Annotated in this window: 59 protein-coding genes and 4 pseudogenes (2 of these 63 cut by a window edge); 52 read left to right on the plus strand and 11 right to left on the minus strand. The window is 45.6% G+C overall.

The window, feature by feature from the left end:
- The 10 genes from GN277_RS02435 to GN277_RS02480 all read left to right on the plus strand — a co-directional run.
- On the plus strand, positions 1-769 hold the 3' portion of the coding sequence (locus GN277_RS02435) for an ABC transporter ATP-binding protein (RefSeq protein WP_159749520.1). The gene continues 671 nt to the left of window position 1, outside the view; the window shows 769 of its 1,440 coding nt (coding positions 672-1,440); its start codon lies off the left edge, out of view; its stop codon occupies positions 767-769.
- Between the two features lie 11 nt (positions 770-780).
- Positions 781-1,575: an ABC transporter permease gene (locus GN277_RS02440; RefSeq protein ID WP_159749522.1), complete on the plus strand. Its 795-nt coding sequence runs from the start codon at positions 781-783 to the stop codon at positions 1,573-1,575.
- Positions 1,572-2,375 (plus strand): ABC transporter permease, encoded by an 804-nt coding sequence (locus GN277_RS02445; RefSeq protein ID WP_330587054.1) that lies wholly within the window; start codon positions 1,572-1,574, stop codon positions 2,373-2,375. The genes GN277_RS02440 and GN277_RS02445 overlap by 4 nt, the downstream gene beginning before the upstream one ends.
- An 8-nt stretch (positions 2,376-2,383) precedes the next feature.
- Complete coding sequence (locus GN277_RS02450; protein WP_159756297.1) at positions 2,384-3,874, plus strand: extracellular solute-binding protein; 1,491 nt, start codon at positions 2,384-2,386, stop codon at positions 3,872-3,874.
- Positions 3,875-3,971: 97 nt separating this feature from the next.
- Complete coding sequence (gene rsmA, locus GN277_RS02455) at positions 3,972-4,841, plus strand: 16S rRNA (adenine(1518)-N(6)/adenine(1519)-N(6))-dimethyltransferase RsmA (RefSeq protein WP_159749524.1); 870 nt, start codon at positions 3,972-3,974, stop codon at positions 4,839-4,841.
- A 141-nt stretch (positions 4,842-4,982) separates the two neighbouring features.
- Positions 4,983-6,353, plus strand: a complete 1,371-nt coding sequence (locus GN277_RS02460) for a citrate/2-methylcitrate synthase (RefSeq protein ID WP_159749526.1) — start codon at positions 4,983-4,985, stop codon at positions 6,351-6,353.
- 2 nt (positions 6,354-6,355) lie between these two features.
- On the plus strand, positions 6,356-7,297 hold the full coding sequence (locus GN277_RS02465) for an alpha/beta fold hydrolase (RefSeq protein ID WP_159749528.1): 942 nt from the start codon (positions 6,356-6,358) through the stop codon (positions 7,295-7,297).
- A gap of 151 nt (positions 7,298-7,448) precedes the next feature.
- A complete protein-coding gene (locus GN277_RS02470) occupies positions 7,449-8,093 on the plus strand; it encodes a hypothetical protein (RefSeq protein ID WP_159749530.1) in 645 nt (214 codons plus the stop codon).
- Between the two features lie 165 nt (positions 8,094-8,258).
- Positions 8,259-9,914 (plus strand): hypothetical protein, encoded by a 1,656-nt coding sequence (locus GN277_RS02475; protein WP_159749532.1) that lies wholly within the window; start codon positions 8,259-8,261, stop codon positions 9,912-9,914.
- A 48-nt stretch (positions 9,915-9,962) separates the two neighbouring features.
- Positions 9,963-10,310, plus strand: a complete 348-nt coding sequence (locus tag GN277_RS02480; protein ID WP_159749534.1) for a hypothetical protein — start codon at positions 9,963-9,965, stop codon at positions 10,308-10,310.
- Positions 10,311-10,379: 69 nt separating this feature from the next.
- On the opposite strand, the gene GN277_RS02485 is transcribed toward GN277_RS02480, so the two are convergent.
- Positions 10,380-12,122, minus strand: coding sequence for a DUF885 domain-containing protein (locus GN277_RS02485; RefSeq protein WP_159749536.1), 1,743 nt, complete (start codon positions 12,120-12,122; stop codon positions 10,380-10,382).
- A 194-nt stretch (positions 12,123-12,316) separates the two neighbouring features.
- Between GN277_RS02485 and GN277_RS02490 the strand changes: the two genes are divergently transcribed.
- The 6 genes from GN277_RS02490 to GN277_RS02515 all read left to right on the plus strand — a co-directional run bounded on the left by GN277_RS02490 (position 12,317) and on the right by GN277_RS02515 (position 19,522).
- Positions 12,317-13,087, plus strand: coding sequence for a Uma2 family endonuclease (locus tag GN277_RS02490; RefSeq protein WP_159749538.1), 771 nt, complete (start codon positions 12,317-12,319; stop codon positions 13,085-13,087).
- Between the two features lie 282 nt (positions 13,088-13,369).
- Positions 13,370-15,295, plus strand: a complete 1,926-nt coding sequence (gene metG, locus GN277_RS02495) for a methionine--tRNA ligase (RefSeq protein ID WP_159749540.1) — start codon at positions 13,370-13,372, stop codon at positions 15,293-15,295.
- An 18-nt stretch (positions 15,296-15,313) separates the two neighbouring features.
- Positions 15,314-16,300, plus strand: a complete 987-nt coding sequence (locus GN277_RS02500; RefSeq protein WP_159749542.1) for a diaminopimelate dehydrogenase — start codon at positions 15,314-15,316, stop codon at positions 16,298-16,300.
- Positions 16,301-16,427: 127 nt separating this feature from the next.
- Entirely contained in the window at positions 16,428-17,447 is a 1,020-nt protein-coding gene (locus GN277_RS02505) for a LacI family DNA-binding transcriptional regulator (protein ID WP_159749544.1), read from the plus strand.
- Between the two features lie 96 nt (positions 17,448-17,543).
- Entirely contained in the window at positions 17,544-18,326 is a 783-nt protein-coding gene (locus tag GN277_RS02510) for an aminoglycoside N(3)-acetyltransferase (RefSeq protein WP_159749546.1), read from the plus strand.
- A 14-nt stretch (positions 18,327-18,340) separates the two neighbouring features.
- Complete coding sequence (locus GN277_RS02515; protein ID WP_159749548.1) at positions 18,341-19,522, plus strand: MFS transporter; 1,182 nt, start codon at positions 18,341-18,343, stop codon at positions 19,520-19,522.
- Between the two features lie 15 nt (positions 19,523-19,537).
- Here GN277_RS02515 and GN277_RS02520 read toward each other — a convergent pair whose 3' ends face one another.
- Together GN277_RS02520 and GN277_RS02525 are read right to left on the minus strand one after the other, a co-directional pair.
- Complete coding sequence (locus GN277_RS02520) at positions 19,538-20,305, minus strand: TatD family hydrolase (protein ID WP_159749550.1); 768 nt, start codon at positions 20,303-20,305, stop codon at positions 19,538-19,540.
- Between the two features lie 82 nt (positions 20,306-20,387).
- Entirely contained in the window at positions 20,388-20,732 is a 345-nt protein-coding gene (locus GN277_RS02525; protein ID WP_159749552.1) for a hypothetical protein, read from the minus strand.
- Between the two features lie 127 nt (positions 20,733-20,859).
- On the opposite strand from GN277_RS02525, the gene GN277_RS02530 reads away from it, so the two are divergent.
- The 9 genes from GN277_RS02530 to GN277_RS02570 all read left to right on the plus strand — a co-directional run bounded on the left by GN277_RS02530 (position 20,860) and on the right by GN277_RS02570 (position 28,993).
- A complete protein-coding gene (locus GN277_RS02530; RefSeq protein WP_159749554.1) occupies positions 20,860-21,105 on the plus strand; it encodes a helix-turn-helix domain-containing protein in 246 nt (81 codons plus the stop codon).
- A 160-nt stretch (positions 21,106-21,265) separates the two neighbouring features.
- A complete protein-coding gene (locus GN277_RS02535; RefSeq protein WP_159749557.1) occupies positions 21,266-22,081 on the plus strand; it encodes an HAD family hydrolase in 816 nt (271 codons plus the stop codon).
- 226 nt (positions 22,082-22,307) lie between these two features.
- Positions 22,308-24,497, plus strand: coding sequence for an anaerobic ribonucleoside-triphosphate reductase (nrdD, locus tag GN277_RS02540; protein ID WP_159749559.1), 2,190 nt, complete (start codon positions 22,308-22,310; stop codon positions 24,495-24,497).
- Between the two features lie 42 nt (positions 24,498-24,539).
- Positions 24,540-25,034: an anaerobic ribonucleoside-triphosphate reductase activating protein gene (gene nrdG, locus GN277_RS02545; RefSeq protein ID WP_159749561.1), complete on the plus strand. Its 495-nt coding sequence runs from the start codon at positions 24,540-24,542 to the stop codon at positions 25,032-25,034.
- Between the two features lie 31 nt (positions 25,035-25,065).
- Positions 25,066-25,443 (plus strand): NifB/NifX family molybdenum-iron cluster-binding protein, encoded by a 378-nt coding sequence (locus tag GN277_RS02550; protein ID WP_159749563.1) that lies wholly within the window; start codon positions 25,066-25,068, stop codon positions 25,441-25,443.
- 152 nt (positions 25,444-25,595) lie between these two features.
- Entirely contained in the window at positions 25,596-26,303 is a 708-nt protein-coding gene (locus GN277_RS02555; RefSeq protein WP_159749565.1) for a response regulator transcription factor, read from the plus strand.
- Positions 26,304-26,380: 77 nt separating this feature from the next.
- Complete coding sequence (locus tag GN277_RS02560) at positions 26,381-27,307, plus strand: ABC transporter ATP-binding protein (RefSeq protein WP_159749567.1); 927 nt, start codon at positions 26,381-26,383, stop codon at positions 27,305-27,307.
- Positions 27,300-28,106: an ABC transporter permease gene (locus tag GN277_RS02565; RefSeq protein WP_159749569.1), complete on the plus strand. Its 807-nt coding sequence runs from the start codon at positions 27,300-27,302 to the stop codon at positions 28,104-28,106. Before GN277_RS02560 ends, GN277_RS02565 begins: the two co-directional genes overlap by 8 nt.
- Before the next feature lie 2 nt (positions 28,107-28,108).
- Positions 28,109-28,993, plus strand: coding sequence for a sensor histidine kinase (locus tag GN277_RS02570; RefSeq protein WP_159749571.1), 885 nt, complete (start codon positions 28,109-28,111; stop codon positions 28,991-28,993).
- Here the strand turns inward: GN277_RS02570 and GN277_RS02575 are convergent.
- Positions 28,959-29,264 (minus strand): DUF1905 domain-containing protein, encoded by a 306-nt coding sequence (locus GN277_RS02575; RefSeq protein ID WP_159749573.1) that lies wholly within the window; start codon positions 29,262-29,264, stop codon positions 28,959-28,961. The two genes, GN277_RS02570 and GN277_RS02575, sit on opposite strands and share 35 nt — an antisense overlap.
- Before the next feature lie 12 nt (positions 29,265-29,276).
- On the minus strand, positions 29,277-29,627 hold the full coding sequence (locus GN277_RS02580; RefSeq protein WP_159749574.1) for a DUF2200 domain-containing protein: 351 nt from the start codon (positions 29,625-29,627) through the stop codon (positions 29,277-29,279).
- Positions 29,628-29,864: 237 nt separating this feature from the next.
- On the opposite strand from GN277_RS02580, the gene GN277_RS02585 reads away from it, so the two are divergent.
- The 9 genes from GN277_RS02585 (at position 29,865) to GN277_RS02625 (ending at position 37,839) form a co-directional block, all read left to right on the plus strand.
- Positions 29,865-30,503, plus strand: a complete 639-nt coding sequence (locus tag GN277_RS02585; protein WP_159749576.1) for a GyrI-like domain-containing protein — start codon at positions 29,865-29,867, stop codon at positions 30,501-30,503.
- Between the two features lie 19 nt (positions 30,504-30,522).
- Entirely contained in the window at positions 30,523-31,428 is a 906-nt protein-coding gene (locus GN277_RS02590; protein ID WP_159749578.1) for a helix-turn-helix transcriptional regulator, read from the plus strand.
- An 84-nt stretch (positions 31,429-31,512) separates the two neighbouring features.
- Positions 31,513-31,962, plus strand: coding sequence for a PIN domain-containing protein (locus GN277_RS02595; RefSeq protein WP_159749580.1), 450 nt, complete (start codon positions 31,513-31,515; stop codon positions 31,960-31,962).
- Complete coding sequence (locus GN277_RS02600) at positions 31,955-32,179, plus strand: hypothetical protein (RefSeq protein ID WP_159749582.1); 225 nt, start codon at positions 31,955-31,957, stop codon at positions 32,177-32,179. Before GN277_RS02595 ends, GN277_RS02600 begins: the two co-directional genes overlap by 8 nt.
- Before the next feature lie 122 nt (positions 32,180-32,301).
- Complete coding sequence (locus tag GN277_RS02605; RefSeq protein WP_159749584.1) at positions 32,302-32,628, plus strand: TfoX/Sxy family protein; 327 nt, start codon at positions 32,302-32,304, stop codon at positions 32,626-32,628.
- A gap of 30 nt (positions 32,629-32,658) precedes the next feature.
- Positions 32,659-33,339, plus strand: coding sequence for a response regulator transcription factor (locus GN277_RS02610; protein WP_159749586.1), 681 nt, complete (start codon positions 32,659-32,661; stop codon positions 33,337-33,339).
- Entirely contained in the window at positions 33,312-34,538 is a 1,227-nt protein-coding gene (locus tag GN277_RS02615) for a sensor histidine kinase (protein ID WP_159749588.1), read from the plus strand. Before GN277_RS02610 ends, GN277_RS02615 begins: the two co-directional genes overlap by 28 nt.
- Positions 34,539-34,696: 158 nt before the next feature.
- Positions 34,697-35,380 carry an ABC transporter ATP-binding protein gene (locus tag GN277_RS02620; protein WP_159749590.1) on the plus strand — a complete coding sequence of 228 codons (684 nt, stop codon included), beginning with the start codon at positions 34,697-34,699 and terminating at the stop codon, positions 35,378-35,380.
- Entirely contained in the window at positions 35,380-37,839 is a 2,460-nt protein-coding gene (locus GN277_RS02625; protein ID WP_159749592.1) for an ABC transporter permease, read from the plus strand. Before GN277_RS02620 ends, GN277_RS02625 begins: the two co-directional genes overlap by 1 nt.
- Before the next feature lie 63 nt (positions 37,840-37,902).
- Here the strand turns inward: GN277_RS02625 and GN277_RS02630 are convergent, their stop codons facing one another.
- From GN277_RS02630 to GN277_RS02640, 3 genes are all read right to left on the minus strand, one after another.
- Positions 37,903-38,418 carry a hypothetical protein gene (locus tag GN277_RS02630; protein WP_159749594.1) on the minus strand — a complete coding sequence of 172 codons (516 nt, stop codon included), beginning with the start codon at positions 38,416-38,418 and terminating at the stop codon, positions 37,903-37,905.
- 8 nt (positions 38,419-38,426) lie between these two features.
- Positions 38,427-38,840: a DUF4430 domain-containing protein gene (locus GN277_RS02635; RefSeq protein ID WP_244324563.1), complete on the minus strand. Its 414-nt coding sequence runs from the start codon at positions 38,838-38,840 to the stop codon at positions 38,427-38,429.
- Between the two features lie 360 nt (positions 38,841-39,200).
- On the minus strand, positions 39,201-40,529 hold the full coding sequence (locus GN277_RS02640; RefSeq protein ID WP_159749597.1) for an MATE family efflux transporter: 1,329 nt from the start codon (positions 40,527-40,529) through the stop codon (positions 39,201-39,203).
- 222 nt (positions 40,530-40,751) lie between these two features.
- Between GN277_RS02640 and GN277_RS02645 the strand changes: the two genes are divergently transcribed.
- The 10 genes and pseudogenes from GN277_RS02645 (at position 40,752) to GN277_RS02690 (ending at position 47,873) form a co-directional block, all read left to right on the plus strand.
- Positions 40,752-40,931 carry a hypothetical protein gene (locus tag GN277_RS02645; protein WP_159749598.1) on the plus strand — a complete coding sequence of 60 codons (180 nt, stop codon included), beginning with the start codon at positions 40,752-40,754 and terminating at the stop codon, positions 40,929-40,931.
- Positions 40,886-41,057: pseudogene (locus GN277_RS31980) on the plus strand (L-arabinose isomerase); the annotation flags it as partial. The gene GN277_RS02645 and the pseudogene GN277_RS31980, both read left to right, overlap by 46 nt.
- 12 nt (positions 41,058-41,069) lie before the next feature.
- Positions 41,070-42,665 (plus strand): xylulokinase, encoded by a 1,596-nt coding sequence (locus GN277_RS02655; RefSeq protein WP_159749600.1) that lies wholly within the window; start codon positions 41,070-41,072, stop codon positions 42,663-42,665.
- Positions 42,666-42,683: 18 nt separating this feature from the next.
- A complete protein-coding gene (locus tag GN277_RS02660) occupies positions 42,684-43,385 on the plus strand; it encodes an L-ribulose-5-phosphate 4-epimerase (protein ID WP_159749602.1) in 702 nt (233 codons plus the stop codon).
- A gap of 108 nt (positions 43,386-43,493) precedes the next feature.
- A complete protein-coding gene (locus GN277_RS02665) occupies positions 43,494-44,210 on the plus strand; it encodes a LytR/AlgR family response regulator transcription factor (RefSeq protein ID WP_159749604.1) in 717 nt (238 codons plus the stop codon).
- Positions 44,207-45,526, plus strand: a complete 1,320-nt coding sequence (locus GN277_RS02670; protein WP_244324564.1) for a sensor histidine kinase — start codon at positions 44,207-44,209, stop codon at positions 45,524-45,526. The genes GN277_RS02665 and GN277_RS02670 overlap by 4 nt, the downstream gene beginning before the upstream one ends.
- Before the next feature lie 78 nt (positions 45,527-45,604).
- On the plus strand, positions 45,605-46,048 hold the full coding sequence (locus tag GN277_RS02675; RefSeq protein WP_159749606.1) for a hypothetical protein: 444 nt from the start codon (positions 45,605-45,607) through the stop codon (positions 46,046-46,048).
- Between the two features lie 267 nt (positions 46,049-46,315).
- Positions 46,316-46,459, plus strand: coding sequence for a hypothetical protein (locus GN277_RS31085; RefSeq protein WP_159749608.1), 144 nt, complete (start codon positions 46,316-46,318; stop codon positions 46,457-46,459).
- A pseudogene (locus GN277_RS02685) lies at positions 46,441-46,647 on the plus strand (winged helix-turn-helix domain-containing protein); the annotation flags it as partial. The gene GN277_RS31085 and the pseudogene GN277_RS02685, both read left to right, overlap by 19 nt.
- Before the next feature lie 83 nt (positions 46,648-46,730).
- A complete protein-coding gene (locus GN277_RS02690) occupies positions 46,731-47,873 on the plus strand; it encodes a sensor histidine kinase (protein WP_244324565.1) in 1,143 nt (380 codons plus the stop codon).
- Positions 47,874-47,942: 69 nt separating this feature from the next.
- On the opposite strand, the gene GN277_RS02695 is transcribed toward GN277_RS02690, so the two are convergent.
- Positions 47,943-48,821, minus strand: a complete 879-nt coding sequence (locus tag GN277_RS02695) for an Rpn family recombination-promoting nuclease/putative transposase (RefSeq protein ID WP_159749612.1) — start codon at positions 48,819-48,821, stop codon at positions 47,943-47,945.
- Between the two features lie 271 nt (positions 48,822-49,092).
- Between GN277_RS02695 and GN277_RS02700 the strand changes: the two are divergent.
- The 8 genes and pseudogenes from GN277_RS02700 to GN277_RS02730 all read left to right on the plus strand — a co-directional run bounded on the left by GN277_RS02700 (position 49,093) and on the right by GN277_RS02730 (position 57,036).
- A pseudogene (locus GN277_RS02700) lies at positions 49,093-49,777 on the plus strand (ABC transporter ATP-binding protein).
- Positions 49,774-52,125 carry an ABC transporter permease gene (locus GN277_RS02705; RefSeq protein WP_159749614.1) on the plus strand — a complete coding sequence of 784 codons (2,352 nt, stop codon included), beginning with the start codon at positions 49,774-49,776 and terminating at the stop codon, positions 52,123-52,125. Before GN277_RS02700 ends, GN277_RS02705 begins: the two are co-directional and overlap by 4 nt.
- 61 nt (positions 52,126-52,186) lie before the next feature.
- Positions 52,187-52,849, plus strand: a complete 663-nt coding sequence (locus tag GN277_RS02710) for a response regulator transcription factor (protein ID WP_159749616.1) — start codon at positions 52,187-52,189, stop codon at positions 52,847-52,849.
- A 3-nt stretch (positions 52,850-52,852) separates the two neighbouring features.
- Entirely contained in the window at positions 52,853-53,929 is a 1,077-nt protein-coding gene (locus GN277_RS02715) for a sensor histidine kinase (RefSeq protein WP_159749618.1), read from the plus strand.
- Between the two features lie 106 nt (positions 53,930-54,035).
- Positions 54,036-54,188: a hypothetical protein gene (locus GN277_RS29255; RefSeq protein WP_204162692.1), complete on the plus strand. Its 153-nt coding sequence runs from the start codon at positions 54,036-54,038 to the stop codon at positions 54,186-54,188.
- Positions 54,185-55,036 carry an ABC transporter ATP-binding protein gene (locus GN277_RS02720; RefSeq protein ID WP_159749620.1) on the plus strand — a complete coding sequence of 284 codons (852 nt, stop codon included), beginning with the start codon at positions 54,185-54,187 and terminating at the stop codon, positions 55,034-55,036. The genes GN277_RS29255 and GN277_RS02720 overlap by 4 nt, the downstream gene beginning before the upstream one ends.
- Complete coding sequence (locus GN277_RS02725) at positions 55,033-56,025, plus strand: ABC transporter permease (RefSeq protein WP_159749622.1); 993 nt, start codon at positions 55,033-55,035, stop codon at positions 56,023-56,025. Before GN277_RS02720 ends, GN277_RS02725 begins: the two co-directional genes overlap by 4 nt.
- Positions 56,026-56,028: 3 nt before the next feature.
- Positions 56,029-57,036 (plus strand): ABC transporter permease, encoded by a 1,008-nt coding sequence (locus GN277_RS02730; RefSeq protein ID WP_159749623.1) that lies wholly within the window; start codon positions 56,029-56,031, stop codon positions 57,034-57,036.
- Between the two features lie 76 nt (positions 57,037-57,112).
- Here GN277_RS02730 and GN277_RS31985 read toward each other — a convergent pair.
- Positions 57,113-57,271: pseudogene (locus GN277_RS31985) on the minus strand (AAA family ATPase); the annotation flags it as partial.
- Positions 57,272-57,459: 188 nt separating this feature from the next.
- Positions 57,460-57,516, minus strand: partial view of an SDR family NAD(P)-dependent oxidoreductase gene (locus GN277_RS02740; protein WP_159749625.1) — the 3' end only. It continues 687 nt past the right edge of the window; the window shows 57 of its 744 coding nt (coding positions 688-744); its start codon lies beyond the right edge, outside the window; it ends in the stop codon at positions 57,460-57,462.

Raw genomic sequence — 57,516 nt, forward strand, 5'->3', positions numbered from 1 at the left:
GGATATTTACAATGAGCCCATCAATGCATTTGTGGCAGATTTTATCGGTGACAGTAATATTTTCAACGGAATTATGACGGGAAAACTGAAAGTCAGATTCTGCGGCGGGGAGTTTCCCTGTGTGGACGATATCGAGGAGGGAACCCATATTACGGCTGTAGTGCGGCCGGAGGATGTGAACCTGACGGCGCCGGATTCGGGGAGGATTCGGGGAACTGTGACCTCTGTGATTTTTAAAGGCATGCACTATGAGATTACCGTGGAGTCAGGGAAAAATGAGATTGTCGCTCAGTCGGTCCACGCTGCCAAGGTGGGAGATCGCGTCGGTGTGCAGGTAGAGCCAGACAACATCCATGTTATGATTGCAGAGGATCACACGAACATTTTTGCGGCGGAGATTAATAAGAATTATGAGCTGGAGTACAATGGTACGGTTCTGGATGTGAGCCTGACGGATATCGTCAAGGGAAGCGTCATGTCGGAGGATGGGAGCTGGCTGGATGGGAAAGGACTTGAGCTGGACCCGAAGAAGGTGCGAATCAAGATTTCCATCAAGCCTCAGGATATTGAGCTGACGGATGATCAGGATGAAGGACTGGTGCAGGGATATATCAGCAACTTGATCTATAAGGGCGACCATTACAGTTATGTGATACACACGGACTTGGAGCAGGATTTTGTGGTAAATGATGAGTATCTCTGGAATATGGAGGATCAGGTCGGGTTATTGATGCCTGTGGATAAGATGATCTTTACAGTGAAGAAGTAGGAGGCGGATACATGAAGAAACGTACATTTTCCAGAAAATATCTGGGAATTCCATATGCGCTTTTTCTCGCGCTTTTTGTTGCGGCCCCTTTAATTGTGCTGCTTTATTATGCCTTTACAGACGGACAGGGGCAGTTTACCATTCAAAATCTGACGGGTTTTTTTACGGACCCCAATACCCTTGGCACCCTTTGTTATAGCTTTGGCGTTGCGTCAGTTACGACGCTTATGTGCCTTATGCTGGCGTATCCCCTGGCCTATGTCCTTGCCACTGGCAGAATGAAGGGCAAGACAGTCATTGTATTGATTTTTATTATGCCCATGTGGATTAATTTTTCTCTGCGCATTACAGCATTGAAGGAGATTCTTACCTGGATTGAGGGGAATCTGGCGTACCATCCTTTTCTCAACACTGTTCTTGGTATGAGCTATGATTTTCTGCCCTTCATGATTTTGCCGATTTATACGACCATCTCTAAGCTGGATGGCGCTCTTTTAGAGGCGGCAAGAGATTTAGGGGCGGGAGAAGCCCAGACATTTTTGAAGGTGACGCTGCCCCTGTCTCTGCCAGGGATTTTAAGCGGGGTAGCCATGGTTTTTCTGCCTGCTATGACGAATTATGTAGTGCTGGATATGCTGTACAACAGCACCTACATTATGGGAAGTCTGATTGGAAGCTATTTTGCGGCGTATAATTGGAACGGAGGCTCTATGATTGCGTTGATCCTTCTGGGAATCATCTGTCTGTTTACGCTGCTATCCGGCGGGATGGAAGAAGACAATACGAGAGGAGGGGCGCTGCTATGATGAGAAAAGCATGGAAATGGATGGTTATTATCGTTGTCCTTTTGTTTCTGTATCTGCCGATTCTGGTGCTGGCAGTATATAGCTTCACGGATGCCACGAATATCGGTGCAATCCGTGGTTTTTCCCTGCATAATTATGTGACCCTTTTTACAACGCCGGAGCTGGTGGATATGATTCTTGGAACCGTAGCTCTGGCTCTGGGCTCGGCTGTGATTGCCACCGTTCTTGGAACCATAGGCGCAATCGGCTCCTTTTATTCCAGAAAGGGGATGGCGTCGGCAATTACGACGATGAACCAGGTGCCGGTTGTAAATGCGGATGTGGTGACAGGCTTTTCCATCTGCATCCTTCTGGTGGTGGTTTGCGGTATCAGTAAGGATACCTTTATTCCGCTGGTGGCGGGGCATGTGACACTCTGCGCGCCCTTTGTGTTCTTGTCTGTGATTCCGAAGCTTAAGCAGATGGATTCCAGTATCTACGAGGCTGCTTTAGATTTGGGGGCCACGCCCCTCGTTGCGCTGACCAAGGTGGTAATCCCACAGATTTTTCCAGGGATTATATCTGGCTTTGCCATGGCTGTGACACTGTCTCTGGACGATTATTTTGTGGCAACCTATACGAAGCCGGCCACATTTGACACCATCAGTACCTATGTGGTAAATGCAACCAAAGGCGCTCAGACTACGATTAAGACTGCCCTGTGGGCGTTGTCTACGGTAATATTCCTTCTTGTGGTAGTATTTTCGGTGGTGATGAATGTCCGTGCTGCGGGGCAGGGACAGGAAAGAAAGGGAGTGTGACTGTGAGAATGTTAAGAGGAAGGGCTGTCTGTATGGCGATTGCGCTGTGTATTTCATCCTCTGTCTGTTCCATGGCGGTAAGCGCTTCGGACAGTAAAGATGAAAAAGAAGTCACCTTACGTATCTGCAACTGGGAGGAATATATTGACCTTGGAGACTGGGACGAGGAGGAGACAATAGACCTGGACAGCGGTGATATTATCGGGGAAAATACCATGATGGAGGATTTCACTGAATGGTATTATGAGACTTATGGAATCCGTGTAAAGATTGAGTATTCTACCTTTGGAACCAACGAAGACTTATACAATATGCTAACGCTGGGAGATACCTATGACCTGGTATGCCCATCGGAATATATGATTATGAAATTACTGACAGAGGATCAGCTTATGCCGCTGTCCGAAGAATTCTTCGATACTTCGGACCAGAATAATTATTATACCAATGGAGTGTCGCCCTATATCAGAGACATTTTTGAAGAAAATGAAATCGAAGGCAAGCCCTGGGCAGACTATGCGGCAGGCTACATGTGGGGAATTACTGGGATTGTGTATAACCCAGAGCTGGTAAGCGAGGAGGATGCCTCAAGCTGGAAGCTTCTGAATGATCCGGCATACCGCAGAAAAATTACCCTCAAAGATAATGTGCGGGATTCTTATTTTGCAGCAGTAGGCGCTATTAAATCAGAGCTTTTGACTTCTGAGGAATTCTTAAGCGCGCCGGATTACCAGAAGCGGCTGGAGGAGGAGATGAATGATACGTCAAAGGAGACGATTGCCAAAGCCCAGGAGTATCTGCAGGATGTGAAGAATAATGCCTATTCCTTTGAGACTGATTCCGGCAAGGCGGATATGGTTACAGGAAAGGTGGCGGCAAACTATCAGTGGTCTGGAGACGGTGTGTATACCATGGACCAGGCGGATGAAGACGGATTTCCACTTGCGTTTGCCGTTCCTAAGGAGGCTACGAATATCTATTTTGACGGATGGGTGATGCTGAAAAATGGGATTAATGGGGATTTTGCGAAGCAGCATGCAGCGGAGGCGTTCATCAATTTTAATTCCAGGCCAGATAATGTAATTCGGAATATGTATTATGTGGGGTATACATCAGTGATTTCCGGAGGAGACGATATGCGTATCTTCGAGTATGCTGACTTTTGCTACGGCGCCTCCAAGGAGGAGACGGATACTTCTGAGTATGACCTGGGATATTTCTTTTGTGAAGGAGAAGGGAATGAGGGGGATGAGTATGTGATTACAGCTCCCTCGGATCAGGTGTACCGTCAGTTATTTGCCCGTTATCCTACAGGGGATGCCATGAAACGGTCTGCGCTGATGGTAAGCTTTGATGACGAGCAAAATAGAGCTATTAACCAGATGTGGATTAATGTCCGGTGTTATAATATCCATGATGTACCGTTATGGGCGTGGGGGCTTGCAGGAATCGCGGTGTGTGCTCTGGCGGTCTTTGGGGTAAAGAAAGTCAGAAGGTAATTCATAGTTTCTTAATCTTAATTTAATGTTTTTGCTATGTTCATCAAGGGGAAAATAATGTATAATAATGTTCATTACCATAATTCGGGAGAAATATATGAATAAGCCAGTCTTAGGAATTCCGCAGAATACCATAGAGATTCTGCGGAAGTATAACTTTTCATTTCAGAAGAAGTTTGGTCAGAATTTTCTGATTGATACCCATGTGCTAGATAAGATTATCCGTGCGGCAGACATCAATAAAGAAGACATGGTACTTGAGATCGGGCCTGGAATCGGAACGATGACACAGTATCTTGCCGAGGCGGCAGGAAAGGTTGTGGCTGTGGAGATTGATAAGAATCTGATACCCATTCTCTCAGAGACGCTTGAGGGATATGGCAATGTGAGGATTATCAATGAAGATGTCTTAAAGCTGGACATCCGAAGTCTTGTAGAAAATGAAAATAAAGGGAAGCCTGTGAAGGTGGTGGCGAATCTTCCGTACTATATTACGACGCCAATTATTATGGGGCTGTTCGAGGAGCATGTGCCTATAGAGAGTATTACAGTCATGGTGCAAAAAGAAGTTGCGGACAGGATGCAGACCGGGCCAGGCAGTAAGGATTACGGCGCGCTGTCGTTAGCCGTACAGTATTATGCAAGCCCTTATATTGTAGCCAATGTGCCGCCTAATTGCTTCATGCCGCGGCCAAAGGTTGGTTCTGCTGTGATACGGCTGACTTGTCATAAGCATCCGCCGGTGGAGGTTGCGGACGAGAGGCTGATGTTTCATATTATCCGCGCTTCGTTTAACCAGAGGAGGAAGACCCTGGCTAATGGTCTTAAGAATTCGGACAAGTTAGATTTTTCAAAAGAATTGATTATGGAGGCGATTGAGAGGCTAGGCAAGGGTGCCAGCGTCAGAGGGGAGTCCCTGACGCTGGAAGAATTTGCAGAGCTTAGCAATTATTTTACACATGTATAAGAAGTTCTGCGGATTTGCCTTTCATGATAGATGGTAACTGTTGGTATTTTTGTTATTTGTGTTCTCTGGGAATGGTTATGCATAGGGATGGCAGATTGTACAGGCTATGCAGTTCCGGTGAGACAGAAAGGAGAGGTGTATATGGATAAGAAGAAGGAGTTTTCTCTGTTTGAGGTGACGCCGGAGATTGAACATTTTGCCCGATTATGCGATCAGAATAATGGGATTGACAAGGAGCTTTATACAAAATATGAAGTTAAGCGGGGGCTTCGTGACTTGAACGGGAAGGGGGTTCTTGCAGGGCTTACGAATATTTCGGATGTTTGCGCTAAGAAGCTGGTAGATGGGGTGGAGGTTCCCTGTGCCGGTAATCTGTATTATCGAGGCTATAATATCAAGGATTTGGTGAAGGGGTTTCTTGAGGATAAACACTTCGGATTTGAGGAGATTGCATATCTTTTACTATTTGGGGAGCTGCCGAATGAGAAGGAGTTGGGGGTGTTCCATGATACGCTGGTTGAACGGCGTACGCTGCCGCCCACCTTTGTAAGAGACGTAATCATGAAGGCGCCGAGCCGTGATATGATGATTAGTCTGTCTCGTTCGATTCTGAATCTCTATTCCTATGATGATAAGGCGGACGATACGACGATTCCCAATGTACTGCGTCAGTGTCTGAACCTGATCAGCGAATTTCCCATGTTGATGGTTTACGGCTATCATGCCTACAATTATCGTCTTGGCGAAGATTTGTTTATCTATGCACCGTCACAGGAGTTGTCTACGGCTGAGAATATTCTGATGATGCTTCGGGAGGACCGTAAGTATACGGAGCTGGAGGCAAAGATTCTGGATATGGCGCTGGTGCTTCACATGGATCACGGCGGCGGTAATAATTCTACATTTACGACTCATGTTGTCACTTCCTCCGGAACAGATACATATTCTACGATTGCGGCTGCGCTGGCTTCTCTGAAAGGTCCCAAGCATGGAGGCGCTAATATTAAAGTAACCCAGATGTTTGAAGATATGAAGAAGGTTGTAAAAGACTGGAAGGATGAGGACGAGGTACGCCGATATCTCTGCAACCTTCTGGAGAAGAATGGATTTGACCGTAAAGGGCTGATTTACGGAATGGGACATGCCATCTATTCTGTATCTGACCCAAGAGCAGATATCTTCAAGGTATTCGTAAAACAGCTCGCCCAGGAGAAGGGCTGTGAGGAGGAGTATGCGCTCTATGAGATGGTTGAGAATATGGCGCCCAAGGTGATTGCCGAGAAGAGAAAGATTTATAAGGGTGTTAATGCGAATGTGGACTTTTACAGCGGTCTTGTGTACTCAATGCTTGATCTTCCGCCTGCATTGTATACGCCGATCTTCGCAGCAGCGCGAATTGTGGGATGGAGCGCCCATCGACTGGAGGAGTTAAGGAATGTTGACAAGATTATCCGGCCGGCTTATAAGCCGCTGGCTGAGCATAGAGAATATGTAAGGATGGAAGACAGATAAGGATGAAGAAGGAATTTTATTATCTTTCCAGGGATGGGAAGACACAGATACATGCCGTGGAATGGATTCCGGAGGATGAGCCCAAGGGAATAATTCAGATTTGCCATGGAATGGTGGAATATATTGAACGTTACCAAGAATTTGCCGAATATCTGTGCAGACGGGGGTATTATGTGACAGGGCATGACCATCTGGGACATGGCAAATCTGTGAAGGATGAGGCGGATTATGGATATTTCCCCAAGAAGAACGGGAATCAGTGTGTGATTGGAGACATCCATCAGCTTCGTGTGATTACCTCTAAAAAGTATCCAAGGGTGCCCTACCTGATGTTAGGACACAGTATGGGCTCCTTCCTGTTGAGACAGTATTTGACCGAGCATGGAATGGGGCTTGCGGGTGTCGTCATAATGGGGACAGGGTATCAGCCTTTGGCAGTTTTGGAAGCGGGGCAGCTTGTGTGCCGCGTGACGGCTCTGTTTAAGGGCTGGAGATATCGCAGTAAGTTTGTGGATAACTTAAGCTTCGGAAGCTTTAATAAGAGATTTGAACCAGGCGAGACAGGGAGAGAATGGGTTACTTCGGATGAAGAACACCGTAGACGGTATGTGGAAGACCCTATGTGCATGTTCCGGTTCACGGTTGGCGGGTATTATCAGATGTTCGAGGGAATGAAGGTTGTTGCAAGGGCAGGAAGCACCGCACGGATTCCCAAAGATTTGCCGATTTTGTTTACCGCAGGGGCGGATGATCCGGTAGGGGCATTTGGCAAGAGTGTCATGAAGGTGTATAAGAAGTATAAATCCGCAGGGCTTAAGAAGGTTGCTATTAAGCTGTATGCAGGCGGGCGGCATGAGATTCTGAATGAGACAATCCGTGAGCAGGTGTACGAGGATCTGTATGTGTGGTGCGAGCGCTGCGTCAGGATAAGCAAAGGAAGATAGATTTTATAACAGAAATCTGGAAGTTATTTACAGGGAGTTCCTTATTTTTTTCATGCTGCCGTCGATATAAGTAATATAAACATAAATGAGATTTTCTTAGCACGCTAGTGCAGTGTTGTACTAGATCATAAGAAGAAAAGGAGGAAATGCTGTGAAAATCAATGACCTTTACTATCAGAATGTCCAGTCAACAACTGGCTATACTTCTGTAAATGCGAACAAGACAGCGGCGGCAGATAAGGCTGCACAGGATCAGAACAAGGATGCGGTGAACGCTGTGGACAACAAGAATTCCCAGGCGAATACAGACCGCGTAGAATTCAGTAAAGACACAAAAGTAACGAACAAGATGAGTGATTCCGAGAGAGCTTCACTGGTGCAGAGCTTAAAGGCTGATCTGGATAACCAGATGGCACGCTTCACCAACATGATGACCCAGATGTTCCAGAAGCAGGGAATTACAGGCGTGAGCGCTCAGGGCGACGACATGTGGAGAAAGATTGCCAGCGGCAACTTCACTGTAGATGCACAGACGAAGGCAGAAGCTCAGCAGGCGATTTCAGAGGACGGATACTGGGGTGTAAAGCAGACATCACAGAGAATCTTTGATTTTGCTCAGGCGCTTGCAGGAGATGATCCGGATAAGATGAAGGAGATGCAGGCTGCAATAGAGAAGGGATTTGAGCAGGCTACCAAGTCATGGGGCAAGTCGCTTCCGTCTATTTGTCAGGATACCCACAGCGCTATTGGCGATCTGTTTGACAGCTATTACGAGAAGGTTGGAGTTTCCCAATAGTAGGACAGAATATTGGTGAAAGTAAGGGAACGGGAAGAAAGCACCCGTTCCTTTTTTCGATTTATTTTATGAAATTATAGGATGCTAGGGTTACATCATCCGTAATTGCGTCGATAGTTATTGTAAGAGGGAGAGGTTAGACTGTGTGACAAAGGGGGATAGGCAATGCCAAGAGTGAAAGAAGCAGGAGGAGATTCCGCCTTGCCTACAGCGGCATCCGTGGCGGCAGAGAGCAGGATAGCAAGAAAGACCGCCCAGATGGAGGCGGGACAGGTCTTAATCACGGAGGCTGCCAAGCATGCCGTGGAGGCGAAGGAGGCTTTAGAGAAGGAGCGTGCGGACAGGAAGGCCGAGAAGGAAGATGACAGCAGCAAAGACCGTACAGAGGAGAAAAGGGATACGCCTGAACTTTCCAGGCAGAGTAAGTGGTTTGGGATAGAAGGGAAGCTGCTGAAGGATGCGAATATCAAATGGACCCTTGAGATGGAGACGGAGTTGTGGGAAGCGTTTCAGGCTTGGTTTCCATCTGGGGATGAGAACCTTTCTGAGCAGTTAAAGGAATTGTCCAGACTCTATCTTGCACTCCTGGAAGCAATTCTGACACATACATTGGGAGATGAGCAGACGGTTCAGCTAGAACGGCTCAACCAGGTCTTGTCCCAAAAATTGAACCTTTTACTGGAGGAAGATTTGAATGAGCTTCTGGAATTGCTTGAGAAGGCAGGGCAGACAGAAGCTGTCAAGATTGTAAAATCCAGCGTATATAAGCAGACGACGGGTGAGTCTATCTCCCCCAGGGCTGCGGACAGATTTTATACACGGGGCACCATGAAGACTTCGGGAAACACCCGATATTTCATGCCGGAATCACAGATGCAGGAATATGAAAGCGGCAGAGGCAAGAAAGGTATGTATACCGCTTCTGTGTCTAATGCATCTTCCGGAGGTCTGTCCGCAGCATCTGAGGAGGAAGGAAGAATCTATAGCGTCACTAAGGGAAGGAACGTCCAGATTAATCAGGAATTCGATGCCAGAAGCCGTACTGGAGAGCAGCAAATCAGCCAAAGGAATCAGGTTTTAAGCAAGGTTGGAAAAGAAAGTGCCGCAACACCTGGCGTTACCGGAGGAAAGGCGGCGGTTACGGGAAAAGAACTGGAAAGAGCCAACAGTTTTGCCGCCCATATAAGCGGGAGCGGAAACTTACTTAAGAATCCAGGGATTACGGCAAAGAATGAGGAAGTGACAGGGCTTCTCGCGGCGCTTACGTCCATCAAAGGGCAGATGTATGCGGCTGGTTCTGGAAAGGACAGCGCGTTAAAGACTCCTGTAAAGAGTGCAGTCAACCAGATGGTGGATTATTATCTTGCCCAGAAGGGCGTCTATAAAGTGTATCATTACACAACCAATATCTATGAGAAGACGAAGAGCCCACAGAAAGCAGCCCAGGAGGGGCTTCAATACGCATATAAGATATTTATGGAGAAAAAAGAGGATGGGGCATACAGACAGCAGGAAGCCTATTCCGAGAGAGCTGGTTTCTTTCAAACGCTGCTTAAGAGCCAAAATATGCAGGCAGACTTGATTAGAGGGATGAAGCTTTTAGAAGGGAACTGGCGTGAATTTCTGAAATCCATTGGAGAGAGTGAGAAGAAGGGAATTGCGCTGACCATGCAGAAGCACAGCCCTTGGGCAATGCTGATGGAGCCTGAGGAGATAAGAAAAGACGGGAAGAATGGAAAGGAGAAGCTTATCCTGGCAGAAGCCGCCTGCGTGGCGGCAATGGTACTTGTGTATCTTTGTTACCGGCTGTTTTTTGGATAGAAAAATACAGGAAACGCGGCAGAAACGCCGCCTTTCTGGATTAGTAGGATGAGCAAAAGGAATATGGCGGCAGACAATATGAAAGTTTTTGAACAATTTCGTTCACGTGTAGAACCTGGGATGCTTGAGGAGATTCGTTTGTTTCTTGGAGTTGAAGATGGAGTAAGCGACTACAGTGTGGGGGCGGACAAGTACCAGAAGATTTATATTCATATATTTTTGGAAAAGTTTTCCTATGTATTGGCAAAAAATATATTTTTACATCTTTCGGAGTTTATGAGACAGAGTTATTTTAATGTTTATGTCTGTGAAGAAATAGAAGAAAAGGTGTGTTACCAGTTCCTGACCGGCCTGAGCGGAAAGGACGGGGTTAGGATGGAGGTTGCGATTGAGTGAAGCCTTACTGATCTCAGTAAACAGGCAATTCGGGGCGGCCCCGAATTGCTGTCCGCTGTAAAAAGCTTTTTATTTTTTTAAGGCGTATTCCCGAACCAGGTCGAAAGGCGCTGGTCCAATATCGAGCACAGCCTTATGGAATTTTTTCTGAGAAAAATCATCTCCCCATGCCTCAAGGGCTTCTTTTTTCATTTCAAGAAATTCTACATATCCAATGTAATATTTCAGGTAATTTGCCGGATCGGCAATGATTAAGTCATATATCTTTTCAATGGTGTCTGTATCAGTAATCCCATAGCTTCGGAAGAAAGAAACAGCATCCAGAAGCGTCCATCCCTCATAATGAATCCCCATATCGGCAAGGGCATAAAGTCCCAGGATTACGGAGGTGTTTTTCTGCATCAGCGTTGCCTGCTCCTTGGAGACAGGGGCGTAATAGTAGCTCATCATCTCGCTGTAGGTTGCCCATCCTTCCACATATCCGCCGTAGTTCAGCAGATTTCGGATGAGGTCCGGCTTCCTGCTGGCATAGTAGGTGGTCTGATACAGATGGCCAGGATAACCTTCATGGGCAAGGGTTGTAAAGAGTGACAAATCGTCCGGCAGGTGTCCCTGGTTAATGTAAATGACATTGTCGGCGGGATTGTCAATGGCAGGTATCATATAGAATGCAGGGCTTAGATATTCCTCCATGGATTTCTGGACATATTTGATTTCCGTGTTGACTTTAGGCGGCTTGGGGAAATTATCTGTCAGTTTGTCTTGCAGGTCGTTAAGAATTGCCGTAGGATCGGGATTCTCAAGAAGGGTTCCCTGAGTCTTAAAAAGGTCAGAGGATACAGAAGCCCCTTCTGCGGTTGGCGATAGGATTTTCTGCATGTCTGTCAGGTCTTTGAACATCTGTCCCTGAGTCAACTGCTGTAGCTCTGGTATGGTTCTGGATGAGCCTGTTTCGGAGGCTACGGTAAGCTCATAGAATTTCCTGCCGTCGGGAAGATGGCATAGGCCGTTATTATTTTTTCCGGTTTCACGTAAGGCGGTAAGCCCCTCTTTTAGCTCGGCGTATGCCGGAAAAATATAATTCTTGATGTGCTCAGAATTTGTTTCTATGTAAGACTTTTTCGCTTCATCAGGAAGTTCTGCGTTGGCAAGCCGTTCCTCAAAGGAGGAATAGAGATAATTTTGGTCGCCCATATCAATGAAGGCCTGACACTCGGCTATGATGGCGTCGGCTGAATAAGAGGCCATAAACAGGCCGGAGGCCGATTTTGCCTGTTCAAATTCCAGAATAGAGTGAAAATATTCAGGTGTTTTGGTCAGCAGTTCCAGGTAGGTGTCGATATCCGACTGGCTGTAGAACTGATATTCTGACAACAGAACGGGAAGCTGGGCTTGGGTTCCGGTTAAAGGCGCCAGAGGTTCCTCATAGAGCCCATAAGGGGCAAGGGCACGGGCAGATACCATATAATTTTCAAGGATATCATAGGTCAGCCGATTTTTTTTCGACAAACGGTTTCGGTCAAAGGAGTGAAGCAGGGCGATTGCATTTTCTGCAGAGGCGCAGATTGCCGTGGTATCCGTTGTGCAGTATCCGAAGGTTATGGGCGCCTGTTCAATCCCGTAGCTTTTCGGATTCTTGAGTGTGTAGTGTAGAGAAATCGTGCTTCCGGCTACCTCCTGGCGAAAAAGCTCTTTCGTGTAGGCTTCAAATCGTTGGTTTTCATTTCCGCTAAAATGGCGGAACAGAACGACAGATACAAAAAGGGCCGCCAGAAACAGGGAGGCAATGATTGCAGAGCGTTTTTTTGACATAAGAAACCTTCCGTGTTTTTTATATGTATATGCGGGAAATGCCAATGACATGCAGGATTTTTGGACAAGTCTGACGCCAGGCGGCATTTTGTCTTGTAGACAGGAAAAATTTACCATATAATAGAGATGTGAGGGAAATCATGAATGTATAGGCAACCTTAAATTTTGGTATATTTTGAAGAAGGGATGGTTACATGAATATAGTATTGATGGAGTATTACCGAGAATTGAAGGGCTATACATATGAGAAGCTATCGGAATTGTCAGGAATTCCGATAGAGACAGTACAAAAGATTTTTAAGGGAGAGGCGTTCTCTCTGGATTGTGAAGCATTGCAGGCATTGGAAAAAGTGCTGAAGACAGAGCATTATGGAAACGAGGTACGGAAGACGGGCGCATATGGGGTAAAGAAGAAGGACTATACGCTGGAGGATTATTATGCGCTGCCGGAAGATCAGAGGGTGGAATTGATTGACGGGAAATTCTACGAGATGAAGGCGCCGACAACCGGACATCAGGCGGTGTCTATGGAGATTTCTATGCAGATTTTTCATTACATAAGCAGGAAAAAGGGCCAGTGCAGAGTTTTGTTTGCGCCGGTGGACGTGCAGCTTGACTGTGACGATCAGACGATGGTACAGCCGGATGTTTTGATCATCTGTGACAAAGATAAGATTATCAGAAGATGTATCATGGGTGCGCCGGATTTTATCATTGAGATCTTGTCTGAGTCAACCCAAAAGAAGGATATATATCTGAAGCTTCACAAGTATGAGGCGGCAGGAGTCAGGGAATATTGGATGGTGGATACAGACCGGCGCAAAGTCATTGTTTACTTTTTTGAAAAGGATGCTTATCCGGCCATATATGGTATGAAGGATAAGATTCCGGTTGAGATTTTCGGTGGTGAATTGGAGATTGATTTTGCTTTAGTAGAAGATACTTTGACAGATATTGGCCAGTAAATAGCTGCATGGCAGAATTGATAAAGCCAAATATATAAAAACCGTACTTGACAAGCAGAGCAAGTGTATGATAGGATTTTGAACATAATCAATGAAAGGGTTCGCCCGTTATAGCGTAAGAGTGTTGCAGGAGACAGACAGCACTTAATGAGGTTCTGTCCGTGAGGGCAGGATGAATGAGAAGTGGTAACACAGTGAGATTCCGTCTTCTTGATATATTTTAAAATATATTGAGAGGGCGGTTTTTTGTAGATTGACTTATCAGGAAGGGAGAGAAAGAAAATGAGTGAAAAACCAAAGTATTATATTACGACAGCGATTGCTTATACATCAGGAAAGCCTCACATTGGGAACACCTATGAGATTATTCTTGCGGACGCTATTGCCAGGTACAAGAGAAGTAAAGGGTATGACGTATTCTTCCAGACAGGAACAGACGAGCATGGCCAGAAGATTGAGTTAAAGGCGCAGGAGGCAGGCATTACCCCAAAGGAATATGTAGATAATGTTGCAGGAGAAATCCGCCGGATTTGGGATTTGATGAATACCTCCTATGATAAATTCATCCGTACAACGGATGAGGATCATGAGAAGCAGGTCCAGAAGATTTTCAAGAAATTGTACGACCAGGGGGATATTTATAAGGGATATTATGAAGGAATGTACTGTACGCCCTGCGAGTCTTTCTTTACAGAGTCCCAGTTGGTGGACGGTAAATGTCCGGACTGTGGGCGCGAGGTTTTGCCTGCCAAGGAAGAAGCGTATTTCTTCAAAATGAGCAAATATGCGGACCGCCTGATTGAGCATATCAACGCCCATCCAGAATTCATCCAGCCTGTATCAAGGAAAAATGAGATGATGAATAATTTCCTGCTTCCGGGGCTGCAGGATTTGTGTGTGTCCAGGACTTCGTTTAAATGGGGAATTCCTGTGGACTTTGACCCTAAGCATGTTGTCTACGTGTGGCTGGATGCTTTGACGAACTATATCACGGGAATTGGGTATGAGTGTGACAAAGAGAGTACAGAGCAGTTTAAAAAGGAATGGCCGGCAGATTTGCATTTGATTGGAAAGGATATTATCCGGTTCCATACTATTTACTGGCCGATTTTCCTGATGGCTCTTGATGTACCACTTCCGAAGCAGATTTTTGGTCATCCCTGGCTTTTGCAGGGGGATGGCAAGATGAGCAAGTCCAAGGGAAATGTGCTGTATGCGGATGAGCTGGTGGATTTCTTCGGGGTGGACGCTGTGCGGTACTTTGTGCTTCATGAGATGCCTTTTGACAATGATGGTGTGATTACCTGGGAGTTGATGGTTGAGCGTATGAATTCTGACCTTGCAAATACCCTTGGCAATCTGGTGAATCGGACGGTTTCTATGACGAACAAGTATTTCGGCGGTGCAGTAACCAATAAGGGCGTTGCCGAGACTGAGGAAGAAAAAGCTGTGGATGCAGATTTAAAAGCCGTTACAGAGAATACGCCGAAGGCTGTGGATTCTAAGATGGAAAGCCTACGGGTTGCGGATGCAATTACAGAGATTTTTAATCTGTTTAAGCGTTGTAATAAATATATCGACGAAACTATGCCGTGGGCTCTGGCTAAAGATGAGGCTAAGAAGGAACGTCTGGAAACGGTGCTTTACAATCTGATTGAAAGTATCAAGGCAGGGGCAGTCTTAATCGAGTCGTTTATGCCGGAAACCTCTGAAAAAATTCTTTTTCAGCTTGGCGACGGCAGGGTGACGGACAAGCCTGAGATTTTATTTGCAAGGCTTGATGTGGATGAGGTGATGAAGAAGGTGGATGAGCTTCATCCGCCTGTGAAAGAGGAGGAAAGCGCGAAGGAGGACACGCCTGTGATTGATATAGAGGCGAAGCCGGAGATTACCTTCGAGGAATTTGGAAAAATGCAGTTCCAGGTTGGCGAGATTATTGCCTGTGAGGAGGTAAAGAAATCGAAGAAGCTTTTGTGTTCTCAGGTGAAGGTGGGCAGTCAGGTGAAGCAGATTGTATCCGGAATCAAGGCTCATTATAAGCCGGAGGAAATGGTCGGGAAAAAGGTTATGGTTCTTGTGAATCTGAAACCGGCGAAGCTGGCTGGCGTGCTGTCTGAGGGGATGCTTTTGTGCGCCGAGGATGCAGAAGGAAATCTGGCTTTGATGACACCGGAGAAGGAGATGCCGGCAGGGGCAGAGATTTGCTAAAAGGAGGATGTTGCTTGTATGGAAAAAATAAGAATTGGAATCGTAGGATATGGAAATATCGGAAGGGGCGTGGAGCTTGCCGTTGCCCGCAATGAGGATATGGAGTTGAAGGCTGTATTTACCAGGCGTAAGCCGGCTTCTGTGAAGCTTCATACTGAGGGCGTGGCTGTTAAGCATATGGATGAACTGCTGTCCATGAAGGATGAGGTTGACGTTCTGGTGCTTTGCGGTGGTTCAGCGACGGATCTGCCTGTGATGGGGCCTAAGATTGCGGCGAATTTTAACACGATTGACAGCTTTGATACCCATGCGAGAATTCCGGAGTATTTTGGAAATGTGGACAAGGCGGCAAAGTCGGGCGGAAAGATTGGGATTATTTCCGTTGGATGGGATCCTGGAATGTTTTCACTGAACCGTCTGTATGGGGAGGCGATTCTTCCTCAGGGAAGTACGTATACGTTCTGGGGCAAGGGCGTGAGCCAGGGACATTCAGATGCAATCCGCAGAGTGGAGGGCGTGAAAAACGGCATCCAGTATACGGTGCCGATTGAGGCGGCGGTAGAGCGTGTCAGGAGTGGAAGCGAGCCTGATTTAACTACACGGGAAAAGCATCTCAGGGAATGTTATGTGGTTCCTGAGGAGGGGGCCGATTTACAGGCCATTGAGAAGGCCATTAAGACGATGCCAAATTATTTTGACGAGTATGAGACAACGGTGACGTTTATCACGGAGGAGGAATTAAAGGCGAACCACAGTAAGATGCCTCACGGCGGGTTTGTGATTCGCAGCGGTGAGACTGGGGAAGATGGGAATCAGCATATTATTGAGTATTCTCTGAAGCTTAATTCTAATCCGGAATTTACGGCCAGCGTGCTAATCTGCTATGCGAGGGCGGCGTACCGTCTGGCGAAGGCGGGAGAGTGCGGAGCAAGGACTGTTTTTGATATTGCGCCATCGCTTTTGTCTGCCAAGACGCCAGAGGAGCTTAGGGCAGGGCTTTTATAGGAAATCAGCGGATGAAAAGACATTAAATATGTAATTGAAAAGGTTCAGTGGAGCTACTCGGTTGAGTAATGATGCTGAATCTTTTTATATGTTTATTGGGATAAAAATCAGAGGGGGATGGATGCATATGGAAAGCAGGAAAATAAGGATTGTTGATATTGCTGAAGAATTAGGAGTAAGTACTGCTACCGTGTCGAATGTTATTCATGGAAAAACAAATAAAGTATCAGATGAAACAGTGAAACGGTTACAACAGCTTTTAGAAAAGAGGCAATATATTCCCATTATGGCAGGGATACTTCTGGCACAGAACGATTCTAAGATTATTGGGGTGGTGATCAATGACCATAAGAAGTATGAAGGCCGTACTCTGGAGGATCAGTTTATTTCTGCCTCAGTGAATGCACTATCGAGGGAGACAGAAAGGGCGGGAAAATTCCTTATGGTTAAAATTACGGCTCAATGGAATGAAATTCCCCAATTTGCTTCCATGTGGAATATGGAGGGTATGGTACTGATTGGTTTCTGTGAGCAGGATTATAAGAAACTGAGAGAACAGATGCATATTCCCTTTGTGGTTTATGACGGATACATGAAAAGTGCCGGCAGCCTTGCAAATATTGAAGTAAATCATTATGATGGTGGGGTGCAGGTTGGACGTTATTTGAAAAGCAGGGGGCATAGGGAGGTGCTTTGCGTATCAGATAATAAGGTTTGTATGGATATGGAGAGGTTTATGGGGCTTAAAAGCGAGCTCCCAGGTGCAAGACTTATTTTGATACCTATGGAACGGGAAAGGCGGATTCGTTTTTATAGGGAACATTTAGGAGAAATAAAGAATTATTCAGCCGTTTTTGCGGTATCGGATTATTATGCAATGGATTTAATTCAAGTGTTGAATCGTGCAGGCTTATCCGTGCCGGAGGACATATCTGTAGTTGGATTTGATAATGTGAGGGGTTGCGGAAATTTTGTGCCGCCGCTGACTACGGTAAAACAGGACTACAGGGAAAGGGCTGCTTTGGCGCTTAAACTGCTAAAACAATTAAGAGATGGAAATTGTGGAGAAAAAAATGTAATTTTGCCTGTAACATTAATGGAGCGCAGCAGCGTGTGTGATATAAAGCTGCACAAAAAATACAGTTAAATTTTGTGATGGGTTACGCATTTAACCTTTGTAAACCATCACAGTTTAATCTATGATTATTATAATTGCTATTTTTTATGAAAGGAAGAAAAAATAATGAAATTAGTTATTCCAGAAGATGTTCAGACTGCTCTCAGAAATGTGGGCGTCAAAAGAGGGCAGGCGATTATGGTGCATACGTCACTGAGCAGCCTGGGTTATGTATGCGGAGGAGCGCAGACGATTATTGAAGCGCTGCTTCATAGTGTCGGCCAAGAGGGGACGATTATGATGCCCACCCAGTCATGGAAAAATTTGGACCCCACCACAGGGGTTTACTGGCAGGAGCCAAAAGAATGGTGGCCCGTGATACGTGAGTATATTCCTGCATATGATGAGAGGATTACACCGACAAATACCATGGGAGCTGTAGCGGAAATGTTCCGTCAGTGGCCGGGAACGATTAGAAGCGGCCACCCTGCAAGGTCGGTTGCAGCGTGGGGGCGTTATGCAAAGTATTTGACAGAGAAGCACAGTCTGTCTGATATTTTTGGAGATGGCTCACCGATTGGCAGACTGTATGAACTTGACGGTGCTGTATTGTTGATTGGCGTTGGTTATGACAAGAATACTTCCCTGCATTTGGCAGATGCACGGGCTGAGTATCCTGGTAAGCATACGGTTGTTGAGAGCAGCGCCATACAGGTTGACGGACAGCGGGTTTGGAAATCCTATGAAACGTTAGCTGTAGACGGAGAGGATTTTCCTGCAATCGGAGAAGCATTTGAACAGACGGGACAGGTGCGGCATGTATCCTTGGGAGATGGGATTCTCTCTATGATGAGCCAGAGGGCGTTGGTAGACTTTGCTGTGGAATGGATGAATGAAAATCGGAAATAGAGGGAGATTTTAATATGGATAAAAGCTATAATAAAACACTTTATGCCTGCTTTACTGGATATATTGTCCAGGCGATTGTAAATAATTTTGTTCCCCTTCTTTTTCTCACATTCCATAACAGTTACGGAATACCGATGACGCAGATTACTTTACTCATTACATTTAACTTTGGGCTGCAGCTGTTGGTGGATATTTTGTCGGTTACGTTTGTTGACAGAATAGGCTATCGCAGGTCAATGCTCATAGCCCATTTTTGTGCTGTGACAGGGTTCGTTTTACTGACGCTTCTGCCGGATATATGTGGAAGTGCGTTTGCAGGGTTATTAATTGCTGTTGCCGTTTATGCGGTGGGCGGCGGTCTGCTTGAAGTTTTGGTTAGTCCTATCGTGGAGGCCTGCCCTACAGAAAACAAAGAAAAAGCCATGAGTCTGTTACATTCCTTTTACTGTTGGGGGCATGTAGCAGTAGTGTTGGTATCCACTGTTTTTTTCTATTTCTTTGGAATTGAAAACTGGAGGATTATGGCATGGATATGGTCATTGATTCCGTTTGCCAATATGATACTTTTTGCGAAAGTGCCGATTGCCTCGTTGATGGATGAAGGGGAAAAAGGCTTAACGATTGGACAGCTTTTTGGCAGGAAGATATTCTGGATACTGATGTTAATGATGATATGTGCGGGAGCAAGCGAACAGGCGGTGAGCCAGTGGGCGTCCACATTTGCGGAAATGGGGCTGAATGTAAGCAAGACAATCGGAGATTTGGCAGGACCGATGTTGTTTGCAATTTTAATGGGCAGCGCCAGGGCTTTTTATGGGAAATATGGAGAACGAATTGATTTGGAGCATTTTATGATTGGAAGCAGCATTTTATGTATTGCTTCATATCTTTGTATTTCCCTTGTACCAAATCCGGTAGTTGGTTTGATCGGGTGCGGGGTATGCGGTCTGTCCGTTGGTATCATGTGGCCGGGGGTCTTTAGTAAGGCGGCCGCTTTTGAAGATAAAGGCGGGACAGCGATGTTTGCATTGCTTGCGTTGGCAGGCGATGTGGGATGTTCTGGCGGACCGACCGTCGTTGGTATGGTTTCAGGCGCTTTAAATAATAATCTTAGAATGGGTATTCTGGCCGCAGTAGTATTTCCCGTCTTATTGCTGGCGGGACTCTATTTGTGCCGGTTGTATAACAAGAGGTAAAGGAGTTACATCAGATTAACATGAAATCCGATAGAGCTTCTTCGCATTATCCTCCGTCTTGGCAATCACTTCCTGGCAGGTCACGCCCTTAAGTCTTGCAATCTCCTCTGCCACATACCGGATATATGCGGAATGATTCCGTTTCCCCCGGTATGGCTCAGGAGCCAGATAAGGGCAGTCTGTCTCAAGAACGATAGAAGTAAGGGGAAGGACCTCTACCGTTTCCTTTAATTTCCTGGCATTTTTAAAAGTGACCACCCCGCCTACTCCAATATAGAAGCCCATCTTCACGTACTCCTGCGCCATCTCTTTTGAATAAGAATAGCAATGGATTACGCCGTCAAGTCCCCTGGCGTATTCCTTCATAATCTCCATGGTATCGCCAGCCGCCTCTCGGCTGTGGATGAGAACCGGAAGGTTTAATTCTCTTGCAAGCTCAAGCTGCCGGATAAACCATTTCTTCTGTATATCGTGGGATTCATTGTCCCAGTAATAATCCAGGCCAATCTCTCCCACAGCAACAACCTTATCTCTTTTGAATAACTCCTTCATACGGGCGAAGGCTTCATCGTCCAGACTGCCTACTTCGTCAGGATGGACGCCGACTGCGGCATACATAAAGGGATAATCCTGCACCATGTTTACGACCCGCTCACAGGAATCACAGGCGGCGCTGACGTTGACGATCGTTCCTACGTTGTTGTCCGCCATGGAACAAAGCAATTCTTCTCGGTCATTATTAAATTGTTCATCATCATAATGAGCATGTGTATCGAAAATCATAAGAAACTCCTTTTTAAACATTGATTTTTTTATTCTCTCTACACATTACTATATCTTTTCTGTTTTCGCAAGTTGTAGTGTCCTAAAATTGAACCTCCGATACACGTTCTCCCTTTTCGTTGCACAGAATTGTGTCATATATTTTTCCCAACTTATAATGCAGGCTGGTTCGGTAAAGCTCTAGTTCAAAATACTGATTGGGTCTGCCGCCGTTCAAAAGCATATGGTTTTCAATGAATTCTTTTGCCAGCTCATCTGTGTCGATGGGGAGGAGGCTGTGGACTACGAGGGTAATCTCATTCTCGGTGAGGTTAGGAGACGACTCGACCGTAGAGGAAAAGATTTCGTAGGGTTTAGCTTCCTCCAAACAGAAGGCCAAAAGCAGGATTACGAGTGGGGTGAGCAGTATCCATTTCTTTTTCTTCATGTGTACATACCTCCTTTTTTGTGTCAAAGAGAAACCGTGTATTTATTTACAGTGTAATTTATTACATCTATTTTTTCAAGTTAAATCTGGGTATACTAATCGAAAAGATGTAATGTGGGGTTGAAATATGAGAAAAATAGTGATTGATATTGAGAGGGTTCTGGCTGAGAAGGGTGTCAGCAAGACAACGCTCTGCTATTGGTGTAGGCTGCAGCGCACTCAGTTGAATAATTACTGTAAGAATAAGGTAGTGCGCGTGGATCTGCATACGCTGGAGAAGATGTGCGATTACCTGGAGTGTGATGTATGCGATATTCTTAAGATGGTTGAGACAGAGGGAGAAAGTGAACAAGAGGACGGCAGTATTCTGTAGGATTACGGGGTGCTGCCGTTTTAATTTACATGTGTAAACATTTTGGAAAAAATAGTAACGAAATTGTAAATTATATTTAAAATCCGACACAGATATTGTACAATATATGATAAAGTAGCAACAGGATTAGAGAAGGCATCTGTGAGAGAGGGATAGACTGATGGGGAAATTAATTTTTCTGGACATTGACGGTACGATTAGAGATTTTGACGGTACGGTTCTGGAATCTGGGGTGGAGGCAATACGAAAGGCCAGGCAGAACGGCCATGAGGTGTTCCTCAATACTGGGCGGTTATACTGTCGTATTGAGAAGAAGATACGGGATATTGGATTTGACGGAGTGGTTGCAAGCTCAGGAGGATATATAGAGTATCAAGGGGAGAGGATTGGACATAAGTATTTCACACAGTTGGCGTATATTGAGCTTATGAAGGACCTCTTAGAGCAGGATTGCGTTGTGGAGATGGGAAACAACAAGGAGTGCTATGTATTACAGGAGAATTGGGAGGATTACTGTAGGATTTATACGAAATTATGTGAGAAGCTGTGTGTAGACGAATCGGAGGCTTTGATGCCAAGGCCGGTGGAATCGCTTTTGGAGGTGCCGGATGTGGAACAGTTAGTCGTGTTCAGCCGCGATGAGGTAAGCAGGGAGATTTTGTCCAAGTGGGGGTATTCTTTTCATATCACGCATCTTTGCCTCCCCTATTCTGAGAGGTGGGCAGGGGAGATTACGCCGAATTATATTACAAAGGCAGAAGCAATTCGACAGATTTTAAAGATGAGGGAATGTGGCAGGGAGGATACTGTGGCGATTGGGGACGGCGATAATGATATTGAAATGATTCGGTTTGCCGGAACAGGCGTTGCAATGGGAAATGGGTCGCCATGGGCGAAGGAGATTGCAGATTATGTAACGGCGCCTATCAAGGAGGATGGGCTGTGGAAAGCCTTTCGTCATCTTGGGCTTGTATAGGATAAGGCTGCTATTTGTCTTCCTAGGGGAAACACAGGAGAGCAATGTCAAGTATCTTAAATAGAGAAATCACATAGAAAAAAACAGGCAATATTTGTTGAAAATTTTTTCTAACTTTCCCTTCCCTTTCTTGTGAGTTTAGTGTATTATAGTACGTGACTCAACATGTTGTATAGAGTTGTGAGGGAGTATCAATATTTTGTATGTGTGAAAGCGAGGGAATATAATGGGTGTGGACGTGAAGACGAATGTAATCAAGCGGAATGGGGAGGAAGTCCTGTTCGATCTGTCGAAGATTGTGAATGCGGTTAAGGCTGCAAACGGCGAGGTGGACAGGATTCATCAGATGAACGACTACCAGATTATTGCGATTGCAGATAATATTGCATCGAAGGTAGGAGAGCTGCCCCATGCCGTGAATGTAGAAGATATTCAGGATATGGTTGAGCGCGGCATTATGGAGATGCGCGGTTATGAAGTGGCGCAGAAGTATGTGCGCTACCGTTACAGACGGGAATTGAAGCGTAAGTCGAATACAACGGATAACGGTATTCTTTCTTTAATAGAGAATATTAACGAGGAGGTTACTCAGGAGAATTCTAATAAGAATCCTGTGATTAATTCAACGCAGAGGGATTATATGGCGGGAGAAGTGAGCAAGGATTTATCCAAGCGTGTGCTGCTTCCGGCAGAGATTGTGAATGCACATGAGGAGGGAATCATTCATTTTCATGATTCCGATTATTTTGCCCAGAAGGAGCATAACTGTGACCTGATTAATCTGGATGACATGCTCCAGAATGGGACTGTGATTAGTGAGACGCTGATTGAGAAGCCGCACAGCTTCTTTACGGCATGTAACGTGACGACTCAGATTGTGGCGCAGGTTGCCAGCAATCAGTATGGCGGGCAGTCGTTTACGTTGGCACATCTGGCTCCGTTTGTGGATATCAGCAGACAGAAGCTGCGCAAAAGTGTGATTGCCGAGCGTAAGGAATGCGGCGAGAGCATGGATGAGGAGATTATCAGCAGAGTGACGGAGCGTCGGCTGCGGGATGAGGTTAAGAGCGGGATTCAGACAATTCAGTACCAGTTAATCACATTGATGACCTGTAACGGGCAGGCTCCTTTTGTGACCATATTTATGTATCTGGATGAAGTTGAGGAAGGCCAGGTTAGGGATGACTTGGCTCTGATTATAGAAGAAGTGCTGATTCAGAGGATGCAGGGTGTTAAGAATGAGAAGGGTGTTTGGATTACACCGGCATTTCCTAAGCTGATTTATGTATTGGATGAGGATAATGTGAAGGCGAACACAAAATATTGGCATCTGACAGAGCTGGCGGCGGAATGTACGGCAAAGCGTATGGTTCCGGATTATATTTCCGCGAAGATTATGAAGGAATTGAAGCAGGGAGACGTTTATCCCTGTATGGGATGTCGTTCCTTCCTGACTGTGGAGGATTCCCAGAGGAACGAGGACGGAAGCCACAAGTTCTACGGTAGGTTTAACCAGGGTGTCGTGACGATTAATCTGGTGGATGTGGCATGCTCCTCCGAGGGAGACATGGATAAGTTCTGGGAGATTCTGGATGAGCGTCTGGAGTTGTGTCATAGAGGACTTAGGTGCAGGCATGAGCGGCTTTTGGGAACGGTTTCAGATGTGGCGCCGATTCTGTGGCAGTACGGTGCTCTGGCACGGCTTAAGAAGGGACAGGTAATCGACGATTTGCTGTATAACGGTTATTCCACGATTTCCCTTGGCTATGCGGGCCTTTACGAAATGTGTATGCGGATGCTTGGAAAGTCTCATACAGACCCAGAGGCGAGGCCCTTTGCACTGGCGGTTATGCAGAGACTGAACGATAAGTGTAAGGAGTGGAGAGAGGCAGAGCATATTAGTTATTCTGTGTACGGAACGCCGATGGAGTCCACCACGTATAAGTTTGCCAAGTGCCTACAGAAGAGGTTTGGCATTATTGAGGGTGTTACAGATAAGAACTATATTACCAACAGCTATCATGTGCATGTGTCCGAAGATATACATGCTTTTAAGAAGCTGAAATTCGAGGCGGATTTTCAGAAATTGTCTCCTGGCGGGGCAATCAGCTATATTGAGGTGCCGAATATGCAGAATAATATTCCGGCAGTTCTGGCTGTGATGAAGTTCATTTATGATAATATTATGTATGCAGAATTGAATACGAAAAGCGATTATTGTGAATGCTGTGGATATGACGGTGAGATTGCCATCAGGGAAGATGGAACGGGTAAGCTGATTTGGGAGTGTCCCAACTGTCAGAATAAGGATCAGGATAAGATGTTTGTAGCGCGTCGGACTTGCGGATATATCGGTACACAGTTTTGGAATCAGGGACGTACCCAGGAGATTAAGGAGCGGGTACTGCATCTGTAAAATAAGAAAAGCTTCCGTATCCTGTGGAGTGTAGGTGAGAATATGCATTATGGAAAGATAAAAGAATGTGATATTGCAGATGGTCCAGGGGTTCGGGTCAGTCTGTTTGTTTCGGGGTGCAGGCACCACTGTAAAGGGTGTTTTAATCCCGAAACATGGGATTTTAAATACGGTCAGCCTTATACTAAGGAGACTGAGGAGGAGGTGCTCAGGCTTCTTGAGCCTGAGTATATCCAGGGCTTTTCGTTGCTTGGCGGAGAGCCTTTTGAGCCTGAGAACCAGGGGGTGCTGACAGGACTTCTAAGGCAGATTAAGGAGAGATATCCTGAGAAGGATGTCTGGTGTTACAGTGGTTATTTGTATGATGTGGAGCTTGTCAAGGGAGGGAAGGTTCATACAGAAGTAACAGACGAGATGCTGTCCTATATTGATGTACTGGTAGACGGTGAGTTTGTGGAGGAGCTTAAGGATGTAACGCTTTCGTTTCGAGGGAGCAGCAACCAGAGGATTATTGAGTTGAAGAAGGAATGCAGATAAAAGGCAAAGGATGGAAAGGAGAGAATGTGTCATGAGGATTGCAGTAACATATGAGAATGGACAGGTTTTTCAGCACTTTGGACATTCTGAACAGTTTAAAGTATATGATGTGGAAGATGGGAAAGTGGTTAAGAGTGAAGTGATTGGCACCAACGGGCAAGGCCACGGAGCCCTGGCAGGTTTTTTGCTTCAGGGAAACGTTGACGTACTGATTTGCGGCGGGATCGGCGGCGGAGCGCGCAATGCGTTGGCTGAGGCAGGGATTGATCTGTTTCCGGGCGCTCAGGGGAATGCGGATGCACAGGTGGAGGCTTATCTGGCGGGAGAGCTTAACTATGACCCAGATACTGTATGCAGCCATCATGGGCATCACCATGGAGAAGGCGGATGCGGGCATCATTGCGGATAGCGTAACAGGTCAGAGAGAAAGAAATTTAGTATATAAATAAGATATAAAGGAGCGGTTTTGCCGCTTCTTTATTTAGTTTGGGAGGAGGCTTTACACGGCATTGTCTATTCACTATAATAAAACAATGATATTTTCGTTTGGAGGTAAGAGATGTGCAGAAGATTTTGATTGTAGAAGATGATGCAGAGAATAATCAGATGCTTAAAGACTATCTGGAAAATCATGGATATACATGTACGCAGGCATTCTCCGGCAGCGAAGCGAAGCTGCTATTTTCTATGGAGGAGTATGATCTGGTGCTCTTGGATTTGATGCTTCCTGGAATCTCTGGAGAAGAACTGGTGTCTATATTTTCAGAAAAATCGCCAGTTATCGTCTTATCTGCCAAGAGCGGGCTGGACAGTAAGGTTGAGGTACTGTCAGCAGGTGCGGAGGATTATATCTGCAAGCCCTTTGATCTGCCGGAGCTGCTGGTGCGGATACAGGTGCAGTTCCGCCGTTGGGATAGGAAAAACAGGGTGGGCGGAAGATCTTTAGAGAATACGAGGCAGGCAGATTATGAGCAGAGGGTCTATTCCTACCGCGGGTGGACGCTGAATCCGGATACTCAGGAGATGACTGCTAAGGGGGAGCAGGTGGAATTGACGAGGCATGAATTTTTGATTATGGAGTTGTTGATTCGCAATCCTAAACGGGTCTTTACGAAGCAGATGATCTATGAGTATGCATGGGGAGAAGAATATCTGGCGGAGGATAAGACCATCAATGTACATATCAGTAATATTCGTTCCAAATTAAAAAAGAGTGGTACAGATTCCTACATACAGACAGTATGGGGGATGGGCTTTAAACTTTCTTAAACTTTTCTGAGCGCTTTTTGAAAACTCTTATATTAGACTTATCAGTGTAGTCAAATTGGAAAGGAGAGAAAGATAAAGTGAGTGCAGAAAAAAATACATTTGCCATAGAGACCACGTCTCTTACGAAAAAATATGGCAATAAGGTTGTGGTGAAACGGTTAAATTTAAAGGTTCGGGAAGGAGAAATCTATGGATTTATCGGCAGAAACGGCGCAGGAAAATCAACTACTCTGAAAATGCTCTGCGGTATTGCAAGTCCGACGGAGGGAGAGATTCGGATATTTGAGAAGCCAGTCAGCGATCCTGTTGTACGACGCAGGCTGGGAGTCCTGATTGAGTCGGCGGGGCTGTATTTCCATATGACGGCCAGGCAGAATGTGATGATGAAGGCGAAATGTATGGGAATTACAGATGAAAAGAGCGTAGAGGAGGTGCTGAGGATGACGGGGCTTGCAGATGCGGGCAAGAAGAAGGTGAAGCATTTTTCCATGGGAATGAAGCAGCGGCTTGGCGTTGCGCTTGCGCTGCTTGGAAATCCGGACCTGCTTATCTTAGACGAACCAATTAACGGACTCGATCCGGAAGGAATCAGAGAGCTTCGTCAACTGATTCTTGAGCTTCATGAAGAAGGGAAGACGATTCTTATCAGCTCCCATATTTTGGGTGAGCTTAGCAAGATTTCTACGAATTATGGGATTATCAAGGATGGAGAGCTGATTGAGCAGCTTACCAGAGAAGAATTGGAGGAAAAGTGTCAGGATTATTTTCAGCTTGAGGTGGAGGATGTGAAACGTTCATTGGCTTTGATTCAGGAGTCATTTCCACAGGTACAGGCAGAGGTGGAAGACGCCAGAGCAATCCGGATTTACGGACTGGAGGATGGCGCTGGGCTTAATCAGATGTTAATTGAGAATCAGATTTCGGTGTATGCTTCGGGCTTCCACCGTATGGATTTGGAGGAGTATTTCTTAGAGCGCATGGAAGGGGGAAGGCAGTATGTTTAATCTGTTACGTATGGATTTATATAGGGTGAAGAGAAGTAAGTCTGTCTATGTCTGTTTTGGGCTGCTTTTGTTGGGGACTGTGTTTACTTTTGGTTTGACATGGCTGATGGAGACAAAGCAGGGGCAGGAGATTTCGGTGCCGCTTGGAATGATTTCTCTGGAAGAAGCAAAGGAATTAGATGGTATGTTGGGAGATATGGATTTGCTGCGCTTTTTCCGGCAGATTTGTCTGGATGGCGGGTCGTATAATCTTATTTTCGGTATCTGGGTGATGCTGTTTGTCTGTGCAGATTTCCAGAGTGGTTTTATTAAAAATATCATGGCGCTGCATCAGAACCGATGGAATTATATAGGAAGCAAGGTTATAACAGCGTGGATTGTTGATTTTTGTTATCTGGTATTTCATCTGCTGTTTACGATGTTGATGAACAGACTGTTTGGAAATATGCTTCCTTATACCGGATGGAAGGATATTGTATTTTATATATCATGGGTGTGGTTTTTGACCACAGCGTTTGCTTCACTGACTATTTTTATCTGTATTCTGACCAGAAGTGTGGCGGCAGGTTCTGTGGCTGTGGTTCTATTAAGCAGCGGGGCCATTGTGAGGCCGCTGTGTGCCATACTTGAAAGTCTTCATATGGGAGAGTGGCTGGAATACTCGATTGTTATTACTTGTGACCTTGGACCGCAGAGGTTGACTTCGGTGAAGGATCTCTATGTATATGTGGTGGGATTTGGCTTCTTGATTTTATATACAATGATTTCGGGAATTGTTTTGAGGAAGAAGGACATATAGATATGGTTGTTGTAATGGTGGTATTGATTGGTTTTTGTTTCATAGTGGCAATGCAGTATATCCGCAGTATCCTTGCAATCCGTTCTCTGCGCAGGCAGCTTGAGGAGATTGAGAGAGGCAGCCATATGGAGATTGGCGTAGGGTGTCGTCAGCGGGATGTGTTGGAGTTATGCAGACAGTTAAATCGTCTTAGGCAGTATTGGTTTCAGAATCAGAGACAGTACGAGAAAGCGGAAAAGCAGTTGAAGCAGAATATCACCAGTCTGGCCCACGATATCCGCACGCCCCTTACTGGGGCGGCGGGGTATGTCCAGCTTGCACAGGAGTGCGAAGACTCGTCAAGACGTGAGCATTACCTTAACACAGCGGATAACCGGTTGATGGAATTGGGAGATATGCTGGAGGAATTGTTCCTGTATACCAAGCTTACCAGCGCTGAGTTTGAACCGAATATGTGCCAGCTGCAGGTGCTGCCCCTTCTTTCAGAATGTCTGGTAGGCTTGTACCGTCAGTTTGAGGAAAAGGGAGTTTCTCCGGAGGTGGATTTCGAGTCGGAGGGGTTTCAGGTAAGGGCAGATGAGGAATGTCTTAGGCGGATTTTTCATAATTTAATCCAGAATGGGCTTGTGCATGGCAGGGGCGGGATTGTGATTCGCCAGAGAGGATGCAGCCTTTTTTTTGAAAATCTGGTGTCGGAAACCAGTCTGCCAGACCCGAAACAGATTTTTGACCGTTTCTATAAAGCAGATTTGGCCCGCCGGAAGGGCTCCTCCGGACTTGGGCTTTTTATTGTCAAGGAGTTGACGGAAAGGATGGGCGGCCAGGCGGCCGCTTGGCTTAAGGGGCAAATGCTTACGATTCAACTGGAGTTTCCAGAAGTGGGGTGACGGTTACAAAGACGTCGTCGCCAGGCTGTTTCCCGATTTTACTGCGGATATCCTTGCGGATTCCGATGATATAGCAGACGGAACCATCGGCATTTTTTACTCCCATGTTTACGATGCTTCCGCAGTAGGGTTCGCCGTCAAAGGTGACTTGTACTTTGACTCTGCCTTTCCCGAATTCTTTTTTGATATCGTGGGGGAAACGGATATATGCGCCGCCTTTATCTGGTACGGCTTCTATGGCTGCATGAAATTCGTAGATTTTACCTTGCATTATCATTCTCCTTTATTTTCGCAAAATTTTGTCCATAGCTTTTCCTTTGGCCAGCTCGTCGATTAATTTGTCCAGATAGCGGATTTCCTGCATTAAGGGTTCTTGGATATCCTCCACCCGAACTTTGCATACGACTCCCTTGATTAATTTTCTGTTTGGATTTAGTCTGGGGGCGTTTTTGAAAAAATCGCCGTAGGTGACGGAAGTATCTGCCGCTTTTTGGATGTATTCAGTTTTGTATCCAGTAAGCCAGCAGATAATTTCATCTACTTCGTCTTTGGTTCGTCCCTTTTTCTCTGCTTTTGCCACTAAGAGGGGATAGATCTTGGAAAAACTCATTGCATAGACTTTTTCGTGCTTCATGGTTTTCTCAACCTCCGTAAATTTGGTGAAAGTAAAGTATTATAGAATCTATTCTACGAAATAAAGATAATTTGTCAAGGACTGTGATAGGATTGATGAAATTATTGAAGGTGGAAATCATGAGATTTGTTTTTATAAACATGACATACTCTTGTCGTGATTTTATGGTATACTTATTTTATCAGCAGCCTGCAGGATGAAAACATATAAGGGAATAGTAGAAAGGATAATAAAATCATGGCATTTGACTATAAAAAAGAGTATAAGGAATTTTATCTGCCGAAAAGGAAACCGGAGTTAATAACAGTTCCCCCTATGAATTTTATCGCCGTGGGTGGCAAGGGGAATCCCAACGAGGAGGGCGGCGCATACAAGGAGTCAATCGGATTGCTTTACGGAATCGCATTTACAATAAAGATGAGCAAGAAGGGCGACCATAGAATCGACGGGTATTTTGATTATGTGGTGCCGCCATTGGAAGGGCTTTGGTGGCAGGAGGGGACGGAAGGGATAGACTATTCCAGAAAAGAAGATTTTGAGTGGATATCCATGATTCGTCTGCCGGAGTTTGTGACAAGGGATGAGTTTGAATGGGCGATAGCGGAGGCTGAGGCAAAGAAAAAAACGGATTTCTCTAAAGTGGAATTTTTTACTTATGATGAGGGCTTATGTGTACAGTGTATGCATTTAGGCGCATATGATGACGAGCCGGCAACCATAGAAGCGATGGATACATTTGCCAGGGCACAAGGTTATCAGCCGGATATGGGGGGACAGCGTTTTCACCATGAGATTTATCTGAGTGATGTGCGAAGATGTAAGCCGGAGAATTCAAGAACGGTAATCCGGCATCCGGTGAAAGTCATAAACCTTTAACACGAAAGGAGACAGCGGGATGAAGCTTGACCGGATGATTGGGATATTATCGATTCTTTTACAGCAGGAAAAGGTGACTGCGCCCTACCTTGCAGAGAAGTTCGAGGTTTCCCGCCGCACGATTAATCGGGATATCGAAGCGTTGTGCATGGCGGGAATTCCTCTGGTGACAGAGCAAGGGGTAAACGGCGGTGTCTCTATTATGGAAGGGTATAAGATTGAGCGTACGCTGCTTAGCACGTCGGACATGCAGGCAATTCTGGCAGGGCTTCGGAGCCTTGACAGTGTGTGTGGGACGAACCGTTATGCACAGTTAATGGAGAAGCTATCGGCAGGCGCATCCAACCTCCTTGCAGGGGATACGCATATTTTGATTGACCTTTCCTCCTGGTACAAGGACACGCTCTCCCCCAAAATAGAATTGCTGCACGGCGCAATCATCTCTGGTCGGAGGGTTTCGTTCTGCTACTATGCGCCGAAAGGGGAATCGAGGCGGACCATAGAGCCTTATGACCTGCTGTTCCAGTGGGCTGGTTGGTATGTATGGGGCTGGTGCGTAAAAAGAGAGGATTTCCGGCTGTTTAAGCTGGGTCGGATGACAGAGCTTCAGATGGGGGAGGAGTTTGAGAAGCGATCTAGTCCTCCTTTGCCGGAGCTGTCCCCTGAACGGATATTCCCTAATGCTTACCAGGTAAAAGCAAGGATACAGCCGGAATATAAATGGAGGCTGGTGGAAGAATACGGGCCTGACAGTTTTATCGAACAGCCGGACGGCACGCTGCTCTTTTCTTTCGGGTTTGTGGATAAGACAAGCATTGTGGGGTGGATTGCTTCCTTTGGGGGAGGCGCAGAGCTGCTTGAGCCGTCACAGTTTCGGAAGGATGTTCTGGAATTTGCGGAAGGAATTCGGAGCAAATATCTTTGACAAAGATATTTGCAAAGGTTGATTTCCAGACAAGGATTTTTTATAATAAATGAAAAGTTATAATTTTGTAGGAGAGATTGAGTCATGAGAATATATATGGATAATTGTTGCTATAATCGTCCTTATGACGATCAATCACAAATGAGGATTCATTTAGAGACAGAAGCAAAACTTCATATTCAGGATATGGTAAAAAAAGGAGAAGTGGAGTTGGTTGCTTCATTTGCGCTAACTTATGAAAATGGAAAAAATCGATTTGCACACAAACGAAAAGCTATTTCACAATTTATGGAGGCGAATGCCTCATACTATGTCGGGATGGAAAATGATAAACAAGTAGCGGAAATTGCAGAAGCTATTAAGCTAACAGGAGTTAAAGATATGGATGCGTTTCATGTTGCATGTGCAATTTTTTCTGAGAGTGATTTTTTTATTACTACAGATGATAGAGTGCTAAAATTTCAATCTGAAAAGGTAGAAATAGTGAATCCAGTGGAGTTTATCAGGAGAAAGGAGGAGAATGGGGATGAATAATGCCGTTGAAATTATGGATAAGGGGTTTGCATGTTTAGTCGAGAAACTGGGTGTTGTAAATGCAGAGCGATTTATTGCAATGATTAAAAGAGATAGTTTTGATTATACAATCTGGAGAAAAGAATATTTTAAAGATGTGGATTTAGAAGAAATCAGGGAAGAAGCGGTTGCTTATGATAAGTCCCACCCATTTAAAGGAAAAGCTGTCAGGCTCTAAATCACTGATATATTTTCTGACAATAACTCGGAATACTTAATAAGCCACTAGGGGAAGGTGATATGATACCTCTATAGTGGCTTATTTAATAAATTTATTTTTGGGGAAAGGAAGAAAGAGACATGGCATCAAAAATTGAATTTGTAGAATATATTGCAGACCAGCTTCGCGAGGCCGGAGCCATTACGTACAGAAAGATGTTTGGAGAATATGGCATCTATTGCAACGGGAAGATTTTCGGCGTAATTTGCGAAGACCAGCTATTTCTTAAGATTACCAAGGCGGGACAGGAGATACGGCCTGAATTGCCGGAGGCGCCGCCCTACAAAGGGGCAAAAAACTATTTTCTTGTGGAGGATGTGGAGGACGCAGAGGCATTGACGAAGCTTGTAAAAGCAACGTATGAAGAACTTCCAGAGCCAAAGCCCAAAAAGCGCAAGACGAAATAAGCACATACAACAAGGAAGGAAATAGACATCATGCAGAAAATATTGTTACTGGAGGACGACAAGAGCTTAAACCGCGGGATAACGCTGACTTTGCAGAAAGCGGGATACGCAGTCACTTCGGCGTTTACGCTGGCAGAGGCCATGAGCTGTCTTGAGGAGGAGAGCTATTCTCTTATTATCTGCGACATTACACTTCCGGATGGAAGTGGCTTAGAGCTGGGACAAAAGATTCGTAAGCTTGGCAGCACATATTTTATTTATTTGACGGCAATGGATTCAGAGATTGATATTGTAAATGGATATGAGACAGGGGCAGACGATTATATTACGAAGCCGTTTTCTCTGATGGTACTGGTATCTAAGGTAAATGCTCTTATGAGGCGGATTAACATTACAGAAGAATACAGCAGCATTATGGTATGTGGGGATATAGAGCTGAATTGCAGGGAGATGAAGGTGTATCAAGGCGGCCAGGAGATATCGCTTAGCAAGAAGGAGATGCAGCTATTGACCTATCTCTGGGAGAACGGGGGGCAGATTGTATCCAAGGACAGTATTTTAGAGCATGTTTGGGATGTGGATGGACAGTTTGTGGATGAGAACACGGTGACTGTCAATATCAGCAGATTGAAGAATAAGCTAAAGACAGATGGGATTTCCAATGTGAGAGGATTAGGATATATATGGACCGAAAAAGTCGTAAGAAAGTAAGAAAATATGTGATTATTTATCTTGTATACTTTGTGCTTTTCTCGGTATTTATGTTCGTATTAGAAAAATATGAGGTTGTGAATAACCGGCAGAGGATGTTTGGACTCATAGCGGCTCATCCTGAGCTTGAGGCGGAAATCATAGCGGCGTGGGAGAAGCCGGAGAATGATAAGGACGACGATGAACAACTGAAAATCTTAAAAGACAAGTATGGTTATGAGGAGAACAGTACCGCTGCCCATAAGTCATGGTGGAGCTTCTGGGGAGCCGGCGTGTTTGCAGGAGTATTGGCGCTTGTGTTTGCAGGGTATTGGAATTGTAGGAAGCGGGATGATTCTAAGGAAAATCTTCTCATACTGTACGAGAGCCTGGAGCAATTCAGGAGAGGGGAATTTGGAGACATTCCGGATTACGAAAAGGATTACAGGGTGAATTCGGAAGAATGGAGGAAAGTGTGGGAGGCTCTGAGAGAGTTGGGCGTATATTTTGCCGAGTTGAAACGAGCGTGTAAGGAAGAAGAAGACAGCACAAAGGCATTGATCACGGACATTTCGCACCAGTTAAAGACGCCTCTTGCATCCCTTAGGATGAGTTATGAGCTGGTGTCTGATTATCAGCTTACCAGCAAGGAACGCCTGGAATTCCATGAGCAGGAAGAACGAGAAATCGAGAAGCTGGAGATACTTTTGAAGGAATTGGTAAACCTGTCGCGGCTGGAAACCCGTATGATTCAGATTCAGCCTGTCCCTGCAAGCCTGAAAAAAACGATTGCGGGGGCTGTGAGCCAGATTTATATGAAGGCCAGAAATAAGAATATTGAGCTTCAGGTGGAGATGGAGGAGGATATGGAAATCTGTCACGACAGGAAATGGACAGAAGAAGCCCTCGTCAATGTGTTGGATAATGGGGTGAAGTATTCAGGAGAGCATACGAAAGTAACGGTGCGTGTAAAGAAGCTGGTCCGAAATGTCCTGATTGAGATAGAGGATGAGGGAATTGGAATACAAAAGGAGGAATTGTTTAGGATTTACCATAGATTCTACCGCGGAGACAGAGCGAAAAAGATGGCAGAAGAAGGCGCGGGCGTGGGCTTGTATCTTGCAAGGATGATTCTGGAACGCCAGGGCGGAACCATATCTGCCAAGACGAAGCCGGAAAAAGGCGCGGTATTACGGATTACGCTTCCAAGTCGGACATAACAAGATATCAAAACCCTTACAAAACTGTTATGGTTTTTGTAAGGGTTTTGCAATGTTAGAAAGATATAATCTGACTATAAGAAATAAACAGTATAGAGTTGTAACAATAAGCGACAATAATTGTACTGTGAAAATAATAAATATACAGGAGGTAATCTATGAATAGGGACAGCAGTAAGATTTTAGTGGTTGAAAATCTGGTGAAATACTATGGAGAAGGTGAAAACCAGGTTCGGGCGGTAGACCATACAGACATGGAAATAGAGAGGGGAAAATTTACGGCAATCGTAGGTCGCTCCGGCTCAGGAAAGTCTACGCTTCTGCACTTGATTGGAGGCTTGGACAGACCGGATGAAGGGAAGGTATGGATAGAAGGAAAGGATATCTTTGCCCTTAAGGACGACAGGCTGGCAGAGTTTCGCAGAAAAAAGATTGGATTTATTTTCCAGGATTTTAATCTGATTCCATCGTTGAATGTGTGGGAAAATATTGTGCTTCCCTTAGGGCTTGACAATCGGAAGGTGAGACGGGAGGACGTGGAGGAGGTTCTTGAGAAGATTGGAATTGCGGACAAAAAAGATGCCATGCCAAACGCACTGTCAGGCGGACAGAAGCAGCGTACAGCCATTGCCAGGGCATTGGTGACCAGTCCAGCCATGATTCTGGCGGATGAACCCACTGGAAATCTTGATTCACAGACAGAGTTAGAGGTGATGAGCCTTTTGAAAAGCTGCGTAAAGGATATGGGACAGACGTTGGTTATGATTACTCATGACGAAATGATTGCCCAGATGTCAGACCGAATGATTGAGATTGAAGACGGTAAGGCGGTGAATTGCTGATGAAAATGACAACGAGAGTTGCTTATGACAATATGAAATACTATAAGAGCAGGAATATATTGATTGGGATTGCCATCGTGCTGACGACGCTGTTACTATTTGTAATTCCTACGGTGGGGAAGGGGATGATAGATTACCAATTTGCGGCAGTAAGAAGGATGTATCCATCCTGGCACGCCCTCTACCGAAATGTGGATGAGGAGACGGTCCGCCAACTGGCCGCCCATCATGATATCTCCACATATGGATTTAGAAGTGACGCAGGGTATATGAACTTGGACGACGCGGATGTTTCTATGATGTTTATGGATGCAAAAGGGCTTGAATTATATAAAATGGAGTTGGCCAAAGGAAGATTACCGGAACGAGAAGATGAGATTGTAGTTTCAGAGGGAATTCTCAAGGAGCTGGGGCAGCAGGGGGATATTGGAGATACGATCACCGTTCCTTACCAGATATACAGAGGCGGTTCGCTGGATTTGACAGAGACAAAGGAGTTCCAAATTTGCGGATTTTTTGAAGACAGCGACAGTAATTTGGAGAATCGAATCTATACGTCTCTGGTATCAGAAGCATTTATCAAAGCTCAGGTTCCTAAAGAGGATATTGCCTATCGTTTCCTTTTACAGATTAATGATACAGATAAAGCCACAACAGACGATATCGAAGAAAGGATTAAGAACATTGCCAGCCAATTTGGAATTTCGGAAAATGAAACGAATATCAATATGGAGTATCTGGCAGCTAACTATGTAGATCCGGTTACCATACCTGTGATTATTGTGATTATGGCGATTATCATGCTGGCGGGAGTAATTACCATTTACAGTATTTATTACGTTTCCATGAACCAGAGGATTCAGGAGTTTGGAAGGCTTAAGGCGATTGGAGCCACGAAGCGTCAGATTAAGCAGATTGTACTGCGGGAGGGCTTATGCGTTGCTGCCTTTGCGATTCCGGTTGGTTTAGTGATCGGCACGCTGTCGGCCAAGGCTGTCATGTTCCTTTTTATAAATATGTTCGGTGAGGAGAGCGATTTTATGAGGGCCATGGGAGAAATAGTGGGAAACGGCGAGGTATCCCTTTGTTATTGGTGGGCGTATCTTATTGCTATAACAGTGACCTTATGTACCGTATATATTTCTCTGCTTCTTCCCATGCATAAGGCCGCAAAAATTTCTGAGATAGAGGCAATGCGCGCCCAGGGAACAGGAAAAAAGGTTCGCAGCAGCAGAAAAGGGTATGAATATATTACCATTGGACGGCTGACCTTAAGGAATCTGATGGATAATAAGAAGAAAAGCGCGATTACGATCATTTCCATGGCGGCTACGGGTGTATTCCTGATGATGGTTGCTACGGTCTTATCTTGTGCGAACCCAAGGGAGAGCGCTGACAGCTCATTGGTAGGCCAGTATGAAATTTCTCCCATTATAAAGGAGTTTGACAAGGAGCACCCGGAGCTTAGATGGTCGGAGGTACAAAAGGATAACCCCTTGGATGAGACATTAAAGCAGCAGATTGAGAAGCTCCCTGGAGTAGAGAAGGTTGATGCATTTACCTCAGTCAAAGTAACAGGCGACATGTTTCTGGAGGGTGATTCTAATGCAATCAACGGAGTTCCAAAGGAATATGCCAAAGAATTGGAAAAAGGGATTGAGAGAGGAAAAGTGACCTATGAGGAATTGAAGTCCGGAGATAAGGTGATTATGGACAGTGCCCTAAACCACTGGTATCCAGATTTGGACGTGGGAAGCAAGCTTAAGCTTGTGGTTCATGACGGGGACCGCGAGTATGAGAAGGAGGTTGAGATTGCGGCAGTCGGGAATTATGGAAGTGGAATGACGAACTATGCCTGGCTGATTATGGCAAAAGAAGCGGCAGACCGGTTATGTGAGAATAATGCAAATCTGTATTTCCATGTAATTGCAGATAAGGATTATGACCAGAAGCTTTTCGAGTCTTTGGAGGAAATCGTAAAAGCTTCAGGAAGGATTGAGATGCGGACTTGGAAAAGTGAATATGACCGCTGGAAATCAGCCATGGCAACCACCAGCGGCGCTACCTATGCGTTTCTTGGGATTCTGGCATTGATTAGTGTGATGAATCTGATTAATACCATGTTAAACAGCGTCCATGTGCGTAAGAAAGAGCTTGGCATGATGCAGGCCATTGGAATGTCTGATTCGCAGCTTATGAAAATGCTTCAGATGGAGGGACTTTTCTACACAGCAGGTACGCTCCTAATATCCGTGGGACTGGGAAGCATCGCCGGATATCCCATATTCCTGTACGCAAAGAGGGATGGAATGTTTAATATTACCACGTACCATTATCCGGCCGCAGCAGCCCTTATCGTAATTGCAGCGCTGATTCTGATTCAGATCTTGCTGGCAGTCGGAATCGGAAGGTCTGTGCGGAAGGACTCTTTGATTGACAGGGTACGGTTCAGTGAGTAATATTATCCCCTCCATAGTTTTGGTATCTTAGTAGACGACGTCCACCAGCCCAAAGGGCATGAATTACAGTGTGCTCTTTGGGCTTAGATGATACAGCTTCCCAATCAGTGTGCAAAGGGGACGATAGCAGACTAACGAGACCGCAATATTTCCACCACAGTGGAGTAGGTCGAAGGGGATTCCGGATACCCAGTAGGAGAAGCCGGCTGCCCATCCCCCCGCCAAAAAGTAGGGGATGGAGTACAGAAAACCGAAGGAAAGCCCATATGCCCCAAGAATGGCGCTGGTTGTAATGACTGACGTTTGCTGCTTTTTATTTAATAGGACAATCAGCGCCAAAATACTCCATATGTACAGATAGCCGAACCACCACAGACCAAAACCATAGATACAGCCCTCCAGGATTACGAATACATATATGATTAAGAAAACCTTCTTTCGATACACTTGTGTATATATGTATATCAGAAGGGACACAATTTCTATATTTGGCAGGTAGGACATGCCTACCTGCCCGATGAGCAGGATTGCGCCAAGAAGTGCCATGCTCACCAGTTCTTCTGTATTGACTCTACGCATGGTTATTCTTAATATCCCTCTGTCAGTGTTAATTCAAACTTCTCCCCGTCTTCAATCGGTGTCTGGTCAGCAGAGGTGTTAAGCGCTTCCCCGTTCTTGGTAATGCACCACCATTGTTCTTTGGAATCGTCGGCTGTCTCACCGTCTACGGAGGTGATAAACATTCCGAATTCGCCCTCAGTTCCCTCTACAAGTTCCTCACTCTTTAATACTTCTCCAAGATAAGCCGCGTCTGTCTGGTAGACGAAGTCCTTGGAGGTTTCATCGGCATGTACCACGGTTACGGTAATCTCCTTGGCGCCGGTCTGACCTTTAGGCATAAATACCTTGTAGATGCCAAACATGGCAACTGCGGCGATCAAAACCGCTGCGATTAGAAGGATTACTTTTCTGTTAGATTGTTTTTGTGTTTTCTGTTCCATTTCTTTTGTTCCTTTCTTTTTTAAAGTCTGAATATCATTGTAAAATTTCCAAAGAAACAAAAAAGTTTGCTTATTTAAGCAAACTTCCCCCTTAATAGTGCAATAGAGATAGAATGTTTCGCTTTGGACGGAAGCCCCATTCTACATGTATGCAGGTAGTCTGGCTTCGGGCATGACCCTCACAGTGACCCCATCGCTCAGGATTCTCACCTGATTCCCGCTGCATATATGCGTAGATTTTCTATATAAGCACAATGATATGCAAGAACTGCCTGTTATACGGCAATCCCTGATGAGATAATACTATAAAATATTACAAGATTCAAGTTATTTTTCAAAAGAGTCTAACAGTCAATATGGTTACAGCGCTTCCTGCCTCCGATAGATCAGGTAGGATAGTCCGGCTGATACAAATTCTGTAAAGCAGAAGGAATACCAGACGCCGTCCGCACCAAAGAGGCGGCTTAAAAGAAAGGCGGCGGGCATAATCAGTATAACGTAGCGAAGCAGCGAGATGCAAAGGGACGGAGTTCCTTTCCCCAATCCTTCTAATGCACCTGAGCAGGTGACGGAAACTGCCGATACGATAAATCCAAGGCTGATAATGTGGAGGGCTGTCACACCGATTTGGATGGTCTGTGAATTCGAGGTAAACAGACCGATTAACTCGGCCGGAATGAGCCAGGACAGGATTGTTCCGATACACATGACGCCCATGGTGAGAATAAGTGTGGTCCTGAAAATCCTCCGGACACGTTCTTTTTCCCCTGCGCCGTAATTGTAGCCCATCAGGGGGCGGATACCCTGGATGATTCCGTTTGCCGTCAGATAGATAAAGGTCTGTAGTTTATAATAAGCGCCAAGTACCAGTACGTAGGTTTCGGAAAACGCCGCAAGAATCCCGTTTAAAACCGAAATAAGCAGGGATGGAAGGGCAAGGCTTAAGGTTGCCGACAGCCCCACAGAGTATAGCTTCATTGCTATGTTTTTCTCCGGCTTCAGATATTCGCGTTTTACCTTTACGGGAATAGGGTCTGCCTTACAGAACACCAGGTATGCAATCAGTGTTAATACCTGCCCGATTCCGGTTGCATACGCTGCCCCTGCGATACCCATTGCGGGAAAGAAGCCGATTCCAAAGATCATCAGCGGGTCCAGGATGATATTTGTTACAAATCCAAGCATCATACAGAACATGGATACTTTCATCTTTCCTACTGCCTGGAATAGCTTCTCATATACCAAGGTAAGAGCAATTACAGCAGAAAATAAAAATGCACGGTTTGAATAGTTAAGCGCCATCTTGATTACCGTTTCATCCGAGGAAAACATCCTAAGGAACGGGGGCATGATGGCAATACACAGGATGGTTAAGAAGATTCCGTGAAGAAGATTCAAAAACCATCCCTGGGAGGCGGATTTGTCGGCATTGACTTGGTCGCCTGCACCGAGAAAATAGGCCACAGTTGCATTGATTCCGATTGCAAACCCGATTGCAATGGCATTAATCATATTCTGGATGGGGAAGACCAGGGCCAGCGCGGTCATGGCATCCTCGCTTAATTTTGCCACAAAGTAGCTGTCCACGATGTTGTACAGGGAATTGACTGCCATGGAAATGACCATAGGCAGGGACATGGACAGGACGAGGGGAAGAATCTTCTTTTCTTTCATAAATGTTTGCTCCATAATGTACCTCCGTTTCAACATAAAAACGCCACACAAAAACTTCTCAGTAATTGTGTGGCGAAAAAAGATTGCTCTTGAAAAATCCACTCCCGTAATGGGTTTGATATTAGTATGTCATAAGGGGACGGGAATGTCAATCCCTTAATTGGGGGTTTTGTTTCTAATCTTTTTCCTTAATTTTTAAAAGTTAAAAGGAGAAATTAAAATAAAATCGTAGCAGAAGTGGAGGCTGTTTCCAAAGGAGATATTGACGAACGGGTTCAAGAATATTATGATAAGTATGAGATACTTTTGGAATTCAGAGGTGAGAAGGAATTCAGAGTGCATGTAGCTGTACAGGAGGGAATCGAGATCGGATTCTTCCAGGCGGCGCGCATCATACTGCGTTCTCTTATGATCTGACTTCCGAGAAAATGGGCGATTGGGCGGTATATATGGGCATTGAGGCTGTCTATATCGACAAAGACACGACAATCCGCCAGTTCAAGAACGAGCTTGGTGTGGAACAGTGTCGCGTACCGCAAATAGGAGGAGCAACGCATGAGCAACGTAAAAGAAGTAATTGAAAGCGGCAGGGCAGTCCTTGGTATTGAGTTAGGCTCAACCAGGATTAAGGCGGTTCTAATCGACGAGAACCATAAGCCGATTGCGTCAGGGGACCACGAGTGGGAGAACCGGTTGGAGAATGGTAACTGGACGTATTCGTTGGACGATATCTGGACAGGGCTTCGGGACAGCTATAAGAACCTGGCGGCAGATGTGCAGAATAAGTACGGAGTAACGCTTAAGAAGATCGGTTCTATTGGCTTCAGCGCAATGATGCATGGATATATGGCATTTGATAAGGAGGGCAAGCTTCTGGTTCCCTTCCGTACCTGGAGGAATTCAACCACAGGGCCGGCGGCGGAGAAGCTGATTGATTTATTCCAGTATAATATTCCCCTTCGCTGGAGTATTGCCCATCTGTATCAGGCAATTTTGAATGGAGAAGACCATGTGAAGGATGTAGCGTATTTCACGACATTGTCAGGTTATATTCACTGGAGGCTGACAGGCGTGAAGGCTCTGGGTATCGGGGACGCATCCGGTATGTTCCCCATTGATGTGGAGAAGAAGGATTTCAACGAGGAAATGGTTCAGAAATTCGACGAGCTGGTGGCTGATAAGAATTTCCCATGGAAATTAAGAGATATTATGCCGAAGGTTATGGTTGCCGGAGAAGAAGCGGGCGTATTGACAGAAGAAGGCGTAAAGCTTCTGGATGAAAGCGGTAATCTTGAGGCGGGAATCCCCTTATGTCCGCCGGAGGGCGACGCCGGAACAGGGATGGCCGCAACTAACAGCGTTGCCAAGCGTACTGGAAATGTTTCTGCCGGAACCAGCGTATTTGCCATGATAGTGCTTGAGAAGGAGCTTAAGAAGGTATATCCGGAGATTGATCTTGTGACCACGCCGGATGGAAGCCTGGTTGCTATGGTACATGCCAACAACTGTACCTCAGATTTGAATGCATGGGTGGGGATTTTCCGAGAATTTGCAGAGAGCTTCGGAATAAAAGTGGATATGAATCAGCTATTTGGGACGCTGTACAATAAGGCCTTGGAGGGCGACGCAGACTGCGGCGGTCTGTTATCCTACGGCTATCTCTCCGGAGAATTTATCACAGGTGTGGATGAAGGGCGTCCATTGTTCGTAAGGTCACCAGAGAGTAAGTTCAATCTGGCTAACTTCATGCGTGTGAATCTGTTTACGGCGTTAGGGGCAATCAAGGTAGGTATGGACTTGCTCATGAAGGAAGAAGATGTGGCGATTGATTCGATTCTGGGACACGGCGGTCTGTTTAAGACAAAGGGCGTCGGACAGAGAATCCTTGCGGCAGCCATTAATGCACCCGTATCTGTTATGGAGACGGCAGGAGAGGGCGGCCCCTGGGGCGTGGCGCTTCTGGCGGCTTATATGAAGAATAAGGCAGAGGGAGAGAACCTGGAGGATTATCTGGCAAAGAAGGTATTTGAAGGAAATGCAGGAAGCAGGATGGAACCAGACCCGAAGGATGTGGAAGGATACGAGGTATTTACAGAAAGATACAAAAAGGGTGTGGCAATCGAGAAAGAGGCGCTTAAAAGCCTGATTTAGAAAAAAGGAGTTAAGATTATGCTAGAGCAACTGAAAAAGGAAGTGTATGAAGCTAATATGCTGCTTCCAAAATACGGGCTGGTTACATTTACCTGGGGAAATGTAAGCGGAATTGACCGCGAGAAGGGGCTGTTTGTGATTAAGCCAAGCGGCGTGGATTATGATAAGCTGACGCCGGAGGATATGGTGGTCGTTGATTTGAATGGAAATAAGGTGGAGGGTGAGTACAATCCTTCTTCAGATACCGATACTCATGTGGTTTTGTACAACCGTTTCCCAGAGGTGGGCGGCATCGTGCACACTCATTCCTCCTGGGCCACAAGCTGGGCGCAGGCAGGGAGAGGGATTCCGTGTTACGGGACAACCCATGCGGATTATCTCTACGGAGAGGTTCCTTGTGTAAGGAATCTGACAAAAGAAGAAATCGACCAGGCGTATGAAAAGAATACAGGCGTTTTGATTGCAGATGAATTCCAGGCGAAAAAGCTGGATTATAATGCTACTCCGGCGGTACTGTGCAAGAACCACGGACCCTTTACCTGGGGCAAGGATGCACATGAGGCTGTGCATAATGCGGTTGTATTAGAGGAGGTGGCGAAGATGGCCGCGCGGTGTGAGATGATTAATCCGCAGAATAAGCCGGCGCCACAGGAGTTACAGGATAAGCATTATTACCGGAAGCATGGCGCTAATGCGTATTACGGCCAGCCAGGGAAATAATTGAGAAGATACGAGGAGGAACCAGTCTGAAACAGCAGGCTGGTTTTTTCACAGGAGGGAATGATCCACAAGAATGCGATTGAATTCCTGATGGAGGAGAATAAGTAGATGGTAAAGATAAGCAAAAGGCTTGCGATAGCCATTTGCGAGGATGAGACATATATATTAGAAGAATTACGGAAAAAAGCAGAGAGATATATAAAGAAAAGACGATTAACTGCGAATATCAAAACCTATACGTCAGGAGAAGAACTGCTAAAAGAATCTGCCGCTTTTGACATTATCCTGTTAGATCTGAGGCTTCCGGGGCTTAATGGCATGGAGGTGGCAAAGCAGATTTCCGGCAAAAGCCCCATTATTTTTATCACCTCCTATCAAGAGTATGCCCTGGAAGCGTTTGAGGTTGAAGCAGTTCATTATCTGCTTAAGCCGGTTACAGACGAACGCCTGTATGTGGCTATGGACAGGGCAATACGAAGGTCGAAGCAGGTGGACGATCAGACATTGACGCTTACAAAAGCCGGAGAAGCCCATGTGATTTTGGTTCGCGATATCTTATATTGCGAGGTACTCAACCATAGAGTCAGTATCCATACGGCGCAAGGTACGTTCGACTATTTTGGTACGCTGGATGTATTAGAAACCAGATTGGACGAGCGATTTTTTCGATGTCACAGAAGTTTTATTGTAAATATGAGTTGTGTCGCAGGTCAGGAAAAAGGGACGGCTGTTCTGACAAATGGAGAACAAATCATGATATCCAGACGAAAACAGTCAGAATTTATGAAGAGCCTGTTAGAGTTCCTGAAAAATGAGGTGATATGATGGAACAAGGGCAGATGCTTTCAGTCGGATTTTATGTCTGGTGGTTGTGCGTTAATAGCTGCCTTTTTTTGGCAGAGTTTTGTTTCATTCAGAATTTTACCAAAGTTCGGGCGAAAAAGTTTATGGTGCCCTATGTGCTGTTAAGCGACCTGCTTACATTGTGGGTAATGTATGACCAAAGCGGGGGAGTTCTCAGATTACTTCTACATACAGGTATTATTGTATGTTTTACACGATTCGTTTTGAAGCTCAAGTGGGTCGCTGCGGTTGCCCCGACCCTGATTATTTTGACGCTTTTTACTTTTATGGAAGGTTTTCAGACGGTTCTGATGCGTTGGCTGTCAGAACAGACGATGGAAAAGCGTATGGGGATTGTACTTCAAATGCTCATATCCGGTATGTTGGTTTTAATGCTTGCCGCCATATTGAGGTATGTTTCTAAGAAATATGGGGATACGGGTCAGCAGAGAATCTCATCTTATCTGTATACGCTTCTTCTGCCATGTATATTTATTGTATGGGTAATTCGCAGCGGGCTTGGCCTGGATATGTGGATGAATTCTGAAGCCATGGGAAATAGATTCTTTGAGGAACAGTCTGTATTATGGGCAGTAGCGTGGCTTCTGGGGACATGCGTGATATTCTTCATTATTCTGAAGCTGGTGCATAAGATTATTGTACTGTCCATACAGGAAAGAGAACAAAAGAGTTTAGAGGACCAGGTGAAGAAGCAGCGTATCTATTTAGCGGAGGCAGAAAAGAGGAATGAGCATTACCGCAGGTTCCAGCATGATATTGACAATCATTTTTTAGTTCTGACTGGTCTGTTTCGCGAGAAGAAATATGATGAGGCAAGGGAATATTTTGAGCATCTGCATGATGTTTCTGACCGTCTGCTGATTGGCATTAAGACGGGCAATCCAGCGGCAGATATATTGTTAAATGAGAAGATAGGCTTTGCCAAGTCAAATGGCATTCAAGTAAAATATGATGTGAACCTTCCGTCAGATTGCGTCGTGGAAAATATGGATCTGTGTATTATTCTGGCAAATGCACTTGATAATGCGATACAGGCGTGTATGAAGGAAAATAGACAGCCAGAGATTTCCCTTATAGTTCGGAAGCGGTATCATTTTCTTGTTATTGAGATTGAAAATACGAATTTAAAACATGGTAAGCCAGAATATGGTACCGGATTGAAAAACATAAAACATACGGTAGAAAAATACGAGGGAACAATGGAGATTGAGTCTGGCGGCGGCACGTTCAGGCTGACTGTGCTGTTGTGCATGAAGCCGTTTGCGAAGGGAGAGTGACCGTTTACGAGAACCTGCTTGTAAAGATATCATGCTGTCCGATATATTTATTGAAAATATATACGGAGGTGGAGGTTTATGGTAAAAAACGTAAAACCAGGCTATGTTAATCCATTGGAAATGATGAAGAAGGGCGGGCAGACGAACCGGCTTGGCTTAGGAGGTATGAAAACGGCAGAAAAGAAACGCAAATCCCTGGAGACGGAAAAGCAGTCGCTTCAGAATTCTCTGCTGCTTATGAAGGGGACCTCCGGCGATGCAGGGGCCTCGGAAGAAAGTATTGAAGTGTTGGAGAAAAAGCTGGAGGAGATTACGAAAGAGCTTCAGTCGGGCAGGAGGGTGATGGCAGAGGAGTGGATGACCAATGACACACAGACGGAGGAGGGCGAGATGTCTGCGCTGCGTGGCAAATTTGATCGGTTCATGAAATCAGAGTCCGAAGAATCGGCGGGATGCTACGAGCTTTGGAAGGACGATGAGAAGGGGTATAGGATTGCGTATAAAGCATTCGAGAATGAGTAAGCAAAGGAGAGTGTCTGGGAATACAAGGAGTTCCCAACACTCTCTTTTTGTTGGATGCTATTCTAATTTTCCGTCCAGGAATGTGTACAGAATATTCTGGGGTGCATCATAATAGAAGCTGCTGTTATAATCATCAATCTTATCGCTGACAAAAGAATGGTAGGCTTCAAATAGAGCATCTATGACAGAGATTTCCTTTTCTTTCGATATTCCAAGGATTAGGCGCTTATATACTTTGCCGATATCCCAATAGCTAGGAATTGCATATTGGGCGGCTTTGATATTGTCAAAGCTGCCGTCTGGCAGTTGAGCTTCTTCGATGAAGCTGTCGCTTACTGCGTCAATATTATCGCTGTGGTATATGTCAGCCAGATCGTATATTTTTTCGATGGCTTCTCTGCCTGCTTCTGAAAAACAGTGGAAGGGTGCTCACCCGCAGTATGATTCTGGACAAGCTCTGGGATGGGGCCGGAAATTTTGTTGATGACAATACCTTATCTGTATATGTACGCCGACTTCGTGAAAAACTGGAAAAGGACCCGTCAAAGCCTAAACATCTGAAAACGGTTCGGGGCTTCGGCTACCAGTGGAAGGAGTGAGGGGCTTGAGGTTTCTATATGAAAGACAGACACGGAGATTTTATGTATTTCTAGTAACAGCGTGTATAGCACAAATCTGTTTGTTGGGAGTATGCGGTATTTTTCAAGCTCAGGACATCAGGAGAATACTTGTAGATCGAGAGCTTGCGGCAGCTTCTTATCTGCTTGCGGCAGATGTTTCGCCAGAGGTAGTGGCGGCTGCATGGAATCACAGGGAGGTGACGGAAGAAGGGGTAGAATTACTTAACAAAATCGGACATACCAAGCAGACGTATAGCTATCTGCTGCTTACCGAGCAGACATATCTTCCGTTGATTTTGATATTGCTGTGTGTAGGGCTTGTATTTGCAGCGGTTATATTGATTGGGGCCGCCAGGTTTTTTCGGCACAGAGAACAAGTATATGAAGATGCAGGGAAGGTGATTGCCAGGTACGCCCAAAATCAGTTCGCCATGCATCTGCCAGCAGGGGAGACGGGGACAATCTACCAGTTGTTTGGAAGCATTGAACAGCTTGCTCAGTCTTTGCAGGCGAAAAGTGAGATGGAGTATAAGGCAAAAATGTTTTTAAGAGATATGATATCAAATATTTCCCATCAAATAAAAACGCCGATTGCGGCATTGGGTATGTATATGGAAATCATTATGGAGGAGTCGGGAAATGAAGATGTTGTGAAGGAATTTTCCAGGAAATCCGCACAGTCTCTGGAACGAATTGAACATCTGGTTCAGTCGCTGCTTAAGATGGCGCGGCTGAATACGGGAAATATTGTATTTGAGAAACAAAAATGTTTTGCGTCGGAAATTGTTGAGCAGGCGGTATGTGACTTGCTGGAACGGGCAAGGCGGGAGGGGAAACGGATTTTAACGGAAGGGGAGCCCCAGGGGGTTCTTTTCTGTGATTCTGATTGGACGAAGGAGGCAGTCGGCAATCTTATAAAAAATGCGTTAGATCATACAGAAGAAGGAGGCGTTATCCGGATATCTTGGAAGCAGTCTCCGGCAGTTTTTCGTTTCAATGTGGAGGACAATGGATGCGGTATTGCCAGTGAGGATATTCATCACATTTTCAAGCAGTTTTACCGAAGCAGAACCTCCAGTGACAGGCAGGGGGCAGGGCTTGGGCTATCTCTTGCAAAAGGGATTGTGGAGGGGCAGGGCGGAAGCATTTCTGTGGAAAGCCGACCTGGGGAGGGGAGTATATTTAAGATAAACTTTTTGATATAGAAGGGCTTCGATGCAATTAATGAAGGAAGCGGCTGGCCTTTACAGGAAAAGGCCGCTTCCTGAGTAAAATTATTTGTCGTCTGGCTTATTAGGGAATAATTCAGCCATAAGTTTGTTTCGGTAAGCTTCATCTTCAGAGGCTTTTTCTAAATCGTCTATACGATTATTTGAAATCAGGAATTTCACAAGTGAGAAAGCATTATTTTCACCTTTAGTAATACCTTTAGAGATTCCTCTGTTTTCAATTTTATCAAGAACTTCACACATTTTTGTATTCCCTCCTTCCATCTCCGGACTGTATACATCTTTGAAACGGTTATCCCTTGTCATAACAGACATTAATTGCAACAATTCATGTACATGTTTCATTGTAGTATCAGGGGCAGTATAGTCGCGATTTTTACGCATTTGTACAAAATAATCTGCCACAATATGAAAATCACTTTGAAACATTTGCACCTGTTCATCACTTAAATATGCAATCTGAAAAAGATTCATTTTGTAATCATTTACATAAGGCTTCAATTCTTCCGGAATTGATAAGCTGTCATAAAGTGTTGTTGGGACATTCCAGTATTTATCATATCCAAAATAAAGAACTAATGTGATGATTGGATAACGAGCAGCTTTTTTATTTGTTAAAAGTTGAGCCCGATAGGCAGCCCCATCATAACCGAACAGGCGGAGGGGCATATCGGAATCGATGACAGTTTGGTTTTCAAGTCCGTAAAACGCAATACGAACCAGTCCAAAACGCCAGTACTTTGCAACGTCTCGCTCTTGTGCGTGGAGTTTTCCGTCGGCCTTGTAACTGGAATAAGGACTTTCTTCTTCTAAATCGTCCTCTTTTACCACAAGTTTTCCACTAAAGAGAAGTACATTGACAATGTCAGCGAATACGTCGTTGTATGCTTCTAAAGTTTTTTCGGCAATATCTTTTTCAGCCATAAAACTTCCTTTCTGCATAATAGTATGTTTCGACCTACTTTTATTATACAACGCTGCCGGACGGTTGCAAGTAAAAAATACTAAGTTTATAATTGACAAATAATAAGGCAGCCAAAATTCTTACTAAACTGTAAGGTCTGATTCACCGGAATGTAAGGGATAGATGCTATGATTTATTTGTATCTATAAAGCGGTATGTCTGAAAAAGACGGTGAAACGTTCGTAAGGGCATATTCCAGAGCAGTATTTAAGAAAGGAAATGGTGTAATCAGTGGAAATATTAAAAGTAGAAAACCTAAGCAAAGTATATGGAACAGGAGAAGCCCGTGTTGAAGCGCTAAAGCAGGTGTCCTTTTCCATGGAGAGAGGAGAGTTCGGCGCAGTCGTAGGAGTTTCCGGCTCTGGAAAGAGCACGCTTTTAAATTGTATCGGCGGTCTTGACGAGGCAGACAAGGGAAAAGTATTCTTAAGCGGAAGGGATTTATTCGCGATGGGAGAGAATGAGCGCACCATCTTTCGCAGGCAGAACATTGGATTTATCTTTCAGTCCTTTCATTTAATTCCAGAGCTTGATGTAGAGCAGAACATTATTTTCCCCCCTTCTGCTGGATTACAAGAAGCCGGAGCAGGAACGGGTGGACGAGATTTTGGAGGTGCTCGGTCTTGAAAACAGGCGGAGGCATCTGCCAGCGCAGTTATCCGGAGGGCAGCAGCAGAGGGTGGCAATCGGACGCGCGCTCATCACCCATCCGGCGCTGGTCCTTGCCGACGAGCCTACGGGGAATCTGGATTCCCAGAGCAGCCAGGATGTAATGGCCCTACTGTGTAAGGCATCCCGCCACTATCAGCAGACGGTTCTGATGATTACCCACAATATGAAGCTTACGGCATCGGCGGACCGTGTGTTTCGGGTTACAGACGGCGAGCTTAAGGAGCTGGGAGGTGAGACAGAATGAAGCATTATCTGGACTTAATCAAAATCTCGGCAAAGCGGCACCGGAAACAGAATCGTATGACCAGGCTTTGCATTGTTCTTGCGGTATTTCTGGTAACAGTTATCTTTGGAATGGCGGATATGGAGATGCGCTCTCAGTATATTCAGGCAATTAAGACGGACGGAAGCTGGCACGCGGCCTTTGCTATGGAGGATGAGCAGGGGGCGTTGCTTAGAGAGCGTCCGGAGGTGGAGGAAATCGCAAGGTATGGAACCTTGAATTACCACTTAGAGGACGGTTATCAGCTTGGCGGAGTCGAAACAGGAATCTGCGGATTTGACAGGGAATTTCAGGAAATGCTTCCGGATGCGCAGATTACGGAGGGAACGTTTCCTGAAAATGCCCAGGAGATCGCTCTTAATGAAAACGCAATGGAACAGTTGGAGGTGCAGATTGGGGAAGCTGTGGATATGACCACGCCTCAGGGGGAGAGACGCCAGTATCGAATTACGGGAGTTGCAAAGAATACGGCATTGACGGCAGAGCTGGATGCTTTCTGTGTATTTCTTAGCACAGACGGATTCCTGGCGTTACATTCAGAAGAAACAGAGGCAGCCAGGGAAGGGCTTTATTTTGTTCGGTTTCGGAGGTTTTGTAATATTCAGAAGGCAATCGATGAGATTGAAGCCCAGTTTGGACTTGCGCCTGAGCAGGTGCGGCAGAATGTAAAGGTTCTTATGATGATGCTTCAGACCAGGGATTCCTACCTGTTATCCTTCTACCTGATTGCCGGAATGTTGGCGGTACTGGTGGTGATTGCCGGGATTCTTATGATAACCGCAAGCATAAACAGCAGTATTGTAAGGCGCACTGAATTTTTCGGGATGCTGCGCTGCCTTGGGGCCACCAGGAAGCAGGTAGTCCGCTTTGTACGCAGAGAAGCTCTCGGCTGGTGCAAAGGGGCCATACCTGCGGGGGTGGCGGCAGGGACGGTAGTGATATGGGGCTTATGCTGGATGCTGCGGTTTTTAAGCCCAGGGCTTTTTGACGGACTTCCGGTATTTGGAATCAGTTATCTGGGAATAGGAGTCGGGATTGTTGTGGGCTTTATTACGGTTCTTTTGGCTGCGCGTTCTCCGGCCAAGCGTGCCGCAGGGGTGTCGCCGCTTATGGCGGTTTCTGGAAATGCGGGGACGGTGAAGGCTGCAAAACGGGCGGCTCATACACGGCTCTTTAAGGTTGATATGGCGTTGGGAATTCATCATGCATCCGGCAGTAAAAAGAATTTCCTTCTGGTCACAGGCTCGTTTGCATTCAGTATCATTTTATTCCTTGGGTTTAGTACGGCTATTGATTTTATGAACCATGCGGTCACGCCTTTGCGTCCGTCGGCGCCGGATATAGCCGTCAATATCAGAGATGGAGGCCTGAATCAGATTCCCCCAGAGCTTGTAAGAGAATTAGAGGAATATGAGGGAATAAAGAACATATTTAGGAAGGGCTATGCAGTTCTTACGCTGCCGGCGGACGAAAGGCAGGTGGTTGCCATCTCTTATGACGAGCTTAATCTTATAATGGCGGAGGATTTACTGATTGAAGGCAGGCTTAAGGAGGTTATAGACGGGGAGGGCGTACTTTCTGTATTTTTAGAGGAAAATACTTTTGATATCGGAAGCAGCCTTTTAGTATCGGCAGGCGGGAAAGAACAGGAAATTTGCGTGTCGGGTGTCATAGAGTGTGTGAGTGATGTTCTGGATTACAAGACCAATACAATGATCTGCTCAGAGGAGTTGTTCCAGGAGATTACGGGAGAGAAGGGGTACACGGTGCTTGACATACAGCTTGAAAAAGACGTTACCGACGGGCAGGTGAAGGGAATCCGAAGGGCGATTGAACAGGAATGTGGAAGTAATATTGCTTTTTCTGATAAACGAATGAAAAACCAGGAAACAAAGGGCGCATACTATTCTATGTCAATTTTTCTCTATGGTTTTCTGGGCGTTATCGCCTTAATCGCATTTTTTAATATCATTAACTGTATTGCCATGAGCGTGTCGGCGCAGATGCGGGAATATGGCGCAATGCGTGCCATTGGAATGACCGTGAGACAGCTAATACGGATGGTATTTGCCGAGACCCTGACATATACGGTCTTTGGCGTTGTCTTAGGGTGTCTGGCAGGTGTTCCACTTAATTGGTTCATGTTTCGGACCATGGTGACAAATAAGTGGGGAGAAGCATGGACGGTTCCGATTTGGGAGATGGCGGTGATTGTATTGGTTATGGCTTCGTCTGTGTGTCTGGCGGTGCTGGGGCCGGCAAGGCGGATAAAAGGAATGACCGTGGTAGATACCATAAGCAGAGAATAATTGGTCATTTTTATTTACACGGTATTTCAGGGTGCATTATAATAAGCAGGGGTGATGTAAAATGGCTGTGATACTAATTGCAGAAGACGAAAAAGAGATGCAGAATATACTTGTGGATTATATGAAACGCAGCGGTCATACGTGTATTAGGGCAGACGACGGTATGGACGCGCTTCTGGCTCTGAAAAATAATGCCGTAGATTTGGCGATACTGGATATTATGATGCCCCATTTGGACGGTTTTTCTGTGTGCAGGGTTGCCAGGGAAGCGAATAACCTGCCGATTCTGTTTCTGACAGCGAAAAGCGACGAGGGGGATAAGCTTAGGGGTTATGAATATGGCGGGGATGATTATGTGACGAAGCCCTTCAGTCTCAAGATACTGCTTGCGAAGGTCAACGCGCTGCTTCGACGCTCCGGCAACATTTCACAGGATGTGCTGCGGGCAGACGGTATTGTTCTGTACCCGTCCGAACGGAAAATGACGGTCAACGACGTTCTGGTGGAGTTGACACACAAAGAGTTTGAACTTTTGTATCTGTTTATGCAAAATAAAAATCAGGTATTTTCCCGCGAGCAGCTTTTGAACCGTATCTGGGGTTATGATTTTGAGGGAAATACCCGCACTGTGGACACGCATATCAAGACCCTGCGGCAGAAGCTAAAAACCGAGGGACGCCATATTGTGACCTTGATTCGTTCCGGCTATAAATTCGAGGTGTAAGGCATGAAGAAGCGAGGATTGAACGATTTGAGAACCATACGCAGTAAGACCATGGCGCTGTCTAAGCTGTCGGGCGGCGCGATTGTGGTATTTTACCTTGTCACGGAGAAGGTACCGGTTAATAAGAATATTAGCTTCTGGCTCTGGTTCGGGCTATTGGTGGCAGTAATTATGACTGTGGATTTTTTGTTGGGGAAAATGATTTCCAGACCCCTTAGCAAGATTAACGATACGGCGAGACAGATGGCGGAGTTGGATTTTTTGGCATATTGCGATGTTAATACCAGGGACGAGTTCGGCGAGCTGTCTCAAAGTCTGAATACCATGTTTTCCAATCTGCAGGATGCCCTTCATCGGTTGGAGGCGGCAAATGCCCGCTTAGAGAAGGATGTGGAGTATGAGAGAATCTTGCTTGAACAGAGGAAGGAGCTGGCTGACAGCTTGTCCCATGAGATGAAAACACCTCTCGGCTTGATTCGTGCATATGCTGAAGGGCTTGAAGATGAACCTGAGCCAAAGAAACGGCAGCGTTATATTCATTCGATTCTGAGAGCCACAGAGCGTATGGATCAGATGCTCGTTACCCTTTTGGATTTGTCGGCATTAGAATCCGGCGCCGCCAGCCTTTCGGAAGAACGGTTTGATTTTGTCGAGCTGGTGGAGACGGTGGCCGGCCGTCTTCTGCTTGACGTACCGGAGTCAGACTATATTTTTTCTTACGAGCTTCCAGACGGGCAGGTTTATGTGTCTGCTGACAGACAGCGGATAGAACAGGTCTTGGATAATCTGATTGGAAATGCAAAGAAATATGTGCAGACAGGCGGCGAGATTCGGCTGTCTGTGAGCTGCAAGAAGGATTGTCTGCATTTTGCGGTTTTCAATCAGTGCGATCCGTTAGAGGAGGAGGAGATTGCAAGAATATGGGATAAATTTTACCGCAGTCCGGAACAAAAACGTAAAGGCTCAGGACTAGGGCTTGCCATTACCGCGCAGATTTTATCTATGTATCATGTCGATTACGGTGGGCGCAATGTTGCAGGCGGAATTGAATTTTTCTTTTATTTTCCCACCATTTCTTAAAAAATAATTTCACACCAGCTTCACACCAACTCCACTTCTATTTCACTTCAGCCATTTAATCTAATGCCATTATAACAAATATATTTTCATGAAAAGGAGTGGTGTTATGTTTTTAGGCATGGAGTGGTATTGGTGGCTGCTTATGGTGCTTGTGTTAATTGTTGTGATTCCACTGAAGGTAAAATGGATGAAATGGTGGAGTAACCGACAGCAAGAGAAGAAGCGCGGCCAGACCGGAGGATGGGGTGATGAGGAATGATTGAAGTAAAGAAGCTGACATTTTCTTACGGGAAAGATAAAGAGGCGCTGCATGGTCTGGATTTTACGGTTGAGGAGGGAGAAATATTTGGCTTCCTTGGGCCTAATGGCTCTGGGAAATCTACCACTCAGAAGCTTCTTACCGGAATTCTGAAAGGGCACGGTGGCCAGGCGAGGCTGTTTGGCAAGGATATTGGGGAGGTACATAACCAGGAATTTTTTCAAAAAATCGGTGTGCTGTTTGAATTCCCGTATCTCTACGCTAATCTGAGCGCTGTGGATAATCTGAAATACTTTTCCTCATTCTATCCTGAAAATCAACTGCGGGACGCAGAGGAGTTATTGGAGAAGCTTGAGTTTAAACGGGATTTCCTTAAAAAGCCTGTAGCTTCGTACTCAAAGGGGATGCGCCAGCGTGTGAGCATGGCGCGAGCGCTGCTTGGGAATCCGAAGCTTTTGTTTCTGGATGAGCCAACCAGCGGGCTTGACCCTTCGGGCGCGGTATTGTTCCGCAAAATCATTGAGGATGAGCGCCAGAAAGGGACGACAGTATTTCTGACTACCCATAATATGCAGGATGCAGATCTGCTTTGCGACCGCGTGGCGTTCATATCAGGCGGAAACATCGTTGCGTTAGACACGCCCAAGCATCTGAAGGAGCAGAACAGCAGCCGCAGTATTGCGGTCAGTTATCTATATCAGGGGAAGCGGGAAGAAAAATCACTAAAATTTCCTGAACTGGAAACAGGAATATCCTTCCCCCATGATGAAATACTCAGTATTCATTCCGGCGAGCCGACCTTGGAGGATGTGTTTATCCGGTATACGGGAAGGGGGCTTGCGGGATGAGAGATTTTTGCTCATTGCTCAAGAAGGATGTCCGGCTTATGGCTTCTGGGAAATTTTTCAGTATGTCGCTGGCATTTTTAATTGTTTATACATTGTATGTGAACTTTGGATATGTTCGGTTTATGGATGCACAGCTATACAATGTGTATCTGTATGATCCGGCAGGAGAGCAAGAGACGGTTTCTACGTTGGTTCGGAGGGTATCCTCACAGAAAGAGCTGGAGAAGGCGATATTGGATGATTCCAACAGTGTGGGGATTGATGCCAGTACAGGAGAGGCGAGGCTGGTCTTTTATGAAGTGGATAAGGAGACTGACCGACATCGCGCCGACTACGCGCTTTCTCTCCTTTTGCCGGCAGGGAAGGCTGATACCAGGGTAATCGGCTTTCGTACGCCTGAGCAAAGGGCGCGCAAAGAGATTACCTGCGAGCTTTTGTTTTTCGAGATTGCCGCCGTTGGTTTTCTGGGAATTGCCGCTGTACTGTTTAAGGAAAAGAGTATGGGAGTGATCAGAGTCCACGCCATTCTCCCTATACGGAAAAATGTGTTTCTGCTGTCCAAGCTGGTGATTTTTCTCCTGTCAGATTTGATTTTTGCCCTGCTGCTTACCCTGCTTAATGTGGGGCCTGCTGACACTGTGTACATACTGCCTGAGGTATTGCTTCAGACGGGATTATTATCTTTGATGATGGCGCTGGCCGGATTGGTCTGTGCGCTTCTTTTGAAGGATTTTAGACAGTTTACGCTTGCGTATCTGGTGATTGCCATATTTGCCGCGTCGCCTGTATTTTTAGCCGCAAATACGGCGGTAAAATGGGATTGGATTCGATTTCATCCCTTTTACCATATTTACATGGGATTGAAAAATGCATACTTTGGGACTGCTGCTGTGAGCTTGTATTACTATCTGGCCTATCTGTCGGTGATTATGCTGTTGTTTCTCTGGGCCCAGCGTGTATTTTCCAGAGAAATGCGAAGGGAGGGATAACTTTTGAAGGGCTTACGTTATCAGTTGAAAAGTGTGCTTCGTGATAAGTTCTGCCTGATGACCTTCTTACTGCCCATTGTTGTGGCGGCGGCTTTGAATTTCGTGGGGCAGATAGATTTTTCTTCCTTGGGAGGCTTCCAGTTCGGCGTTGTGGAAGACAAAGGGGCAGACCATATGGTTACATGGCTGGAACGCTATGGTTCGGTTATAGTCTATGGGACGCAAGAAGATATGGAGGATGGGATTAATGAACCGTCAACCAATGTGATTGGTGTGGAAGCCGACGGGGATGAAATCAAAACGATTGTGTCTGGCGATGAGCTGGAGCTGTACCGTCAGACGGCCGAGAAGCTTCCGGACCTTTACCGGCACCGGAAGCGTTTGGCACAGGCGAAGCCACAGGTTTTAGAACGGCCTGAGGTATTGGCAGGGCTTCAGGATATGTTTATAGCTGTTACGCTGATTGTCGCAATGTTCATGGGCTGTACGTTTAATGCTGTGAATATGATTTCTGAAAAAGAGGACGGCGTGGCTTGCGTCAATGAGATTTTACCCATGAGCCCCAGTCAATACCTGCTTCAGAAGATTAGCGTTGGGTTTATCTGCGGATGTCTGTCGGCAGCTCTTACTGCCTGTATCTGCTTTCGGCTTTCAGGGAAAAACACATTGGTTATGCTGGCCTTGATTGTCCTTTCTGGGTTTGTGGCGGCGCTTTTTGGCCTAATCATTGGCAGGGCGGCAGAAGGGCTTATGGTTGGCATGGTCTATATTAAGATTGTCATGCTTTTGTTTATTGCCGTGCCAATTCTAAGCTTTCTTGTGGGCGGCAGCCGTCCGCTTCTGTCTGATGTCTGCTATCTGGTTCCTTCACAGGCGGCATTCGAGGGAATTATGGATTTGTCAGCCGGCAATCCGGCAAAGGTAAAGGATATGGTTATTCTAATAAGCCATTGTATCGTCTGGTTTTTGCTTTATGTAGGGATGTCCGGACAACGGAGGAGAAATGCATAATGATATCCCTTATACATCAGGGACTGTCGCTTGAATCGGCAGTCCCTGATGTATAGGCGGTTTATGATGATGCCATATCTTTTGAAATCTCCAAGCCGTCAAATAAAGAAGGCTCTGTTCCAATTTCAAAAAAACTTTTCAGCATATTCATATTCAGGCTTTTCCCGAACCTTCTGGGCCTTGTAAACAGATTTACGCTTCCCCTTGAATTTACCAGGTCACGGATAAGGCCTGTTCAATGCCAAAAAGAACAATTTAAAAGGACTGCATATTGGGAGGAGTGCAGTCCTGAGGAAAAAGTTATGAAAAAGAATTTTATTGTTCGTGTTATCGAACAATTACAGTATAGGCGATAACTGTGATGAAAGTATGTTAAAAATAAGAATTAATTGTAAACAAATCAAGAACGAAATTTGAAGCACATTATACAGTTGTAAACAGATCAATAGATTGCCCTGTCATAACCGCAGGTGCGTCACA

Origin of the sequence: Sporofaciens musculi, assembly GCF_009830285.1 — a bacterium.
GTDB classification, from domain to species: Bacteria; Bacillota; Clostridia; order Lachnospirales; family Lachnospiraceae; genus Sporofaciens; species Sporofaciens musculi.

Coding starts and splice junctions, on each gene's coding strand:
- GN277_RS02710 (WP_159749616.1), top strand. CDS start 52,187: ATGGCTGTGATACTAATTGCAGAAGACGAAAAAGAGATGCAGAATATA.
- GN277_RS02565 (WP_159749569.1), top strand. CDS start 27,300: ATGTTTAATCTGTTACGTATGGATTTATATAGGGTGAAGAGAAGTAAG.
- GN277_RS02520 (WP_159749550.1), bottom strand. CDS start 20,305: ATGATTTTCGATACACATGCTCATTATGATGATGAACAATTTAATAAT.
- GN277_RS02535 (WP_159749557.1), top strand. CDS start 21,266: ATGGGGAAATTAATTTTTCTGGACATTGACGGTACGATTAGAGATTTT.
- GN277_RS02600 (WP_159749582.1), top strand. CDS start 31,955: ATGAATAATGCCGTTGAAATTATGGATAAGGGGTTTGCATGTTTAGTC.
- GN277_RS02595 (WP_159749580.1), top strand. CDS start 31,513: ATGAGAATATATATGGATAATTGTTGCTATAATCGTCCTTATGACGAT.
- nrdG (WP_159749561.1), top strand. CDS start 24,540: ATGCATTATGGAAAGATAAAAGAATGTGATATTGCAGATGGTCCAGGG.
- GN277_RS02475 (WP_159749532.1), top strand. CDS start 8,259: ATGCCAAGAGTGAAAGAAGCAGGAGGAGATTCCGCCTTGCCTACAGCG.
- GN277_RS02720 (WP_159749620.1), top strand. CDS start 54,185: ATGATTGAAGTAAAGAAGCTGACATTTTCTTACGGGAAAGATAAAGAG.
- GN277_RS02460 (WP_159749526.1), top strand. CDS start 4,983: ATGGATAAGAAGAAGGAGTTTTCTCTGTTTGAGGTGACGCCGGAGATT.
- GN277_RS02440 (WP_159749522.1), top strand. CDS start 781: ATGAAGAAACGTACATTTTCCAGAAAATATCTGGGAATTCCATATGCG.
- rsmA (WP_159749524.1), top strand. CDS start 3,972: ATGAATAAGCCAGTCTTAGGAATTCCGCAGAATACCATAGAGATTCTG.
- GN277_RS02620 (WP_159749590.1), top strand. CDS start 34,697: ATGAATAGGGACAGCAGTAAGATTTTAGTGGTTGAAAATCTGGTGAAA.
- GN277_RS02525 (WP_159749552.1), bottom strand. CDS start 20,732: ATGAAGAAAAAGAAATGGATACTGCTCACCCCACTCGTAATCCTGCTT.
- GN277_RS02635 (WP_244324563.1), bottom strand. CDS start 38,840: ATGGAACAGAAAACACAAAAACAATCTAACAGAAAAGTAATCCTTCTA.
- GN277_RS02615 (WP_159749588.1), top strand. CDS start 33,312: ATGGACCGAAAAAGTCGTAAGAAAGTAAGAAAATATGTGATTATTTAT.
- GN277_RS02660 (WP_159749602.1), top strand. CDS start 42,684: ATGCTAGAGCAACTGAAAAAGGAAGTGTATGAAGCTAATATGCTGCTT.
- GN277_RS02625 (WP_159749592.1), top strand. CDS start 35,380: ATGAAAATGACAACGAGAGTTGCTTATGACAATATGAAATACTATAAG.
- GN277_RS02715 (WP_159749618.1), top strand. CDS start 52,853: ATGAAGAAGCGAGGATTGAACGATTTGAGAACCATACGCAGTAAGACC.
- GN277_RS02570 (WP_159749571.1), top strand. CDS start 28,109: ATGGTTGTTGTAATGGTGGTATTGATTGGTTTTTGTTTCATAGTGGCA.
- GN277_RS02515 (WP_159749548.1), top strand. CDS start 18,341: ATGGATAAAAGCTATAATAAAACACTTTATGCCTGCTTTACTGGATAT.
- GN277_RS02445 (WP_330587054.1), top strand. CDS start 1,572: ATGATGAGAAAAGCATGGAAATGGATGGTTATTATCGTTGTCCTTTTG.
- GN277_RS02575 (WP_159749573.1), bottom strand. CDS start 29,264: ATGCAAGGTAAAATCTACGAATTTCATGCAGCCATAGAAGCCGTACCA.
- GN277_RS02490 (WP_159749538.1), top strand. CDS start 12,317: ATGAATATAGTATTGATGGAGTATTACCGAGAATTGAAGGGCTATACA.
- GN277_RS02640 (WP_159749597.1), bottom strand. CDS start 40,529: ATGGAGCAAACATTTATGAAAGAAAAGAAGATTCTTCCCCTCGTCCTG.
- GN277_RS02610 (WP_159749586.1), top strand. CDS start 32,659: ATGCAGAAAATATTGTTACTGGAGGACGACAAGAGCTTAAACCGCGGG.
- GN277_RS02665 (WP_159749604.1), top strand. CDS start 43,494: ATGGTAAAGATAAGCAAAAGGCTTGCGATAGCCATTTGCGAGGATGAG.
- GN277_RS02590 (WP_159749578.1), top strand. CDS start 30,523: ATGAAGCTTGACCGGATGATTGGGATATTATCGATTCTTTTACAGCAG.
- GN277_RS02485 (WP_159749536.1), bottom strand. CDS start 12,122: ATGTCAAAAAAACGCTCTGCAATCATTGCCTCCCTGTTTCTGGCGGCC.
- GN277_RS02675 (WP_159749606.1), top strand. CDS start 45,605: ATGGTAAAAAACGTAAAACCAGGCTATGTTAATCCATTGGAAATGATG.
- GN277_RS29255 (WP_204162692.1), top strand. CDS start 54,036: ATGTTTTTAGGCATGGAGTGGTATTGGTGGCTGCTTATGGTGCTTGTG.
- GN277_RS02450 (WP_159756297.1), top strand. CDS start 2,384: ATGTTAAGAGGAAGGGCTGTCTGTATGGCGATTGCGCTGTGTATTTCA.
- GN277_RS02695 (WP_159749612.1), bottom strand. CDS start 48,821: ATGGCTGAAAAAGATATTGCCGAAAAAACTTTAGAAGCATACAACGAC.
- GN277_RS02705 (WP_159749614.1), top strand. CDS start 49,774: ATGAAGCATTATCTGGACTTAATCAAAATCTCGGCAAAGCGGCACCGG.
- GN277_RS02480 (WP_159749534.1), top strand. CDS start 9,963: ATGAGCAAAAGGAATATGGCGGCAGACAATATGAAAGTTTTTGAACAA.
- GN277_RS02630 (WP_159749594.1), bottom strand. CDS start 38,418: ATGCGTAGAGTCAATACAGAAGAACTGGTGAGCATGGCACTTCTTGGC.
- metG (WP_159749540.1), top strand. CDS start 13,370: ATGAGTGAAAAACCAAAGTATTATATTACGACAGCGATTGCTTATACA.
- GN277_RS02725 (WP_159749622.1), top strand. CDS start 55,033: ATGAGAGATTTTTGCTCATTGCTCAAGAAGGATGTCCGGCTTATGGCT.
- GN277_RS02500 (WP_159749542.1), top strand. CDS start 15,314: ATGGAAAAAATAAGAATTGGAATCGTAGGATATGGAAATATCGGAAGG.
- GN277_RS02655 (WP_159749600.1), top strand. CDS start 41,070: ATGAGCAACGTAAAAGAAGTAATTGAAAGCGGCAGGGCAGTCCTTGGT.
- GN277_RS02580 (WP_159749574.1), bottom strand. CDS start 29,627: ATGAAGCACGAAAAAGTCTATGCAATGAGTTTTTCCAAGATCTATCCC.
- GN277_RS02530 (WP_159749554.1), top strand. CDS start 20,860: ATGAGAAAAATAGTGATTGATATTGAGAGGGTTCTGGCTGAGAAGGGT.
- GN277_RS02510 (WP_159749546.1), top strand. CDS start 17,544: ATGAAATTAGTTATTCCAGAAGATGTTCAGACTGCTCTCAGAAATGTG.
- GN277_RS02550 (WP_159749563.1), top strand. CDS start 25,066: ATGAGGATTGCAGTAACATATGAGAATGGACAGGTTTTTCAGCACTTT.
- nrdD (WP_159749559.1), top strand. CDS start 22,308: ATGGGTGTGGACGTGAAGACGAATGTAATCAAGCGGAATGGGGAGGAA.
- GN277_RS02465 (WP_159749528.1), top strand. CDS start 6,356: ATGAAGAAGGAATTTTATTATCTTTCCAGGGATGGGAAGACACAGATA.
- GN277_RS02505 (WP_159749544.1), top strand. CDS start 16,428: ATGGAAAGCAGGAAAATAAGGATTGTTGATATTGCTGAAGAATTAGGA.
- GN277_RS02585 (WP_159749576.1), top strand. CDS start 29,865: ATGGCATTTGACTATAAAAAAGAGTATAAGGAATTTTATCTGCCGAAA.
- GN277_RS02605 (WP_159749584.1), top strand. CDS start 32,302: ATGGCATCAAAAATTGAATTTGTAGAATATATTGCAGACCAGCTTCGC.
- GN277_RS02670 (WP_244324564.1), top strand. CDS start 44,207: ATGATGGAACAAGGGCAGATGCTTTCAGTCGGATTTTATGTCTGGTGG.